At 60.2% G+C, this 55,804-nt stretch carries 55 protein-coding genes and 1 pseudogene (1 of these 56 cut by a window edge); 33 read left to right on the top strand and 23 right to left on the bottom strand.

The genetic code is table 11. The features are described from left to right. A protein-coding gene (locus ACM6IN_RS01430; RefSeq protein WP_150752206.1) for a DUF3396 domain-containing protein crosses the window boundary here: on the top strand, positions 1-522 show its 3' end. It extends 603 nt beyond the left edge of the window; 522 of the gene's 1,125 nt are visible here — the last part of the coding sequence; the start codon falls outside the window, past its left edge; the stop codon is at positions 520-522. Next, positions 519-1,298, top strand: coding sequence for a PoNe immunity protein domain-containing protein (locus tag ACM6IN_RS01425; protein ID WP_007919612.1), 780 nt, complete (start codon positions 519-521; stop codon positions 1,296-1,298). Before ACM6IN_RS01430 ends, ACM6IN_RS01425 begins: the two co-directional genes overlap by 4 nt. Before the next feature lie 36 nt (positions 1,299-1,334). On the opposite strand, the gene ACM6IN_RS01420 is transcribed toward ACM6IN_RS01425, so the two are convergent. Next, positions 1,335-1,781, bottom strand: a complete 447-nt coding sequence (locus ACM6IN_RS01420; RefSeq protein ID WP_414915263.1) for an NUDIX hydrolase — start codon at positions 1,779-1,781, stop codon at positions 1,335-1,337. A gap of 88 nt (positions 1,782-1,869) precedes the next feature. Then, complete coding sequence (locus ACM6IN_RS01415; protein WP_007919609.1) at positions 1,870-2,109, bottom strand: hypothetical protein; 240 nt, start codon at positions 2,107-2,109, stop codon at positions 1,870-1,872. 98 nt (positions 2,110-2,207) lie between these two features. Here ACM6IN_RS01415 and ACM6IN_RS01410 point away from each other — a divergent pair, with 98 nt between their 5' ends. Further along, positions 2,208-2,639: a nuclear transport factor 2 family protein gene (locus ACM6IN_RS01410; protein WP_007919607.1), complete on the top strand. Its 432-nt coding sequence runs from the start codon at positions 2,208-2,210 to the stop codon at positions 2,637-2,639. A gap of 164 nt (positions 2,640-2,803) precedes the next feature. Here ACM6IN_RS01410 and mqo read toward each other — a convergent pair whose 3' ends face one another. After that, positions 2,804-4,450 (bottom strand): malate dehydrogenase (quinone), encoded by a 1,647-nt coding sequence (gene mqo / locus ACM6IN_RS01405; RefSeq protein ID WP_007919606.1) that lies wholly within the window; start codon positions 4,448-4,450, stop codon positions 2,804-2,806. Positions 4,451-4,920: 470 nt separating this feature from the next. On the opposite strand from mqo, the gene ACM6IN_RS01400 reads away from it, so the two are divergent. Continuing rightward, entirely contained in the window at positions 4,921-5,352 is a 432-nt protein-coding gene (locus tag ACM6IN_RS01400) for a nuclear transport factor 2 family protein (protein WP_007919605.1), read from the top strand. A 178-nt stretch (positions 5,353-5,530) separates the two neighbouring features. Here ACM6IN_RS01400 and ACM6IN_RS01395 read toward each other — a convergent pair whose 3' ends face one another. Further along, entirely contained in the window at positions 5,531-6,256 is a 726-nt protein-coding gene (locus tag ACM6IN_RS01395) for a methyl-accepting chemotaxis protein (RefSeq protein ID WP_371748306.1), read from the bottom strand. A 132-nt stretch (positions 6,257-6,388) separates the two neighbouring features. Beyond that, positions 6,389-7,144 (bottom strand): annotated as a pseudogene (locus ACM6IN_RS01390) (MCP four helix bundle domain-containing protein); the annotation flags it as partial. A 244-nt stretch (positions 7,145-7,388) separates the two neighbouring features. Between ACM6IN_RS01390 and sodC the strand changes: the two are divergent. The 3 genes from sodC to ACM6IN_RS01375 all read left to right on the top strand — a co-directional run bounded on the left by sodC (position 7,389) and on the right by ACM6IN_RS01375 (position 8,867). Next, the gene (gene sodC / locus ACM6IN_RS01385) at positions 7,389-7,910 is read left to right on the top strand and encodes a superoxide dismutase family protein (RefSeq protein WP_123374893.1); all 522 of its coding nucleotides are present in this window, start codon (positions 7,389-7,391) and stop codon (positions 7,908-7,910) included. A 160-nt stretch (positions 7,911-8,070) separates the two neighbouring features. Then, a complete protein-coding gene (locus ACM6IN_RS01380; protein ID WP_007919602.1) occupies positions 8,071-8,385 on the top strand; it encodes a DUF2388 domain-containing protein in 315 nt (104 codons plus the stop codon). Positions 8,386-8,465: 80 nt separating this feature from the next. Further along, complete coding sequence (locus ACM6IN_RS01375; protein WP_176472264.1) at positions 8,466-8,867, top strand: hypothetical protein; 402 nt, start codon at positions 8,466-8,468, stop codon at positions 8,865-8,867. Here ACM6IN_RS01375 and ligD read toward each other — a convergent pair whose 3' ends face one another. The 3 genes from ligD to ACM6IN_RS01360 are packed head-to-tail and all read right to left on the bottom strand — an operon-like array spanning position 8,868 to position 13,818. Further along, positions 8,868-11,459, bottom strand: a complete 2,592-nt coding sequence (gene ligD, locus ACM6IN_RS01370) for a DNA ligase D (RefSeq protein WP_414915262.1) — start codon at positions 11,457-11,459, stop codon at positions 8,868-8,870. A 17-nt stretch (positions 11,460-11,476) separates the two neighbouring features. Next, positions 11,477-12,430: a methyltransferase gene (locus ACM6IN_RS01365; protein WP_414915261.1), complete on the bottom strand. Its 954-nt coding sequence runs from the start codon at positions 12,428-12,430 to the stop codon at positions 11,477-11,479. 11 nt (positions 12,431-12,441) lie between these two features. Continuing rightward, the gene (locus ACM6IN_RS01360) at positions 12,442-13,818 is read right to left on the bottom strand and encodes an iron-containing redox enzyme family protein (RefSeq protein ID WP_414915260.1); all 1,377 of its coding nucleotides are present in this window, start codon (positions 13,816-13,818) and stop codon (positions 12,442-12,444) included. A 244-nt stretch (positions 13,819-14,062) separates the two neighbouring features. Between ACM6IN_RS01360 and ACM6IN_RS01355 the strand changes: the two genes are divergently transcribed. Next, complete coding sequence (locus ACM6IN_RS01355) at positions 14,063-14,521, top strand: REP-associated tyrosine transposase (RefSeq protein WP_007919594.1); 459 nt, start codon at positions 14,063-14,065, stop codon at positions 14,519-14,521. Between the two features lie 92 nt (positions 14,522-14,613). Here ACM6IN_RS01355 and ACM6IN_RS01350 read toward each other — a convergent pair whose 3' ends face one another. Beyond that, positions 14,614-15,387 (bottom strand): tellurite resistance TerB family protein, encoded by a 774-nt coding sequence (locus ACM6IN_RS01350; protein WP_414915259.1) that lies wholly within the window; start codon positions 15,385-15,387, stop codon positions 14,614-14,616. 259 nt (positions 15,388-15,646) lie between these two features. Here ACM6IN_RS01350 and pcsA point away from each other — a divergent pair, with 259 nt between their 5' ends. Next, a complete protein-coding gene (pcsA, locus tag ACM6IN_RS01345; RefSeq protein ID WP_007919592.1) occupies positions 15,647-16,369 on the top strand; it encodes a phosphatidylcholine synthase in 723 nt (240 codons plus the stop codon). Between the two features lie 125 nt (positions 16,370-16,494). On the opposite strand, the gene ACM6IN_RS01340 is transcribed toward pcsA, so the two are convergent. Continuing rightward, complete coding sequence (locus ACM6IN_RS01340) at positions 16,495-17,307, bottom strand: class I SAM-dependent methyltransferase (protein ID WP_007919589.1); 813 nt, start codon at positions 17,305-17,307, stop codon at positions 16,495-16,497. Positions 17,308-17,340: 33 nt separating this feature from the next. Beyond that, entirely contained in the window at positions 17,341-17,613 is a 273-nt protein-coding gene (locus tag ACM6IN_RS01335; RefSeq protein ID WP_414915258.1) for a DUF4242 domain-containing protein, read from the bottom strand. Positions 17,614-17,838: 225 nt separating this feature from the next. Between ACM6IN_RS01335 and ACM6IN_RS01330 the strand changes: the two genes are divergently transcribed. After that, the gene (locus tag ACM6IN_RS01330) at positions 17,839-18,300 is read left to right on the top strand and encodes a GNAT family N-acetyltransferase (RefSeq protein WP_414915257.1); all 462 of its coding nucleotides are present in this window, start codon (positions 17,839-17,841) and stop codon (positions 18,298-18,300) included. Between the two features lie 17 nt (positions 18,301-18,317). Here the strand turns inward: ACM6IN_RS01330 and ACM6IN_RS01325 are convergent, their stop codons facing one another. Genes ACM6IN_RS01325 through ACM6IN_RS01315 form a run of 3 tightly spaced genes read right to left on the bottom strand, consistent with a single transcriptional unit; the run spans position 18,318 to position 20,114 of the window. Beyond that, positions 18,318-19,529: a cytochrome c biogenesis protein DipZ gene (locus ACM6IN_RS01325; RefSeq protein ID WP_414915256.1), complete on the bottom strand. Its 1,212-nt coding sequence runs from the start codon at positions 19,527-19,529 to the stop codon at positions 18,318-18,320. Positions 19,530-19,566: 37 nt separating this feature from the next. Continuing rightward, positions 19,567-19,821 carry a hypothetical protein gene (locus ACM6IN_RS01320; RefSeq protein WP_007919581.1) on the bottom strand — a complete coding sequence of 85 codons (255 nt, stop codon included), beginning with the start codon at positions 19,819-19,821 and terminating at the stop codon, positions 19,567-19,569. A gap of 29 nt (positions 19,822-19,850) precedes the next feature. Beyond that, the gene (locus tag ACM6IN_RS01315) at positions 19,851-20,114 is read right to left on the bottom strand and encodes a DUF2790 domain-containing protein (protein WP_095111580.1); all 264 of its coding nucleotides are present in this window, start codon (positions 20,112-20,114) and stop codon (positions 19,851-19,853) included. 298 nt (positions 20,115-20,412) lie between these two features. Here ACM6IN_RS01315 and ACM6IN_RS01310 point away from each other — a divergent pair, with 298 nt between their 5' ends. The 4 genes from ACM6IN_RS01310 to ACM6IN_RS01295 all read left to right on the top strand — a co-directional run bounded on the left by ACM6IN_RS01310 (position 20,413) and on the right by ACM6IN_RS01295 (position 25,896). After that, positions 20,413-21,153, top strand: coding sequence for a response regulator (locus ACM6IN_RS01310; protein WP_007919579.1), 741 nt, complete (start codon positions 20,413-20,415; stop codon positions 21,151-21,153). Next, positions 21,150-22,457, top strand: a complete 1,308-nt coding sequence (locus ACM6IN_RS01305; RefSeq protein ID WP_414915255.1) for an ATP-binding protein — start codon at positions 21,150-21,152, stop codon at positions 22,455-22,457. The genes ACM6IN_RS01310 and ACM6IN_RS01305 overlap by 4 nt, the downstream gene beginning before the upstream one ends. A 240-nt stretch (positions 22,458-22,697) precedes the next feature. Beyond that, a complete protein-coding gene (locus tag ACM6IN_RS01300; RefSeq protein ID WP_414915254.1) occupies positions 22,698-24,881 on the top strand; it encodes a hypothetical protein in 2,184 nt (727 codons plus the stop codon). Further along, positions 24,868-25,896, top strand: coding sequence for an NAD(P)/FAD-dependent oxidoreductase (locus ACM6IN_RS01295; RefSeq protein WP_414915253.1), 1,029 nt, complete (start codon positions 24,868-24,870; stop codon positions 25,894-25,896). Before ACM6IN_RS01300 ends, ACM6IN_RS01295 begins: the two co-directional genes overlap by 14 nt. A 1-nt stretch (position 25,897) precedes the next feature. On the opposite strand, the gene ACM6IN_RS01290 is transcribed toward ACM6IN_RS01295, so the two are convergent. Next, positions 25,898-26,650 (bottom strand): DUF2063 domain-containing protein, encoded by a 753-nt coding sequence (locus ACM6IN_RS01290; RefSeq protein ID WP_414915252.1) that lies wholly within the window; start codon positions 26,648-26,650, stop codon positions 25,898-25,900. Beyond that, positions 26,643-27,482: a DUF692 domain-containing protein gene (locus ACM6IN_RS01285; protein WP_414915251.1), complete on the bottom strand. Its 840-nt coding sequence runs from the start codon at positions 27,480-27,482 to the stop codon at positions 26,643-26,645. The genes ACM6IN_RS01290 and ACM6IN_RS01285 overlap by 8 nt, the downstream gene beginning before the upstream one ends. A 402-nt stretch (positions 27,483-27,884) precedes the next feature. On the opposite strand from ACM6IN_RS01285, the gene ACM6IN_RS01280 reads away from it, so the two are divergent. Both ACM6IN_RS01280 and ACM6IN_RS01275 read left to right on the top strand, forming a co-directional pair. Then, the gene (locus ACM6IN_RS01280; RefSeq protein WP_095111834.1) at positions 27,885-28,931 is read left to right on the top strand and encodes a class I SAM-dependent methyltransferase; all 1,047 of its coding nucleotides are present in this window, start codon (positions 27,885-27,887) and stop codon (positions 28,929-28,931) included. A gap of 54 nt (positions 28,932-28,985) precedes the next feature. Next, on the top strand, positions 28,986-29,828 hold the full coding sequence (locus tag ACM6IN_RS01275; protein ID WP_414915250.1) for an NAD-dependent protein deacetylase: 843 nt from the start codon (positions 28,986-28,988) through the stop codon (positions 29,826-29,828). A 338-nt stretch (positions 29,829-30,166) separates the two neighbouring features. Here ACM6IN_RS01275 and ACM6IN_RS01270 read toward each other — a convergent pair whose 3' ends face one another. After that, positions 30,167-31,054 carry a LysR substrate-binding domain-containing protein gene (locus ACM6IN_RS01270; protein WP_414915249.1) on the bottom strand — a complete coding sequence of 296 codons (888 nt, stop codon included), beginning with the start codon at positions 31,052-31,054 and terminating at the stop codon, positions 30,167-30,169. Between the two features lie 273 nt (positions 31,055-31,327). Between ACM6IN_RS01270 and ACM6IN_RS01265 the strand changes: the two genes are divergently transcribed. The 3 genes from ACM6IN_RS01265 to ACM6IN_RS01255 are packed head-to-tail and all read left to right on the top strand — an operon-like array spanning position 31,328 to position 33,908. Beyond that, positions 31,328-32,026 (top strand): CoA transferase subunit A, encoded by a 699-nt coding sequence (locus tag ACM6IN_RS01265; RefSeq protein WP_007919568.1) that lies wholly within the window; start codon positions 31,328-31,330, stop codon positions 32,024-32,026. A gap of 23 nt (positions 32,027-32,049) precedes the next feature. Then, the gene (locus ACM6IN_RS01260; protein ID WP_414915248.1) at positions 32,050-32,715 is read left to right on the top strand and encodes a CoA transferase subunit B; all 666 of its coding nucleotides are present in this window, start codon (positions 32,050-32,052) and stop codon (positions 32,713-32,715) included. 11 nt (positions 32,716-32,726) lie between these two features. Next, on the top strand, positions 32,727-33,908 hold the full coding sequence (locus tag ACM6IN_RS01255; RefSeq protein WP_414915247.1) for an acetyl-CoA C-acetyltransferase: 1,182 nt from the start codon (positions 32,727-32,729) through the stop codon (positions 33,906-33,908). Positions 33,909-34,131: 223 nt separating this feature from the next. Here the strand turns inward: ACM6IN_RS01255 and cobF are convergent, their stop codons facing one another. Both cobF and ACM6IN_RS01245 read right to left on the bottom strand, forming a co-directional pair. Further along, positions 34,132-34,887: a precorrin-6A synthase (deacetylating) gene (gene cobF, locus ACM6IN_RS01250; RefSeq protein ID WP_123374884.1), complete on the bottom strand. Its 756-nt coding sequence runs from the start codon at positions 34,885-34,887 to the stop codon at positions 34,132-34,134. After that, positions 34,887-35,456, bottom strand: coding sequence for a histidine phosphatase family protein (locus ACM6IN_RS01245; protein ID WP_414915246.1), 570 nt, complete (start codon positions 35,454-35,456; stop codon positions 34,887-34,889). The genes cobF and ACM6IN_RS01245 overlap by 1 nt, the downstream gene beginning before the upstream one ends. Positions 35,457-35,785: 329 nt before the next feature. Between ACM6IN_RS01245 and ACM6IN_RS01240 the strand changes: the two genes are divergently transcribed. The 8 genes from ACM6IN_RS01240 (at position 35,786) to ACM6IN_RS01205 (ending at position 44,050) form a co-directional block, all read left to right on the top strand. After that, complete coding sequence (locus ACM6IN_RS01240) at positions 35,786-36,640, top strand: MurR/RpiR family transcriptional regulator (RefSeq protein ID WP_007919561.1); 855 nt, start codon at positions 35,786-35,788, stop codon at positions 36,638-36,640. Positions 36,641-36,642: 2 nt separating this feature from the next. Beyond that, entirely contained in the window at positions 36,643-37,287 is a 645-nt protein-coding gene (locus ACM6IN_RS01235; RefSeq protein ID WP_007919558.1) for an isochorismatase family cysteine hydrolase, read from the top strand. After that, positions 37,284-38,615 (top strand): glutamine synthetase, encoded by a 1,332-nt coding sequence (locus ACM6IN_RS01230; protein ID WP_414915245.1) that lies wholly within the window; start codon positions 37,284-37,286, stop codon positions 38,613-38,615. The genes ACM6IN_RS01235 and ACM6IN_RS01230 overlap by 4 nt, the downstream gene beginning before the upstream one ends. Continuing rightward, positions 38,599-39,351, top strand: a complete 753-nt coding sequence (locus tag ACM6IN_RS01225) for an N-formylglutamate amidohydrolase (RefSeq protein WP_123374881.1) — start codon at positions 38,599-38,601, stop codon at positions 39,349-39,351. The genes ACM6IN_RS01230 and ACM6IN_RS01225 overlap by 17 nt, the downstream gene beginning before the upstream one ends. An 81-nt stretch (positions 39,352-39,432) precedes the next feature. Then, positions 39,433-40,782, top strand: a complete 1,350-nt coding sequence (locus ACM6IN_RS01220) for an APC family permease (RefSeq protein WP_007919552.1) — start codon at positions 39,433-39,435, stop codon at positions 40,780-40,782. Between the two features lie 118 nt (positions 40,783-40,900). Continuing rightward, positions 40,901-41,917 carry an arginine N-succinyltransferase gene (locus ACM6IN_RS01215; protein ID WP_414915244.1) on the top strand — a complete coding sequence of 339 codons (1,017 nt, stop codon included), beginning with the start codon at positions 40,901-40,903 and terminating at the stop codon, positions 41,915-41,917. Positions 41,918-41,978: 61 nt separating this feature from the next. Then, positions 41,979-43,013 carry an arginine N-succinyltransferase gene (astA, locus tag ACM6IN_RS01210; protein ID WP_034152533.1) on the top strand — a complete coding sequence of 345 codons (1,035 nt, stop codon included), beginning with the start codon at positions 41,979-41,981 and terminating at the stop codon, positions 43,011-43,013. 167 nt (positions 43,014-43,180) lie between these two features. Further along, positions 43,181-44,050 (top strand): isocitrate lyase/PEP mutase family protein, encoded by an 870-nt coding sequence (locus ACM6IN_RS01205; RefSeq protein ID WP_007919546.1) that lies wholly within the window; start codon positions 43,181-43,183, stop codon positions 44,048-44,050. Positions 44,051-44,182: 132 nt separating this feature from the next. On the opposite strand, the gene ACM6IN_RS01200 is transcribed toward ACM6IN_RS01205, so the two are convergent. From ACM6IN_RS01200 to ACM6IN_RS01190, 3 genes are all read right to left on the bottom strand, one after another. Next, on the bottom strand, positions 44,183-44,485 hold the full coding sequence (locus ACM6IN_RS01200) for a hypothetical protein (protein ID WP_038369113.1): 303 nt from the start codon (positions 44,483-44,485) through the stop codon (positions 44,183-44,185). Between the two features lie 560 nt (positions 44,486-45,045). After that, complete coding sequence (locus tag ACM6IN_RS01195; protein WP_414915243.1) at positions 45,046-46,284, bottom strand: M20/M25/M40 family metallo-hydrolase; 1,239 nt, start codon at positions 46,282-46,284, stop codon at positions 45,046-45,048. A 214-nt stretch (positions 46,285-46,498) separates the two neighbouring features. Beyond that, positions 46,499-47,572: a diguanylate cyclase gene (locus ACM6IN_RS01190; RefSeq protein WP_414915242.1), complete on the bottom strand. Its 1,074-nt coding sequence runs from the start codon at positions 47,570-47,572 to the stop codon at positions 46,499-46,501. 177 nt (positions 47,573-47,749) lie between these two features. On the opposite strand from ACM6IN_RS01190, the gene ACM6IN_RS01185 reads away from it, so the two are divergent. From ACM6IN_RS01185 to ACM6IN_RS01160, 6 genes are all read left to right on the top strand, one after another. Continuing rightward, positions 47,750-49,204, top strand: coding sequence for a flavin-containing monooxygenase (locus ACM6IN_RS01185; RefSeq protein ID WP_414915241.1), 1,455 nt, complete (start codon positions 47,750-47,752; stop codon positions 49,202-49,204). A 21-nt stretch (positions 49,205-49,225) separates the two neighbouring features. Then, entirely contained in the window at positions 49,226-50,152 is a 927-nt protein-coding gene (locus ACM6IN_RS01180) for an alpha/beta fold hydrolase (RefSeq protein ID WP_414915240.1), read from the top strand. 132 nt (positions 50,153-50,284) lie between these two features. After that, positions 50,285-51,784 carry a glycolate oxidase subunit GlcD gene (gene glcD, locus ACM6IN_RS01175; protein WP_414915239.1) on the top strand — a complete coding sequence of 500 codons (1,500 nt, stop codon included), beginning with the start codon at positions 50,285-50,287 and terminating at the stop codon, positions 51,782-51,784. Further along, positions 51,784-52,833 carry a glycolate oxidase subunit GlcE gene (glcE, locus tag ACM6IN_RS01170; protein ID WP_414915238.1) on the top strand — a complete coding sequence of 350 codons (1,050 nt, stop codon included), beginning with the start codon at positions 51,784-51,786 and terminating at the stop codon, positions 52,831-52,833. The genes glcD and glcE overlap by 1 nt, the downstream gene beginning before the upstream one ends. A gap of 2 nt (positions 52,834-52,835) precedes the next feature. Next, positions 52,836-54,056 (top strand): glycolate oxidase subunit GlcF, encoded by a 1,221-nt coding sequence (gene glcF / locus ACM6IN_RS01165; RefSeq protein WP_414915237.1) that lies wholly within the window; start codon positions 52,836-52,838, stop codon positions 54,054-54,056. A gap of 88 nt (positions 54,057-54,144) precedes the next feature. Further along, positions 54,145-55,524 (top strand): VOC family protein, encoded by a 1,380-nt coding sequence (locus tag ACM6IN_RS01160; RefSeq protein ID WP_414915236.1) that lies wholly within the window; start codon positions 54,145-54,147, stop codon positions 55,522-55,524. A 96-nt stretch (positions 55,525-55,620) separates the two neighbouring features. Here ACM6IN_RS01160 and ACM6IN_RS01155 read toward each other — a convergent pair. Continuing rightward, a partial coding sequence (locus tag ACM6IN_RS01155; protein ID WP_414915235.1) for a hypothetical protein occupies positions 55,621-55,804 on the bottom strand: 184 nt, incomplete at its 5' end.

Raw genomic sequence — 55,804 nt, 5'->3', positions numbered from 1 at the left:
AAACGAGAACTGCTTGATCACATCAAAGGTGTCAACTGGTACACCATTGTAGGCACTCGATTTACCGAGCAACTGGGAGGTAAAGACGGATTACGCCACGCCTTAAGCGGACGTGGCGACGTCGAGATGCTGGATTATCAGGGCGGACTGATCATTCGCGCCGGCGCTTTACCCGAACTGGGCGCTATCCATGAACCTCTGCCCGTAACCTATGTAGCGGTGAACCGCGTATTGAAACAGCTTCGTAATCCAAAACCCGATCAACTGCACACTTATTCACCCTACGGTAACTGCTTCGAACAAGACAGTACCGAGCGCTGGTACGCGCGATTCGACCAAGACGATGCGCATTCGAAAACTCCAGCACGAATAGAGGCCGGTCAGCCTTGTAGCGCCGCGGGTTATTGGTTCAGCCCCGCACAGGCAAACTCCCGACGTTACTTCGACTTGGGGGAAATAATGCCTCGGTTCAGTGGCTCGAATTGGGGCGATACGCTTTGGTATTGGTCAGGTGAAGCGTGAGTGCAGGAATAAGAGCGAGCGAACGCCAATCCTTTTTCAGCAGACGCCACTACGCACACTTTCTCGGGGAACATGATGCTGTCGTGGAGTTCTTCAAGACCAATCGCTTCCAATCAGATTCTGACGACGAAGAAGCCAGCCTGCGCGCGGCATTCTTTCAGAGACTGGCGCTTGATAAGTTGCTTGCAACTTATACCGTTGGCGAGCCTATCGAAGCTCTCCTCCCGTTACTTGAAGACTTGCTCGATCAGTATGAACTGCGCCAGCAGAGGCTGGCCGCCTACGAAGATGTACCGCAAATCTCACCACTCGCCATTGATGATTGGCCAGATGAATACGAAGAAGCCGTTCAAGTGATCAGCCTGTGCATTCTGCTCGACCGCAAGGACCTGCTCATACGATTCGTTAAACTTCTGGACGACGCTGGTTACGCCGGTGACGACACGCTCTATGAAGATCTGCTGAAAAAAGTCCTGCCTGATCGGCAAGACGTTGATCAGTGGTATCACGACGTCTACACCCCTCTCGTACAGGCAATCTATGCCGACACCCGCGAAGAGGCGTCCCTGCTGCTCAAGGAGTATTGCCAGACTTGGTATCCAGCTTTCGAACAAGCGCCTTGGCACGATACGCACTTACAGGGCGACGACGGCAACTACGTCGGCTACTGGGCATTCGAAGCTGCGGCGATTGTCTTTCTGTATGGCTTGGATGATCGCCATGTCGATCACTGGGTTTACCCGAAAGATCTCGTCGAGTACGCGCGAAGTCGGTGAATCGATTGCACCGGAATTCGTATCCCCCAGCTGAGCTCAGCCGAGCAATCCGGTGCTCCTCAGCAGCTCCTGCAAGCCTTTTGGCACCAAGGGCGCCTGCTCGCTGAAGCTTGAGCTGTCATGCCAGCGCGCGGTGAAGGGCGCGCCGTCGCTTTCATGGCCATCGATCTGTGCGTGGTCGTATACGCCCTGATCGACAAACGTCGCGTCGTATACCTGGACAATTTCGTGTCCCGGTTTGCCGTTGTAAACGAAAAGACTTTCGAGTGTGCCGAGCAGACGCATGTCCGTCATGGACAGCCCCAACTCCTCCTGCACTTCGCGCACAATGGTTTCGGCGCTCGTCTCGCCGAACTCGATACCGCCGCCGACGGGCCGAAAGCAGGTTTGCTCGCTCACCGGGTCACGAAATTCGTTAACCAGAATTTTGCCGTTGTGATGAAAAACGCAAAGTGCGAGCGCGCGAATGCGGTGTTCGGCCATGACTGAAGTCCATTTACAGGTGTGGGGGCGCGGCATTTAAACATGCTTTGCGCGACACATCCGTGGACGTCACTGGAACAGGGTCGCCTCAGACCGGAGAAATCGTTGCGAGCAGGCCGATCAGAATGGTCAGTGTCAGAAAGCCACCCAGAAAAATCGCCATCTTGTTCATGTTGCTCTCCTCAATGCTGAGCTTGCGGTGCACTGGGCGCTTCGAAATGAAGGACTGCCGCGAGTGCCGAACCGTGGGGCTATTTTGAGCCGCTGACTGAGCCGGTAACAGAGGCAGATCCAGCGAAAAAATACGGATCAGATACGCATGGGCCATGGGCCGACATTCAGATCGCGGCACAAGGGTTCAATTTTGGCGTGGTTGATCTAGAGTCATTGCCGTCGCGACAACAACAAGAAAAACCTGGAGTGAACATGACCGACCTGAATCTGCAACCCAACGTCGCCGCATCGCTAGGCAAATGGCACGAAATGATCCGCACCGGCAACCTCAGCGCCCTGCCCGGCCTGCTCGACCCACAAGCCGTGTTCCGCTCGCCGATGGCCCACACGCCTTACCCGGGTGCGCCGGTGGTGTCGATGATCCTCAATACCGTGTTTGAAGTGTTTGAAGACTTCACCTACCACCGCGAACTGGCGACTGCCGATGGCTTGAATGTGATTCTGGAGTTCAGCGCCAAGGTGGGTTCGAAGGAGCTGAAAGGTATCGACATGATTCGCTTTGACGAGAACGGCAAAATTGTCGAGTTTGAGGTGATGGTGCGGCCGCTCAGCGGTCTACAAGCCTTGGGCGAAGAGATGGGCCGGCGGCTCGGTGCTTATCTGGCGTCCGCCAAAGCCCTGTAGGAGCTGCCTCAGGCTGCGATCTTTTGATCTTGATCTTTCAAAAGCAAGATCAAGATCAAAAGATCGCAGCTTCGTTTCACTCGACAGCTCCTACAAAACTATTTGCCATAAAAAAACCCACTGACCGTCGCCGGTTCAGTGGGCTTTGTGTGTCAGGCGTTTAGTTACAGCGCCATGTCACGTGCAGCGTTTTCCTTCGGTGCTTCCGCTTTTCCAGCGGCAGGTGCAGCAGGAGCAGCAACCTGACCAATCACCGGAGGCGTCGGCAGTTCGAGGATTTTGGCGGTGTAAGCCCACTCCGCAGCCACTTTGGCTGGATCGCTGTTCAGCTGAGTGCCGTAGCTTGGCACGATCTGGTGCAGCTTGGCTTGCCACTCAGGGGTAGCCACTTTGTCTTTGAAGACTTTCTGCAGCACGCTCAGCATGATCGGTGCAGCGGTCGACGCGCCTGGCGATGCGCCCAGCAGGCCGGCGATGGAGCCGTCTTGTGCAGCAACGATTTCGGTGCCCAGTTTCAGCACGCCGCCAGCGGCCTCATCACGCTTGATGATTTGCACGCGTTGGCCGGCTTGCCACAGGCGCCAGTCTTCGGCTTTGGCGTTCGGGAAGTATTCCTTCAGCGCGTTCAGACGGTCTTCATCCGACAGCATCAGTTGGCCAGCAAGGTACTCGACCAGCGGGTATTCCTTGATGCCGACCTTGGTCATAGGCCAGATGTTGTGGGTGGTGGTGCTGGTCAGCAGGTCCAGGTACGAGCCTTCTTTCAGGAACTTGGTGCTGAAGGTCGCGAATGGGCCAAACAGGATAACGCGCTTGCCGTCCAGGACACGGGTGTCCAGGTGCGGAACGGACATCGGTGGGGCGCCAACCGACGCTTTACCGTAGGCCTTGGCCAGGTGCTGTTCAGCGATGGCCGGGTTATCGGTCACCAGGAACGAGCCGCCTACCGGGAAGCCAGCGTATTCCTTGGCTTCAGGAATGCCCGACTTCTGCAGCAGGTGCAGTGCACCGCCGCCCGCGCCGATGAAGACGAACTTGGCGTCGGTTTCGGTTTTAGTGCCGTCTTTCAGGTTTTTGTAGCTGACGCGCCAAGTGCCATCGGCATTCTTGGTGATGTCCTGGACTTCGCTCGACAGTTTCAGATCGAAGTTAGGCTTGGTCTGCAGGTACGTGGCGAACTGGCGGGTGATTTCGCCGAAGTTCATGTCGGTACCCAGCGGGCTCCAGGTGGCCGCGATTTTCTGGTTCGGGTCACGCCCTTCCATCATCAGCGGGACCCACTTCTTGATCACAGCCGGGTCTTCGGAGTACTGCATGCCGGCGAACAGCGGGCTCGCTTGCAGGGCTTCGTAGCGCTTTTTCAGGAACTTGATGTTGTCATCGCCCCACACGAAGCTCATGTGCGGAGTGGTGTTGATGAACGAGCGAGGGTTCTTCAGAACGCCTTGCTGAACCTGCCAGGCCCAGAACTGACGGGAGACCTGGAACGCTTCGTTGATCTCGACGGCTTTCGGGATCGTCACGTTGCCTTTGTCGTCTTCCGGGGTGTAGTTCAGCTCGGCGAGCGCCGAGTGACCGGTACCGGCGTTGTTCCAGCCGTTGGAGCTTTCGAGGGCGACGCCGTCGAGGCGCTCGACCATTTCCATCGACCAGCTTGGCTCCAGCTCATTGATCCACACACCGAGGGTGGTGCTCATGATGCCGCCGCCGATCAGCAGGACGTCGACTTTCTTTGCTTCGTCAGCATTGGCGGATGTCATCCCCATCGCCAAAGCCAGACCCAGCAGGGCTGTGTTCACTTTTTTAAACATCTGTTGCACCTATGATAAAACGCCTTCCGCCCGCCGCTGTTATCAGTATGCGATCCGCTTTGATGACGCTCAGGCTAGCGTCGCAGATTCCGGCACACTTCAATTTTGACGGGTGGGCACACAAGGCCGACATGCTGCATCGACCTCAGTTAATGTCCCTTCTGAACTGACTTCTTATCATTATTGGCTCAGCTACTTGAGCGACAGGGATTCCGTCGGCCCGCCCGAAGGCAAGCAAACTGAATAAGGTCAAACCAAGTTGGCGCGAAGAATATCACGTCAGGGCAAACCCGCGCGTCTGTTCCCGACTTGAGAGTCTTTTTCCGCTCAGGACACTATCGGCCGACGAAGGCTGAACATGACCCCGACGATCATCGCGTTGAAGCAGTGCCTTATCTGAAAATAATCTGCTAGGTTGTACGATGACTGACGAATCAGTCATCCCTCCATAACAACAAGGAAATACGTTCATGACCAAAACCCGACTGCTGATCGGTTTTCTCTGTGCCTTCAACGGTTACGCCATGGCCGCCCCTGCCCCGGCAGAAAAAGACGTCGCCCAAGCGGTAGACCATCTGACCCAGGCGATGCTGCACAAGGACATCGCCGAACTGAACGCCCTCACCGCGCCCAACCTGACCTACGGTCATTCCAGCGGCAAGATTCAGGACAAGAAAGAGTTCATCGCCGACATCGAAACCGGCAAGAGCGCGTTCAAGACCCTGGAAATGCAGAATCAGACCATTACCCTGTCCGGCGATACCGCGCTGGTGCGCCACCACTTTTCTGCTCAGGCGTTGAAGGGGACCGAGGTGGTGCCGACGGAGATCGAGAATTTTCAGATCTGGCAGAAGCAGCATGGCAAGTGGTTGCTGGTGGGGCGGCAGGCGTTCAAGTTTTGAGGGGAGCTATCTAGCCTGAATGAATATTGACCGGGCTGGCCTCATCGCGGGCAAGCCCGCTCCCACAGGGTTCGATGTCGTAAATGCAATTGTGTTTACACCACCGCCCATTGTGGGAGCTGGCTTGCCAGCGATGAGGCCAATTCAGACACCACAAGTGCAATTGTTCCAATCGCTATCACAACCGAAACCGATCCACCGACTGCGCCAACTGCCCCGCCAGGCTCGACAACTCATCGGTGGTATTCGCCGTTTGCCCGATCACCCGGCTATTGCCTTCGGACATTCCGGCAATCATTTCCACCTGATGGGCGATCTCGTTGCTGGCTTGGCTCTGCTCGCCAATCGTGCGGGTGATATCGTTGACCAGTTGCGTCGTGCTCAGCGTAGCATCGAGAATTTCACGTATCGCCCGCTCGACATCCGCCGTCACCGCCATGCCCTTGTCGACCTGCGCGACCCCCGCCTCCATGCTGCTGACCGCCTCGCGGGTGCTGTGTTGAATGCGTGCAACCATCGCGGCGATTTCCTGGGTCGAGGCGCTGGTGCGTGCCGCCAGACTGCGCACCTCGTCCGCGACCACCGCAAAGCCCCGGCCCTGCTCGCCGGCGCGGGCCGCTTCAATGGCGGCATTGAGCGCCAGCAGGTTGGTCTGATCGGCGATGCTCTTGATCACCTGAATGATGTTGAAAATGGCTTCGGATTCCTGATCCAGCGTACGAATCACCTGGGCCGACTGCTGCGCTGATCGGGCGATATCGTCCATATCGCTGACCACTTGATGAATGACCCCGCCACCCTCCTTCGCAAGGGTTTCGGCTTGATTAGCCATGCTCAGGGCCCGTTCGGCATGGCGGGTGATTTCCTCGATGCTCGCGGTCATCTGGCTGGCCGCTGCGGCCATGGTGCCGGCGGCGACGCTTTGTTGCTGGCTGCTGTCGGCGACCTGATGGCAGCCCTGGCTGAGTTGTTCGCTCATGCCACTGACGCCATGAGCATTGCGCCGCACCACATCGATCATGTTGCGCAAATCGCGCTGCATGGTTGCCAGCGTGCGAATCAGAACACTGGCTTCGTCCTTGCCGGACGGCTCGGCGATCGGCTCGCTGAGGTTGCCGTGGGCGATGCTCTCGGCGATGCGACTGGCGGTCTTCAACGGCCCCATGATGCTCAGAATCACCCAGCGCCCCTGAATCAACAGCAGCACGAGACTGGCGAGCAACACCACGCCGAGCGCGACATTGGCGCTGCGAATGGCTGATTCGGTAGCTGCGCTAGTCTGCCGCGTATTGGATTCGATCAACTCGCTCAACGCGGCCATTTGCTCTTCCAACTGGCCAAACGCCGTGTTGAAGGTGCCCAGTTCCTGTTGAGCGGCATCAGGATTGTCCAGCGCCAACCCGACAATCCGTTCGCCCGCGTTGATGTAGGTATCGAGGCTCGGTTTGATCTGCTCCAGCGCCGTGCGCAATGTCGGGTTGATCGGCAGCTTGAGATTCTCCTCGAGCACCTCACGAAAATGCCCGGCATGCTCGTTGATCGAATCGCGCACCTCGCTTGCCGTGCTGGTGCTCTTGCCCAACCCCACCAGCATCGCCGAGTAGACATCGGCGCGCAGGGCGTCGTGCATCATGTCGGCTTCCATGTGGTTGCGCAGCGCGCTCATGCTGACCGCGTTATCGCTCACCGCCGAGGCCATCCGCTGGTTGCCGACGTAACTGACCAGACTCACGATCAACGCCGTCAGCAGACTTGTCACAATCAGCAACACTAAACGCAGTTTGATCGACACCGGCTTTTCCTCTCTCGTTACGCCCGTAAGCGCTTGTCAGCCTTCAGTTAAGCCTATTTGCGCAGGTCTGCCGCGCCAGAGCGTGTCGGCAGGTGTCGGCATGCTGGCCAAAGGCAGCAAAACTTTCGGATTGCGCGGCAAGTCTCACTTTTCAACGCGCACGGCCAACGCCTTCATCACCGGTTAATGCCGGCAGGCTATTGAGTCCGTCGTTCTGAATTCTCATGCAGCAAAAGGAAACGCTATGAAACGCGCATTGTGGTTGGGTTTGCTCGGCTCCTTCGCCATCAGTACCGCACAAGCGGCGACGGAAAAAGTCACCATCAATCTGGTCAGCGCCGACGGCGCGCCGCAAGCGATCGGCTCGGTCACTATCAGTGAGACGGCGTATGGCCTGTTGTTCACGCCCGATCTGAAATCCTTGCCGGCCGGCGTTCACGGTTTCCACGTGCATGAAAACGGTAGCTGTGAAGCCGGCATGAAGGACGGCGTGAAAGGCGCCGCACTGGCCGCGGGCGGACACTTCGATCCGCAAAAAACCGGCAAGCATCTCGGCCCTTACGCTGACGGTCATTTGGGTGATCTGCCAGCGGTTTACGTGAGCGCTGACGGCATCGCCAACTACCCGGTATTGGCGCCGCGCCTGAAAAACATCTCCGAGATCAAGGGCCACGCGCTGATGATCCACGCCGGGGGAGACAACCACGCGGACATGCCGAAACCGCTGGGCGGTGGCGGCGATCGCATGGCCTGCGGGGTGATCTGACTCACCGCAGCTTGAACGTCGGGCAACCCGCCATGGCGTTGCCCGCGTCTATTTTGCAATAACGCAGACTTTGCTGCGCCACGGAACTCCCGCCGCGTGCGCCCCTCTCACATTATGTAATCCTTCCCTTTTTGCTTCGCGCTTGTGGAGGAACACCGTCATGCGCAAGTTAGTGCTCATTTCTTCCTTACTCTTATGCCTGCCTGTCGGTTCGGCGTTGGCCCGTGTTGATGCGGGCGATGTCGCCACCTCGGCCGGTGTCTCCGCGTCGCTGTACTCGACCTTCAAGGATCACAAAATGGTGATTCCGGCCCGTGACGACTTGTCTGCATTTGTCGCCAGTGGCGGGGCCATTCGTGGGGTTTATCTTGAATCGGTACTGCAGCAGGCTCGCCAGGACAATCCTGGCCTCAACGCCAGCGATGAAGATCTGGCCAACGCGATTCTGGTGCATTACGAAGGCCTGAATCAGTAGCCGTCACGGAAAAAGCAGCCGATGGATGGCCGCTGAAGGCGCATAGGCAAAACTGTCCGACGGCCTCTATGATGGAGGCCATGACGACTTCTGTGCCCTTGCGCTCCCCCTGCCCGCCCGGCGCCTGCATTTGCGGGCGCGATCCGTTGCTGGAGACGCCCGGCGCGGATTTGCGCATCCTGCGCCTGACCCGAGAGGAAGAAAAACGCCTGCTCGCGCGCCTCGAAATGCTCAAAGACCTGAATGACCTCAAACATCTGCAGCAGCGGATGTTCGAGCAACTGGGCATTCGTGTCGATGTCGCCCCCGGTTTCAACGAAGTGCGCACCATGCGTGGCATCGCCATTCAGATCGGCGAGTTACCGGGCCTGTGCCGCAAAACTCGCGCAGCAATTCCCGCGGCCATCCGTCGCGGCCTGGAAAACCACCCGGAAATCGCCTTCGAATTGCTCAACGCCCACGACTTGCTGCGCGACACCTGATCACTTTTTCAGCCCAAGGCGTTTGCGCATCTCGGCGGTGATGCTCTGGCGGGTTTTCTTCATGTCAGCCCACGGCGCGTCACCGACTTCGGCCAGCCGCTCGTGAACGTTATGCACGTTCCACTGATTGCCGCCCTTGATCTCGGCGACCTCTTCGCGAAACAGCGGCACCGACACCGGCAAACCTTCGCGGGTACGTGCGGCGTAAGCGCAGATGGTGGTGGCGCCCAGACCGTTGCGCAGGTAATCGATAAAGATCCGCCCGACGCGATTTTTCGGCCCCGACACCGCAGAAAAGCGGTCCGGCAACAGTTTGGCAATATGACTGACGATGGCGTGGCTGAAATCCTTGACCTCGTCCCAGCCAAGTTTGCGGGTCAGCGGCACCACCAGATGAATACCCTTGCCGCCGCTGGTTTTGAGAAACGCCTTGAGGCCCAGTTCATCGAGCACGGTCAATGTCAGCGCCGTCGCTTCGACCATGCTTTTCCACGGCAGCGCCGGATCCGGGTCGAGGTCGAGGACGAAGCGATCGGGCTTGTCCAGATCGACCGTGGTCGCGTTCCAGGTGTGCAGTTCGACGGTGCTCATCTGCACCGCGCCGATCAGCGCTTCGGCGTTGTTGATCAGCATCACCGGTTGTCCGGTGACGTCCTTGTCCAGCGTGGTGATGCCGGGGATCGCCAGGCGTTCGGCGTTTTTCTGGAAGAACAATTCGCCGGCAATGCCGTCCGGCGCGCGCACCAGGGCCACCGGGCGATCCTTGAGTTGCGGCAGAATCCATTCGGCGACGCTGGCGTAATACTCGGCCAGTTGCATCTTGGTCGTGCCGCTGACCGCATCGATCACCCGGTCCGGGTGCGTGATGCGCACCTTGCCGTTGGCTAGCCCGAGCTGTGACGGCGCGGTGTCGGCATTGCTCGCCGGGGCTTTTTTCGGCGTTTTCTTGCTGGCGGTTTTCTTCTCTGCAGTCTTCACCGGTTTCGCTCGCTCCTCAGTGATGGCTTTGGCCGGTTTGTCATTGCGCAAGCCATGGAACACGGCGTGGCGCACCGAACCGTCCTTGGTCATTTCAGCAAACGCGACTTCCGCCAGCAGTTTCGGCTTGAGCCAGTGCACGCCTTTGGCCTCGAAGCCGCTGGGTGGGTTGACCACCGCTGGCTTCTTCGCCTGCAACGGTTTGAGCTGCTCCAGAATGCTTTTCAACGTCGACTCGTTGAAGCCCGTGCCGACCTTGCCGGCGTAGCGCAACTCGCCACTGTCGCGATCATGCAGCCCCAGCAGCAAGGCGCCGAAAGCACTGCGCGCGCCTTTCGGATCGGTGTACCCAACGATCACGAACTCCTGACGGTGCTTGCACTTGAGCTTGATCCAGTCGCCACTGCGCCGCGACACATACGGCGAGCCAAGGCGTTTGCCAATCAGGCCTTCCATCTGCATCTGGCAGGCACTGTTAAGCAGTGCATCGGGGGTTTCGTCGAAGGCTTCGGAGAAGCGCAACAAGGGGTGTTCATGATTGCCGAGCACCGTGGCCAGCGCGGCGCGGCGCTCTTCGACCGGCACTTCACGCAGGTCAACACCGTTGAGATACGGCAGGTCGAACAGGTAGTAGAGAATATTGCCGCTGCTTCCAGCTTCAAAAGCATTTTGCAGGGCCTGAAAGTCCGGCACGCCGTGCTCATTGGCGACCACCATTTCACCGTCGAGCCATGCTGACTCCAATCCCAGCGCGGCCAGAGCGGCGGCCTGTTGCGGCAACTTGTGCGTCCAGTCATGACCGTTGCGAGTGAACAGTTGCACCTGATCATGATCGATGCGCGCCATGATCCGGTAACCGTCGAATTTGATCTCGTAACTCCACTGCCCTTCGGGCGCACTGTCGACCAGTGTCGCCAGTTCCGGCTTGAGTTGCGTCGGCAGTTTGGCCTTGTGCGCCCCCGTCAGCTTGCCGGTGGCGGTTTTGCGCGCCTTCGCCGCGGGCTTTTTCAGCGGTTTGCTGTGCTCGGCGGCCAGCTTGGGCTTGCTCACGAGCGTGCGTTCGCTCAACACACTGTCCGGCTCGGCCACCAGCACGTCGTAGTCATCCTGCGGCCGCGCAGCAGCGTCCTGATGCTTGATCAAAAACCATTGTTCCTTCTTGCCCGGCATGTGCGTGCGCACCAGATTCCAGATGCCGGCAAGCTTCTCGCCTTGCAGTTCGAACTTGAGCTTGCCCTTTTCGTAGGCCTTGTGCGCATCCTCCAACGGAATCCACACGCCACGATCCCAGACGATCACATCACCGGCGCCGTAATGCCCTTCCGGAATGTTGCCCTCGAATGTTGCGTAATCCAGCGGATGATCCTCGACATGCACAGCCAGACGCTTGACCTTGGGATCGAGCGACGGCCCTTTCGGCACCGCCCAACTCTTCAGTGCGCCATCGAGCTCCAGGCGAAAGTCGTAATGCAGGTGCGAGGCATCGTGCTTCTGGATGCAGAACTGCAACGCGTGATCGGCGCCGGTTTTACGCCCTGAGCGCTTGACGGCGGCCGGTTCCGACGTCGCCGAAAAATCGCGCATGCGGTTGTAGTCGTCGAGGTTCCTGTTCATCGTGCACCTGCCTTGTTTCAGCCCAGTCGGGTCACGGTCAGCGCCACCACTGCGATGCGATCGACCCGTTGATAACCGGGGTTGAGCAATTCTTCGCCGAAGACATCCGGATCGAGTTCACGGTACGTCCAGCCAAAGCGCTGCTCGTCCAGTCGTGGCAGCACGGTGTCGAGAAACGGGTCGCGACCATCGACCATCGCCACACCGGTGTAGAGCAGCAGCGAGCCGCCGGGAGCCAGTCGATTCAGTGCCTGTTCGACGATGCGCAACGACAGCCCTGCCCCCAGCGTTCCGCCACCATGGCGATAAGCGCGTTCCGCCGGGTCGGCCATGTATGGCGGGTTGGCGACAATCAGGTCGAACTCGCCGTCGACGCCCTGCAACAGATCACTGGCGCGCACTTCAACGTTGGCGACTTCCGCCAGCGCCGCATTGATCGCAGTCAGACGCAGCGCCGCAGGGTTGATATCCAGCGCCAGCACCTGCGCCTCGCGGCGGGCGCGGCCGATCAAAATCGCACCGACGCCAGCGCCACAACCGATGTCCACTACGCGATGGATTGGCGCAAAGTTCTGCTGCAGGTGGGCGTGGATCAGTTGCGCGAAACGGTAGGTGTCGGGGCCGAAAAACACCGCATCCGCCGCTTCGGTGGGGAATGCCGAATGCACGAACAGCAAATCATCCAGGCTCGACCAGCGCACCCGACTCTTCAAGTGCCCTTCGTAACTATCAATGACCTGCGCGTCTTGCAGTTGCCGCTGTTCATCGGCCGACAACAACCCCGGCGCGAACGGACGCGACCAACCGAACACGTCGCGCAAAGAGTCGGCCATCTGGCCCTCGTCACGCTGGTTGACCCGTTGATGGGTCAACGGCGTCGGAGTGGTGAACCGATATCCGTCTGCCAACAAGCGCCGGCCAAGGTGCAGCAGCACGAGGTCGTTGGGGCAGAGTTGTTCTTCCTGATTCATCGGCAAGGTCCTTAAGGCAAGCGGGATTTGAGTTCGATAAAACGGCGGGTGGCGAGCAGCCCGGCGGGATGTGCATGCCGGGCTGGGGCGAGCCAGGGGATCAGAACTGCCATTTGCGACAAGGCATCCTGACCTTGCAGCGCCGCGTTGAGCGCCTGGATGTCGGGATCCTGTTCAAGCCCTTCGATGGGCGCTGCGGTTTGACTGTGCCGTCGAACAGGTTTCGCTTGGTCTGACGACGTCCAGTCGCCGGCGATCCAGTCGTGCACCAGTTGTTTTTCGTAGGCATTGAACACGCCAAACATCGCCGCACCATCACCCGCGATCAGTTGCCAAAAGCGACTGGCCTGCGGGTCTTCATGGCGTTTGATCCAGCCTTTGTTCTGCAATGCCTGGAGGAACCCGGGCAATTGCTCCGGTGCGGCCAGCCACTGATTGACGGTCTGCCCTTCGAAGCGGCAGTAATCGGAGTGCATGTGCTGGGCGAAGGGACACTTGCGCTCGAGCATCGCCAGTAACTCGTGCTCAAGGTCGAAACCTTCAATGATCGCGCGACTGCCCTGCCCGAGGTCGTTGAGCCGATAACCCAACGAGACCCGGCGCAAGAACTCCGTGCGATCAGCCTCGAGGGGCATTAAATCAAGCGCCGCCTGTACAGCTTTTTGCGCATGGCCGGTGCTGGCGTTGTCGATCGTCACATGCAAGGTGAAGTAGTAGGGATCGATGCCTAACTCACTGAGTTCGTAACTGCTGATCAACAGGTGCAACGGCAGTTGTTCATAGCCGAGGTTGTAGCCGATCACTTCGGGCAAATAATCAGTACCGCAGATGCCGAGTGCCAGTTGTATCGCGCCTTGCAGGTAGCGTTCATCGTCGATGGCACTGCCATCCTGCAAATCGTGTTCGGCGAGCAGTTTGCGGTAAATCACCACATGATTTTGCGCCGGATTGCCTTCGCCCAGCTCTTCCAGAAAGGTGCGCAGCAGGCCCTGGAAACGCGGGTCCTGCCAACGCGGCAATAGACCATAAAGCCAGGCACCGTCGACCAGTTTGGTCGGTGCCACCGCTTGCAGGAAATACAGCGCCTGCGCCTTGCCACGGAAGAATTGCCGAGGCCCGCCGGCCTTGCGTTGTTGCAGGTAGTCGGCGTATTGCCGGGCCACATCGGCGCAATGCTCGGCCACCCAAGCTTGCCACGTCGTCGGATCTTCGGGCAGGGAATCGGTGAGTTGCGCGGCGTGTTGCAGTTGCTCCCGCAAAAACGCCTGCGCAAGGTCCAGGGAATCGTCATCGCGCAACAGCGTTTCATAGACTTGCCGGATGTTCCCGGCGGCGTTCATCGCATGCGGTTGGCCAGGCGCAGCTTGCAGGTGTGTCAGGACAGTCATGGCAAAATTCTCGGTCGGTTGGCAGGACGCTGTTCCACACGCCTCTACAGCAGCAGAGAGGCGGCGCCTGTGAAAAATTCAATCGACGTGAAAATTGCCCGGACGGACGGCCGTCAAAAGCACTGAAACACCGTGTAGGAGCTGCCGAAGGCTCCTACAGGGTTACATCGTGCAACGGATTGAGTTCGCGTAAGGGCGAGAGATGGCTAACGTTCAGGGACGATGTTTTTGGGAGGGCAAAGGAATGCCTGTTGCTGCAAAGGCGTGTGGATTACGCAAGGGACGTTATAGCGAGGCTGGACGTATTTATCTGCTCACCGCCGTCGTTTACGAACGTCATTCAGTATTTTCGGATTGGCGTTTGGGAAGACTGCTGATTGAGCAAATGCGTGCAGCCAATGACGAGGGAATGGTTCAGTCGCTGGCGTGGGTGGTGATGCCGGATCATCTGCATTGGCTGATTGAATTGAAACAAGGTTCATTGGCAGCGCTCATGTGCCGCGTGAAATCGCGCAGTTGTCGTTCGATCAATCTCAAGCGCAGCAGTCAGGGACGGTTATGGCAACGCGGTTACTACGACCGGGCGTTGCGTCGCGACGAAGACCTTAAAGCGGCGGCCCGATACATCATCATGAACCCGTTGCGCGCCGGATTGGTTCGGCGTGTGGGGGACTACCCATTGTGGGATGCAATCTGGCTTTGAAGATCAAAGGATCGCAGCCTTCGGCAGCTCCTACATGGAATGATGTACACCCTGTAGGAGCTGCCGAAGGCTGCGATCTTTTGATGTTGCTTTCAGGCCTGACCTTTGGCCTGCTGTTCCAGATGCACCTGCAAACTCGGGTCGATCTGCAAGGCTGCTGCCAGCCCGTCCAGATAACTGCGCTCCGCGTCGCGCTGGTCATCCACGAGGATCACGCTGACCAGATACATCTCAGCGGCCATGGCCGGATCGCCTTTGGCCGCCTGCGCGACTTCGTTGGCGTCCAGCGGTTTCGAGACTTCTTCGTCAAACCATTGCTGCAATTGTGGGTCGTCGGTGTGTTTGCTGATTTCCCCACTGATCATCTGTTGTTCCCGGGTGTCGATCTCACCGTCAGCCTTGGCCGCCGCAATCAACGCGCGCAACACAGCATGGCTGTGCTCCTCGACTTCCGGACCGGCAAGGAGATTCGCCGTCTGCGGGATCTGTTGCGGGGCCGCGCTGGCCTGGCTGCGTTGCCAGGCCTGATACGCCTGGACCGCCATCATCCCTAGCGACGCCAGCGCCGCATAATTGCTCCCGCCGGAGCGGCTTTGCGTGCTGCCACCGCCACCCAGTGCCCCACCCAATGCGCCGCCCAGACCGCCACCGGCACCGCCGCCGAGCAAACCACCGAGCAAACCACCTAATCCGCCCAGCCCCCCGGCTGCAGAGCCACCACGTGTGCCGGTGGAATCCGCGCCGCCGAGCAGGCCACCCAGCAACCCGCCTAAACCACCCAAACCATCGCCGGCAGACGCTGAAGATTGTTGACCTGCCGAGGCCTGGCCTCGCAGCAGTTGTTCAAGCAAATCGCTGGTGTTCATGACGTCATCCTCAAGCATTGACAGTGACTGCGTCTGGCAACGATAGCCCCCTCAAGCCATAGCGCCAGCACCGTTTGGCTGACACTCAAGCGCCTGGCGGATTTCGCCCGCGTATTTTTTCGCCGGCCAGCTAAGATTGATCAATGGTGAACCTTATCCCGGCCAGACCGGTCGATAGCTGCAACCCCGACCCGGTTTGCCGGCGCCCTGCTACTCAAGGGTGATACCCGGCTTGCTTCACTTTCTGGAGAACGCCCCCGTGATATCGACCGTACACATCGCCAGGCTCAAAGCATGGGGCGCCCATGGTTTTACTGCGACTGGCGTGGTCACTGCCTTTCTGGCCACCCTCGCCTTATTGGAAAACCAGCCGACCCATTGTCTGATGTGGCTGGGCGTGGCGCTGATTGTCGACGGCCTCGACGGCGCACTGGCGCGCAAGGTCAACGTGCAATCAGTGCTGCCGAGCTTCGATGGTTCGATCCTTGATCTGGTGATCGATTACCTGACATATGTATTCATTCCGGCATTGTTCATCTATCGCTACATTCCGCTGCCGGACTACACCCTGCTGCTGACCGTGTCGCTGATTCTGGTGTCGTCGCTGTTCTGCTTCTGCAACGTCAACATGAAGAGCAAGGACAACTACTTTGTCGGGTTTCCGGCGGCGTGGAATGTCGTCGCGCTGTGCCTGTACATCATCGGGCCGGGGCCGTGGATCACTTTTCTGACGGTGATTGGTCTGGCGCTGTTGACCGTGACGCGGATGAAGTTTTTGCACCCGTTCCGCGTACGCCGGTTCATGCCGATCAACATTGCGGTGACGGCAATCTGGCTGCTGTGCAGCCTGTCGCTGGTGCTCAACCACCCGGTGATCAACCCGTTGGTGATGGGCTTGTGGTTGCTGATGTCGGCGTACTTTCTGGGGATCTGCATCTGGCGTACGGCGCTGGAGTGGTTTGATCGGCCGCAGGTGAAATAGACCCCAGAGCCAAACACACATCCAATGTAGGAGTGAGCCTGCTCGCGATAGCGGTGTATCAGTCGAAAAATATTCAGCTGACAGACCGCTATCGCGAGCAGGCTCACTCCTACAGGGATCTTCATTCAGCGTTTAGTGATCACCACCTCCAGATACTCACTCGGCACCACCAGCGAACCTTCCCCCGCCCGATTCAACCGATTGAGCAAATCCGCCAGATCACTCTCAAGCGCCTGCCCGCTCTCCGGCGGTAATGCCGCAAAGGCCTTGTGCACCGGCCCGTACCAATGGCGGAAAATATCGATGAAATGCGCGGCCGAGCGATAGCGAAAGTTGAACTCGCGCCGCGTCACGCGCAGCAGAAAATCACGGTCATCGAAATGCTTGTGCAGCCAGGCATCGGAGCCCCAATTGGAGGGGGGCTGGGCGCCGGCAGGCGGTGGCAGATGCCGGCCGAGAGTCTTGAACATCAGGCCAACAAAACCTTCCGGCGTCCAGTTGGCCAGACCAATGCGACCGCCACGGCGACAAACCCGGCCGAGTTCAGCAGCGGCCTTGTCCTGATCCGGGGCGAACATCACGCCAAAGGTCGACAGCACCGCGTCGTAACTCTCATCAGCGAACGGCAGTGCCTCGGCATCGGCAACTTGAAACGTCACGTCCAAATGCTCCGCCCGGGCCCGATCCTGCCCGCGCTCCAGCAATGCCGCGACGTAATCGGTCGAGGTGACCAGACAACCGCGCCGTGCCGCCGCCAGCGTCGCATTACCGTTGCCGGCAGCGACATCCAGTACCTCTTCGTCGCAACGCAGGTCGCAGGCTTCGGCGAGGTTTTCACCGACGATTTGCAACGTCGTGCCGATCACGGCGTAGTCGCCACTGGCCCACGCGACTTTCTGGCGTTCCTTCAAGGCAGTCAGATCAATCGGGGTACTCATGACAGTGCGCTCCGCTACAAATTGGATCAGTGATTAGTCGGCCGTAGTCGGGTCAATGACCGTCATCACACGCGCCACACTGTTGGCAGGGAATCCACCGAGCCTGGCGTGTTCGCGCACCTGCTCTTCGTCAGGCGCGATGTATACGCAATAGATCTTGTCAGCGGTGACGTAACTATGCAGCCACTGCACTTGCGGACCGAGTTCACGCAATACGTCACAGGACTTGTGCGACACGGCTTTGAGTTCTGCTTCCGACAGCTTCCCGGCCCCTGGAATCTCGCGTTCAATCACGAATTTAGGCATGGCAACCTCGCGCTCTTGTTATAGGGCAAGGCCGGCAGTGACCCTGCTCACGCACTATCGCGCCGAGACCACGCGGCGTCCCTGCCAATCGTCTGGCAACCCTGCAAAACCAGGGGTTTGCCGATGAGCGGTGGAAATCTGTAAAGCGTCTGGAACACCTTGAGGATTGCCAAGGTTGGGGGATTGGTTTCTGATGCTCGCTCGCTTCTGGAACGGATTCGTCAGATGTCACTGAAAATTGATTGGCTCGCGCATCACATGCACCACAGCGACCACTATGCCCAATGGATTCACCAACAATTTCCCTACGAATACGTCGACCAACCACTGGCCGAATGGCAGCGTGAATCTGCCCTGGGCCAAGGCAATGGTGACTGGTCCTGCCTGATCGCCATGGACGGTGAACGTCTGGTCGGCGGCGCGGCGCTGGCACGCGATGACCTCGCCCTGCGCCCGGATCTCGGGCCTTGGCTGGCCTGCGTGTTCGTCAGCCCTGAAGCACGCGGGCATGGGCTGGCGGAACGCTTGATCGAGGGTATTTGCCGGGAGGCAAAAGACTGCGGGTTTGCGCGTTTGTATCTGCATACGCAGAGCAAACAGGACTACTACGCCAAGCGCGGCTGGCAAGTCCTGGAGCGTTTTCGCGCTTGGGACAACGAGCAATGGCTCATGGTCCGTGACCTCTGAGCCATTGCTGTTGCTGATCAGGCAGCAGGCGCCTTCGCCTCCTGCAGCAACTGCTGGATCATCTGTTCCTGCGCTTCGTAGCGACCTTCGCCAAAGTGGCTATAACGCACCTGGCCCTTGGCGTCGATCAGGTAGTGCGCTGGCCAGTACTGATTGTCGAAGTTGCGCCAGATCGCGTAGTTGTTGTCGATGGCCACCGGGTAGGTGATGCCGAGCTTTTTCACCTGATCCTTGACGTTGTCGATGATCCGCTCATAGCCGTATTCCGGGGTGTGTACGCCGATCACGACGAGCCCGTCTTTTTCGTATTTCTTCGCCCAGTCTTTGACGTACGGCAGGGTGTGCTGGCAGTTGATGCAGTCGTAGGTCCAGAAGTCCACCAGTACAACTTTGCCGCGCAGAGCTTCAGCGCTCAGCTCGGGCGAGTTCAGCCATTGCACTGCGCCGGCCAGCGATGGCATCGCGCCTTTGCCCTCCTCCATCGGCGAGTCCGCGCGGACTTTGCTGATGAAGTAGTCGACCACTTTCGGCACGTTCTCCAGAACGCTTTTTTCGACACTCGCCACACCCTCAGAGGAGGTGTTCGCCAGCAAGGTTTTATCGAAGCCTGTAGCAATAACCGCTGCCGTTGCCAGTACCGCAACCCCGGCACCACGGCGCAACCAACCGGTGAACGGAATCGACGGTTTCAGGCGATTGACCAAGCCGCGTCCGGTGAAGATCAACGTACCCAGCGACAATGCACTGCCGGCGCCGTAGGCCAGCAACAACAGACTGGTCTGCGCGTTGGCGCCTTGCAGCATGGCACCGGTGAGGATCACGCCGAGAATCGGCCCGGCGCACGGTGCCCACAGCAGCCCTGTAGCCACGCCAAGCATGATCGACCCCATCGGCCCGGCCTTTTTCCGAGTATCCGGGTCAAGGCGATTGCCCAGCATCACAAAGGGACGTGTCAGCCAGTCGCCGATGCGCGCCGAGATCAGCGACAGGGCGAACACGCTCATCACGATCAGGGCGACGTAGCGTCCGCTGTTGCTGGCCTGGATCACCCATTCGCTACTGGCCACAGCGAGGCTCGAGATCAGCGCGAAGGTCAGGGCCATGCCACCGAGGGTGAGCAGAATCGAAGTGCGGCTGCGTTGGGCGCCGGCAAACAGAAACGGTACCACCGGCAGGATGCAGGGGCTGAGCACGGTCAGCAGACCGCCGAGGAATGCGATGAGGTACATAGTGAGTCACCCTTGATCAATGAATGTGACGAGCCATTCAGACGTTCTGGCTGTCCAGCCAATGGCTCTGCGGCGTGCGGCTGGCGCCGTTCTCGGCAAACATCTGGCCCTGCGGCGTGCGGCTGGAGCCGTCCGCAGCAATCAAGCCATCGCTGCCCTGCTTGGCCACCGGCGTCAGTTGGAAGCAGGTGCTGCTGTGGCAGCTATGCTGTTCAACCGCGGCGTTGGCATGGGCGGCAACGCCGGCCAGGGAGAAGGCGATGGCGGTCAAAAAGCGCGATACGTTGTTCATGGCTGTTTCCTTCTATAAAGAGTGATGACTTAGTTGTCGTTGTTGCAGCCGTCGGCAAATTTGCTGTAATCGAGCACGCGGGTCTGACCGGCCGAATCGAGGTAGGTCATGCGTGCCTCGACGATGCCGCAGGACACCGAGTTGTCCTGTTTCAGCGAGAGCACTTTCTGGATATCCAGGTGGGTGCCGTAGGTGTAGGTTTGCGGGGTGGCAGCGGCTTCGGCGCGGGCCGACAGCGTGCAGATGTTCAGGGCGGCAAACAGGCAGGCGGCAATGACGGATTTGTTGTTCATGGCGTTTTCCTCAAGGCTTCAGTGGGGTTTGAGCCGAGGCGATCTGTGTGGGCCTCGATGGAGCCTATTTGAGGCTCGCGAGGTATCGCGTCTGTGTCAGGAACAGGCGCGTTTCAATCGCTGTGTATCCCTGCCATCGGGGGATACACAGCGATACAAAACCCTGGAAAATTCGCGTTTTTGCGTTCCCGTGTATCCGCCGACACGGCAGATACACTGCAATACAAAGGCAGGCAGGCGAGTCATTGAAGGCTCTATAGACTGCACGGCATTCCCCTTCTGACTGAGGCTTGAACCGATGGATCATGTCGATCACATTCTCATCGTCGACGACGACCGCGAGATCCGTGAACTGGTGGGCAACTACCTGAAGAAAAACGGTCTGCGCACCACCGTGGTCGCCGATGGCCGGCAGATGCGCAGTTTTCTCGAAGCCAACACCGTCGACCTGATCGTGCTCGATATCATGATGCCCGGTGACGATGGTCTGCAGCTGTGCCGCGAACTGCGTGTGGGCAAACACAAGGCCACGCCGGTGTTGATGCTGACCGCGCGCAACGATGAAACCGACCGCATCATCGGCCTGGAAATGGGCGCCGATGATTACCTGACCAAACCGTTCGCCGCCCGCGAATTGCTCGCGCGGATCAACGCCGTACTGCGCCGCACAAGGATGCTACCGCCGAATCTGGTGGTCACCGAGGCCGGGCGCTTGCTGGCTTTCGGCCGTTGGCAACTGGACACCTCGGCCCGTCATCTGCTCGACAAGGACGGCACCATGGTCGCCCTCAGCGGCGCCGAATACCGCTTGCTGCGAGTGTTCCTCGATCACCCGCAACGGGTGCTCAGCCGCGATCAACTGCTCAACCTGACCCAGGGCCGTGACGCGGATCTGTTCGACCGCTCGATCGATTTGCTGGTCAGCCGTTTGCGTCAGCGTCTGCTCGATGATGCGCGCGAGCCGGCCTACATCAAGACCGTGCGCAGCGAGGGCTACGTGTTCTCGCTGCCGGTCGAGATTCTCGGGGCGCCGGCATGAGCGTCAATCTGCACTGGCCGCGCACCCTCGCCTCACGCCTGTCGCTGATTTTCCTGATCGGCTTGCTGCTTGCGCAGGCGCTGTCGTTCGGCGCGCAGTATTACGAGCGTTACCAAAGCGCGAAAAACACCATGCTCGGCAATCTGCAAACCGACGTTTCGACCTCGATTGCAATCCTCGATCGCCTACCTGGCGAAGAACGCCCTGCCTGGCTCGAGCGGCTGGCGCGAAAAAATTATGGCTACCTGTTGAGCGAGGGCGATCCGGGCACGCCGATCGAGCCCGGTGATGTGCCGGTGGCCGTCACCTCGATCACTGACGCAATCGGTGAACGCTATCCGCTGACCTTCACCGACATTCCCGGGCCGAAGAAACATTTTCAGGGCCATCTGCGCCTGAGCGACGGCAGCCCGGTGACCATCGACGTGCGCCCCGCGATGGTCCCGTTGTCGCCCTGGTTGCCAGTGGTTTTGCTCGGCCAACTGGCGCTGATGATCGCCTGCACCTGGCTGGCCGTACGCATTGCGGTCCGCCCCTTGACCCGGCTGGCCAACGCCGTGGAAACCCTCGACCCCAACGCCCACCCGATCAACCTCGATGAAAGCGGCCCCACCGAAGTGGTCTACGCCGCGCGTGCATTCAACACGATGCAGGCGCGCATCGCTGCCTACCTCAAGGAGCGCATGCAATTGCTGGCAGCGATTTCCCATGACCTGCAAACGCCGATCACGCGGATGAAACTGCGCGCCGAGTTGATGGACGATTGCGTCGAGAAAGACAAACTGTGGAATGACCTCAGCGAGATGGAACATCTGGTGCGCGAAGGCGTGGCCTATGCGCGCAGCATCCATGGCTCGACCGAGGAAAGCCGCCGCACCAACATGGACTCCTTCCTCGAAAGCCTGGTGTTCGACTATCAGGACATGGGCAAGCAAGTGAACCTGGTGGGCAAGAGCGCGGCGGTCATCGATACTCGGCCCCATGCCTTGCGCCGTGTTCTGGTCAACCTGACCGACAACGCGCTGAAATTCGCCGGCGCCGCCGAAGTCTGGGTCGAAGCCAACAAGGGCAGCCTGGCGATCACCGTCATGGACCGCGGCCCGGGCATCGCCGACGCCGAACTGGCGCAGGTGCTGCAACCGTTCTACCGCGTGGAAAACTCGCGTAATCGCGATACCGGCGGCACCGGCCTGGGGTTGGCGATCGCCCAGCAACTGGCCATGGCGTTAGGCGGCTCGCTGACCTTGAGCAACCGCGAAGGCGGCGGGTTGTGTGCTGAGCTGAAGTTGCCGCTGCACCCCTGAACCTTTCAACGGCGTTGTTTAAATGCTACCAACCGGCGCTGGTCGGTAGCCTGCGCATCGCAGCGCCAATGCCTACAACCTCATCAGAATCCACCGACTGTGCGCCTTGGTCGTTGCGCTTATCGTTGTGCTGCCCGTTTCGCACTGATCACCACTGGTCGCGACTGTCAGATCTGACAGTGGCGAGTCAGCGCCGGGCTGCGGTTCCATGACGATTGGCCCAACCTGTCGAGGCGCAATATGAATCTGCTCGAATCCGTCACACAAGTGTGCAGGCGACTGGCGCCCGGCGGCTGGCATTCGCTGATGCTCGCGCATGGCCTGGACCTGCTCGCCGAACCGCTGGCGGCGGAATTGGGCAAACCGTTGAACGTCGACCGTTCACTACCCGGATTCGCCGACTTCGCTCGGGCCGGCAGCCGCGCAATCGAAGCCGGCGTACCGTCACGCAGCCTGCTGTATCACGCATTGGCTTCGCCACGGGTCATCAGCGATGAAAACGGCCAGACACTACAGCTGTTTCCCACACCTGCTGAAATCGAAACAGTGCTCGACTATGTCTACAGCGTCAGCCCGCCCACGCTCGACAGTTTGCGCAGCAAAGCGTTGGGCGCACCCTTGGCAATGGTCGCGTTCGCCAGTGAATATCGTTGCGCGGCCGACACCGTGCATGGCCGGCATGCCGATCTGTGTTTCTCGCGCACCGGTATCGCCCGCGTCGGCACCGCCCCCGCGCGCTATGACGCAAAACTGCGCAGCTTTTTGCCCTTCGTCGACGATGACCCTTACCGCATCCGAGTCATGCCGGTGCGCTACAGCGCCTACATCGCCGTCAAACTCAAAGGCGATGCCACGCGCTTCGGACCGATGGATTTTCAGGTGGAGCTCGATCCCGAACTGGATTTCTGGGTGCCGCTGCACAAGCTGTTCAACGGCGCACAGTGCCTGGAGGGCATGAACCTGACGGTGACGCTGGACAACCACCAGATCAACGAAAAACTGCGGCATATCCATTTACGCCACAGCGGCACCGGCTGGCAGGAACCGCAGATCAGCCAGCCGCCCTTCGTCGTTACCGCCGACCTGGCGCATTGGGCAACAGTGACGGATGGCGGCCCGGGGCTGCTGTTACCCGTGGCCAAACCGCGGCTGGTCGAGCCGGCCGCGTACCAGGGTCAACCGTTGTCCTTTGTGATGCCGGCCAACAGTGGCGGCATGATTCACGGGCGTCACCGGGTCGAGGCGGATGGCAGTATCGAAGACCTGAACGAGTATGAAAATGTCGAAGAATTGCTGCGTCAGGGTGGTTACCGCGCCTTGCACTATCAGGACAGCACCGCCGATGGCTGGGTGCGGCCACGGTGCCCGGCGCTGGAAAAAAGTTTGCCGACAGTGGCCGCCTACTCGGTGATCGGCCCACCGGACTTCTATCCGCTGTGCAGCCAGCGCAAACTGTTGCGCTGGGTCAACGACGAGCCGTCGTTGCCGAGTACCGGTCTCTGGCACGCCCGACTGGAAGCGCTTTCCAATGTCCGCTACTGCGCCAACCTGCACTTGCAGGATCACCTGTTCTCCCCCGCCGATCGCGGGGTGAGTGCCATCGTCGCCCTCGCCGATCAATCCGACATTGTGCAATCCGAAGCCCCGCTACCGCCGCCATCACGGCCTACCTCACTGCCCGACGGCGCCGCCGGGGTGTTCGGGCCAGGCTGGGAGGTCGGCTGGGTTCGTCAGCGCACCGTGGACGAAGAATGGATCAACGTTCTCGCCGGTTATCAGATGGCCAGCCCGTTTCCCGAGGATGCAAAAATCTGTGCGGCGCTGGGGTCTTTCTGGCCCGGCGTGGCACCCGACTCAGCGCGGGTCTTCGAGCCGCGCGCGACCCTGCACAGCATCATTCCCCTGACCGATGAGGACATCGGCATGGGCGGCGGTGTGGCCTGGGATAATCAGCGCGGCCCGCAACTGATCACGCATGACAATCGATTGATCGTCCGATACCACGCGTACGCCCATGCCGACTACACCCAAGTGGCTCTCGACAACCTGTTTTCCCTGGGCATGACCGGTCACACTTCGCAAACGGCGTATCAGCAACGCGTGCTATCGATGTATCGCGTGTACCGCGTGCTTGGCGCCGCCAACGACAAACAATTGCGCAATACATGGCCGCTGTTGTCGTTCATTGAAGTGCAGCGGCCGAATGCCGAACTGGACACCGCACAGGCGGAATCCGGGCAGATCCTCGACGGCTGGGTGCAGCGCTTTTTGCTGTACAGACGCGGTGCCGTGCGGATCGCTGAAAGCGATTTCAGGTTGCGCGACGTCGAAGTCGAAGCGCTGGTGATTCTGTTGCTCGGCGCCGATACGATCCTGATCAAAACTGACGCGCTGCCGTGGCAGGTCGCCCATGCAGCATTTTGATGTCGTGATCGTCGGCGCCGGCCCTGCGGGGTGCGCAACGGCAATCAGTTGCGCCCGGCGTGGCTTGCACGTGGCTTTGATCGAACGGCAGGCGTTCCCACGATTTCGCCCCGGCGAAAGCCTGCATCCGGGCATCGAACCGTTGTTACGCCTGCTGGGGGTTGCCGAGCCCTTGTGTGGCCGAGCGGCCCGGCGCTTTGACGGTCACTGGGTAACGTGGAACGGCGCGCCGCATTTCAACGGTTTTGGCACCGATGACAGCGGCATTTGGCAGGGCTTTCATCTCGAGCGAGCCCAATTGGACGCAACGTTGCTGGCGCAAGCCGCTTCTTTGGGCGTAGAGGTCATCCAGCCCAGCCGGGCACGGCGGGTGCTGACGCAGGCTAACCGGGTGATCGGCGTCGACACCGACAGCGGCTGCATTTACGCAAAATGCCTGATCGATGCGAGTGGCGCTCGCGACTGGCTCAGCCGCCAACTCGGCCTGACGACTCACAGTTGCTCCGCGCCACTGGTGGCTCGCTACGGCTACGTGCAAGGCTCTAACGCAGCCTATGCCACGACGGCACACTTGCTGGCCGACCCTGAGGGGTGGACGTGGATCGCCCAGGTTGAGGATCGTTTGCTGCACTGGACGCGCCTGACCTTCGAACGCAACACTCGGTCGGTGATGCTCCCTTCCACCCTGCAATCATTACCAGCGGTGGGTGCCGTGCGCGGCGCCGATGTGACCTGGCGCCTCACCCCGGCCGCCGCCGGGGCCGGTTATTTCCTGGTAGGCGATGCCGCCAACCGGCTTGATCCGGCGGCGTCCCACGGCGTACTCAAAGCGCTGATGAGCGGCATTCAAGCCGCGCAAGCCGTGGCGGATTTTCTGCGCCAACCGGCCTTGCAAGTGCCTGCCCAAATGCAATATCGGCAAAGGCTCATCGATGGGTTCACACGCGATGTGGCGCAACTGCGCAACTTCTATCGTCAGCATCCTTGCCCGCCGTCGTGGTTGCCTGCCCATTGATTCAAACGATGCTGCAGAGCACGGCGTCTTCATGCATTTGCCGCAACAACATCAATCCGTTTTCCATGAATGCAACGATTGCAGTCTCCCCCGCCTCCACCGCCAAACCTTGCAACTGCTGACGGCCATCAAGAGCGGGATATTCGTCGATGCGCTGCAGCAACCGCCAGGCCAACGGACTCAGTTCGGAAAACTTCACGCTCCAGTCAGCCGTGCGTCGCACCAGTAACAAGGTCGGTTGAGCCGGTGGCGTGGCGGGCTGATTGTCCGGGTCGAGTTCATGCACCGGCCATATATACGCCAGCGGCCAGGCCAACGCCGAGACTTGCAGCGGGCGTTCCAGCAACAACGCCGGATCGGTCGACGGCAGCGCTTGAGCATCAGATTGCTGCAAGACCATTTCGACCCATTCGTAATGCGCCAGCTCCAGCAGAAACGCCGGCCACTCACCCTCGCGCAACACCTGCGGTTGCGCAGCAAGATAGTCGAGAAACGTTTCGGCAATCTCACCGAACCTGGGTGTCTGGGCCCGCCAGTCGCGCAAGAATCCTCGCACCAGCCAGCCCCAGCGTTTTTCCCCAATGATTCGAATCAACACCGGGAAGGTGCCACTCAACAATTGCGACAGGTTGTTGAATACCAGGTCCCGGTAGACGTTAACCCGTTGCACATTCATGTCGACGGGCGGCGACTGATGTTCGGGATCACGCAAGTACCGGGTCAGCGCCTGCTGTTGCTGTAGCAGGTTATCCACGATGGCTGCCCCCCGCTTGTAAATGGCGAATGGTCTGCAACTCGGCAATCAGTTCGGAAAATGCCGGGAAGTTGAAATCCCGCTCCAATAACGTTGGCTTAGCGCCGAATCGCGCGTAGGCCTCCGCTAGCAATGCCCAAACCGCCGGCTTCACCGAGGCACCATGGGTGTCGATTTTCAGCGTATCGGACTCATCGAAATGCCCCGCCACATGCATGCCGACCACCCGGCCCGGCTCAATGCCGGCGAGAAAGGTTTGCGGTTCGAATCCGTGGTTGATCGCGTTGACGTAGACATTGTTGACGTCCAGCAGCAGGTCGCAATCAGCCTCGCGCAGCACGGCATTGGTGAAGCTCACCTCGTCCATGTCCTGACGCGGGGCGGCGTAATAGGAGACGTTTTCCACGGCCAGACGCCGGCCGAGCATGTCCTGAGCCTGACGGATCCGCGCGGTAACGTGGTGTACCGCTTCTTCGGTGAACGGCAACGGCAGCAAGTCATACAGATGCCCGTCATCGCTGCAATAACTCAGGTGTTCGCTGTATAGCGCCACGTTGTAATGGTCGAGAAATACCCGCACTTCCTGCAAAAACCCGACATCCAGCGGCGCCGGCCCGCCGAGTGACAGCGACAAACCGTGGCAGGACAACGGGTAGCGTTCGGCCAGTTCACGCAATGCTGCACCGTGGGCGCCGCCGACGCCGATCCAGTTCTCAGGGGCGACTTCGAGAAAATCGAAAGCGCCGCTGCGCGCAGCTTGCAAGTCTTTCAGCAGGCCACGGCGCAGGCCGAGGCCAACACTGGGTTGCGTCAATAAGGGAGGCGTTTGCATGGGTATACCTCTGCAGTAGGTTTTTCCCAGTTGAACCGCCGGCTGTATCACGGCTATGTGCAACGACCGGACTTTTGCAGCCGTGTGTATCCCGCCGCCATCTCGATACACAGGGATACACACCTGCCTAATGTGGGAGCGAGCCTGCTCGCGAAAGCGTCGGCACTGACAAGATCAGAATTACCTGAAATGCCGCCTTCGCGAGCAGGCTCGCTCCCACAGGTTTTCGTTGCTCACAAATCCAGCGACACGCCCGGACCGGGGCTAGACTCCTTTATTACCCAGTCGAGGGGGACGCAGGACGTCAGCCGTGCCCTGCCCAACTCCGTGACCACCGCCCGGTGGCGCACGCCTCGACCTTCGACGCCGCCGGACCGTGATCCTGTTTCAGGAGCACACATGATGGACGAGGCGAAGCTCAACCAATTCATGGGCAAACTGGTCAACGACATGGGCGGCGCGGCGATGCTGGCCAATGTCATCGTCGGCGAAGAACTCGGTTTGTACCGGGCGATGGCCGACAGTGAGCCAATCAGCGCCGATGCCCTCGCCGCCAAAACCACCTGTAATCCGCGTCTGGTGCGCGAATGGCTCAGCGCTCACGCGGCGTCCGGCTATATGGAGCACCACGACGGCCAGTTCCGTCTGCCGGAAGAACAGGCGCTGGCCCTCGCCGTCGAGGACTCGCCGGTCTACGTCGCCGGTGGTCTCGGGGTGGTGGCGTCGTTTTTCCACGACAAAGACAAACTGGTCAAAGCCATGCGCGGCAATGGCGCTCTGCCTTGGGGCGATCATCATCCGTGCATGTTCACCGGCACCGAGCGGTTCTTCCGGCCCGGCTACAAAGGTCACCTGATCGCCGAATGGCTGCCGGCGCTGGACGGCGTGGTGGCGAAACTGGAGGAAGGCGCCAAAGTCGCCGATGTCGGCTGCGGCCATGGCGCCTCGACGGTGATCATGGCCCAGGCCTTTCCCAACTCGCGCTTCGTCGGCTACGACTATCACGCGCCCTCGATCACTGTCGCCACCCAACGCGCCGAGGAAGGAGGAGTCAGCAGCCGGGCGAAGTTTTTCCAGGGCTCGGCAAAGAGCTACCCCGGCGATGACTACGACCTGATCTGCTATTTCGACTGCCTGCATGACATGGGCGACCCGGTCGGCGCCGCCCGTCACGCTTATGACTCGTTGAAAGACGACGGCACGGTGTTGCTGGTCGAGCCATTCGCCAACGACACGCTGGACGACAACATCAACCCGGTCGGACGGCTGTTCTACGCCGCCTCGACGTTTATCTGCACACCCAACTCGCTGTCGCAGGAAGTCGGCCTCGGCCTGGGCGCGCAAGCCGGGGAAATGCGTTTGCGCAAAGTGTTTTCCGAGGCCGGGTTCAAGCACTTCCGTCGGGCCACGCAGACACCGTTCAACCTGATTCTGGAGGCGCGCAAGTAAGCCATGCGGGTCGCGTGCTAACCTGCTGGCACTGCCCACTTCGGAGCGCTGACCATGCTCGACAGCCCGACCCGCGAACACCTCGACACCCTGCAAGAGGTGATGGCTGATGGCGACTTCATCGTACTGACCGGGGCCGGCATCAGCACGGCGTCGGGCATTCCGGACTACCGCGACAGCGACGGAGTACGCCGTGGCCGACAACCGATGATGTACCAGGAATTCCTCGCCGCCCCCGAGTCGCGCCGCCGCTATTGGGCGCGGGCCATGCTCGGTTGGCCAAGGGTGCGTCAGGCGCAACCGAATGCAGCGCATGAGGCATTGGCCGATTTGCAGCACGGTGGGCTGATCCATGACTTGATTACCCAGAACGTCGACACCCTGCACGATCAGGCCGGCAGCCACGATGTAATCGAACTGCACGGCAGCCTGCATCGGGTGTTGTGCCTGGACTGCGGTCAGCGCAGCGAGCGTGATTCGATTCAGCAATTGATGGAATTGCACAATCCGTATCTGGCGGGCGTTGACGCGGTACAGGCGCCGGATGGCGATACGCTGCTCGACCCGGCGTTCGAGGCGCGTTTTCAGGTGCCGCACTGCCCGTATTGCTTTGGCGAGCGGATGAAACCGGACGTGGTGTTTTTCGGCGAAAACGTTGCGCAGCACACGGCGGCACGGGCGATGAAGGCGGCAGAAAATGCGGCGGGGATGTTGGTGGTGGGGTCTTCGTTGATGGCGTATTCGGCGTTTCGTTTGTGCCGGGTGATTGCCGATCGCGGGAAACCGTTGATTGCGATCAATCTGGGCAAGACCCGGGCGGATGATTTGCTGGATTTGAAGATTGAAGCGTCGTGTGAACAGCTTTTGCCGTTGTTGGTTGAAGTGCTGGATCGGTGAGTTGCTGCACTTTGTGCTCGACTCAGGACCCAAGCCCCTCACCCTAGCCCTCTCCCAAGGGAGAGGGAACTGACCGAGTTGTCTGGGCTGAATACTGCGACCTGAAAATGCTGAGTCGAGCTCACAATCTGAATAACCACGATCTGCTCCCTTTCCCCGAACACTAGGCCTCGCCCTCGCCCTCGCCCTCGCCCAAGGGAAAGGGAATTGACCGAGTTGTTGCTAGCGATACATCGACCTGTAAATTTCGAGTCGAACCCATTTTTTGAAATGCCCCCGATCAGCTCCCTTCCCCCTCGCCCCCTCTGGGGGAGAGGGTTGGGGTGAGGGGGTAGATCTCACAGTAGCCCGAGATCTTCAGCCTTGAGAATATCGAACAACGCCTGCGCCGCCGCCGACAGTTCATTGCCCGGTTCGGTCAGCACGCCGATGGCTCGCTCCACCGAGTCATCCAGCGTCAGGCAATGGGCGCCCAATTCCTGCATCTGCCCGGCGCACAACGCCGGCACGGCACTGACGCCCAGCCCGCTGGCGACCATCCGCCCGACCGTTGCCAATTGATGGCTTTCAAATTCCACCGGCAACTTCATGCCCCGCGCCTGCAAGTGCTCTTCGAGCATCACCCGCACCGTCGAGGGCCGCTGCAAGGTGATGAACGGCTCCTGCAATAACGTCTGCCAATCGATCTCGCTGCGCTGCGCCAATGGCGAATCCTTCGACACCACCGCGACGAAGCGATCTCTGTACAGCGGCGTAAATGTCATCGCGGTGTTTTGCATCGGCTCGAACGCCACCCCCAGCTCAACCTGACGATCACGGACCATTTCCAGCACTTGCTCGTTGATCACGTCATTGACCGTGACGTTGACGTTCGGATAGCGCGCGCGAAACGTTTTGAGGATCGGCGGCAACAGGTTGCCGGCAAACGACGGCATCGCCGCTAACGTCACCCGCCCGCGTTGCAGGCTAAAGCGTTGACGCATCTCGTCTTCGGCGTTGTCCCAGTCCGCGATCAGGCGCCGGGCCAGTGGCAGCAGCGACTCACCTTCTGCGGTCAGCGCCACATTGCGGGTGTTGCGACTGAACAGGCGCCCGCCCAGTCCCTCCTCCAGCGCTTTGATGGTCAGGCTCAACGCTGATTGCGAGAGATGCAGGCGCTCGCAAGCCACGGCGAAGCTGAGGCTCTGGGCCACGGCGAGAAAGGCGCGGATCTGTTTGATGGTCATACTCAAACCTCAGGATCGTCGGTGGTGATCGTTCCCACGCTCCTGCGTGGGAATGCAGCCCGTGACGCTTCGCGTCACTGGACGCCGAGCGTCCCTAGAGGCATTACCACGCAGAGCGTGGGAACGATCAAACGTTAAGCAGCACGCCATAACGCGACTATTGAGCTTTATCAATCAATCGACCTTAAAAATCAACTTAACAAATATATCTTCCAGCGAGACACTCCAACCATTCGGCTAGCCAGCCGCCCGCAAATAATAAAAGAGGTGCATATGGCAGGTTTCGACAAGCGCGTGAGTTCCTACGAGGAAGCCCTGGCCGGGCTTGAGGACGGCATGACCGTCATCGCCGGCGGCTTCGGTCTGTGCGGCATTCCGGAAAACCTGATCGCCGAGATCAAGCGCAAAGGCACCCGCGACCTCACCGTCGTCTCCAACAACTGCGGCGTCGACGGTTTCGGCCTCGGCGTGCTGCTCACCGACCGTCAGATCAGCAAAGTCATTGCCTCTTATGTCGGCGAGAACAAGCTGTTCGAAGAGCAACTGCTCAAGGGCGACATCGAAGTCATCCTGACCCCGCAAGGCACCCTCGCTGAGAAGATGCGCGCAGGCGGCGCCGGCATTCCGGCCTTCTTCACCGCCACCGGCGTCGGCACTCCGGTCGCCGAAGGCAAGGAAGTGCGCGAATTCAAGGGTCGCAAGTACCTGATGGAAGAATCCATCACCGGCGACTTCGCCATCGTCAAAGGCTGGAAAGCCGACCACTTCGGCAACGTCGTCTACCGTCACACCGCGCAGAACTTCAACCCGCTGGCCGCCACCGCCGGCAAGATCACCGTGGTTGAAGTCGAAGAAATCGTCGAACCCGGCGAACTCGACCCCTCGCAGATCCACACCCCGGGCATCTACGTCGATCGGGTCATTTGCGGCACGTTCGAAAAACGCATCGAACAGCGCACCATCCGCAAATAATTCAGGCTGACGGAGAATAAAAAATGGCACTTTCCCGCGAACAAATGGCTCAGCGCGTCGCCCGCGAAATGCAGGACGGCTTTTACGTGAACCTCGGCATCGGCATTCCGACCCTGGTCGCCAACTACATTCCTGAAGGCATGGAAGTCATGCTGCAATCGGAAAACGGCCTGCTCGGCATGGGTCCGTTTCCGACCGAAGAAACCATCGATGCCGACATGATCAACGCCGGCAAACAGACCGTGACCGCACGCATCGGCGCGTCGATTTTCAACTCCGCCGAATCCTTCGCGATGATCCGGGGTGGCCATGTCGACCTGACCGTGCTCGGCGCGTTTGAAGTGGACGTCGAAGGCAACATCGCCTCGTGGATGATTCCCGGCAAAATGGTCAAGGGCATGGGCGGCGCGATGGATCTGGTGGCTGGCGCCGACAACATCATCGTGATCATGACCCACGCCTCCAAGGACGGTGAGTCCAAGCTGCTGGCTAAATGCAGCCTGCCGCTGACCGGCGCCGGTTGCATCAAGCGCGTGCTGACCGACCTCGCCTACCTGGAAATCGAAAATGGCGCTTTTGTCCTCAAGGAACGCGCACCTGGCGTCAGCGTCGAGGAAATCGTCGCCAAAACCGCTGGTAAACTGATCGTCCCGGATCACGTACCGGAAATGCAGTTCGCTGCCCAGTGAGGAATTCGAAAATGCAAGACGTCGTAATTGTTGCCGCCACGCGTACCGCGATCGGCAGTTTCCAGGGTTCGCTGGCCAGCGTTTCCGCCGTGGATCTGGGCGCGGCGGTGATCCGCCAGTTGCTCGAACAGACCGGTCTGGACGGTGCGCTGGTCGATGAAGTGATCATGGGCCAGGTGCTGACCGCCGGCGCCGGCCAGAACCCGGCGCGTCAGGCCGCGATCAAGGCTGGCCTGCCCCACGCCGTGCCGGCGATGACCCTGAACAAGGTCTGCGGTTCGGGCCTTAAGGCTTTGCACCTGGGTGCGCAGGCGATCCGTTGCGGCGACGCTGATGTGATCATCGCCGGCGGCCAGGAAAACATGAGCCTGTCCAACTATGTAATGCCTGGCGCACGCACCGGTCTGCGCATGGGCCACGCGCAGATCGTCGACACCATGATCAGCGATGGCCTGTGGGATGCGTTCAACGATTACCACATGGGCATCACTGCCGAGAACCTCGTCGACAAATATGAGATCAGCCGTGAGCAGCAAGATGCTTTCGCCGCTGCTTCTCAGCAGAAAGCCGCCGCCGCGATTGAGGCTGGGCGCTTTGTCGATGAGATCACCCCGATCCTGATCCCGCAGCGCAAAGGCGATCCTGTTGCTTTCAAGGTCGACGAGCAACCGCGTGGCGACACCACCGCCGAATCCCTGGCGAAACTGCGTCCGGCGTTCAAAAAGGACGGCAGCGTCACCGCTGGTAATGCTTCGTCGCTGAATGACGGCGCCGCCGCCGTGATTCTGATGAGCGCGGAAAAAGCCAAATCCCTCGGCTTGCCTGTACTGGCTACCATCGCCGCTTATGCCAACGCTGGTGTCGACCCGGCGATCATGGGCATCGGCCCGGTATCGGCGACCCGCCGCTGCCTCGACAAGGCTGGCTGGAACATCGACCAGCTCGACCTGATCGAAGCCAACGAAGCGTTTGCCGCGCAATCGCTGGCGGTGGCCAAGGATCTGCAATGGGATCTGGACAAGGTCAACGTCAATGGCGGCGCCATCGCTTTGGGCCACCCGATCGGTGCATCGGGTTGCCGCGTGCTGGTGACCCTGCTGCATGAAATGATCAAGCGTGATGCGAAAAAGGGTCTGGCGACCCTGTGCATCGGCGGCGGTCAGGGTGTGGCGCTGGCGCTGGAACGCGCATAACCAGAGTTCAACAGTGAATGGCGGATCCACGACATCCGCCGCTTGCTGGCAACAAAAACCCGGTGCGACTTGCGTTGCACCGGGTGTTTTTTTGCCTGTTGGAAATGTGCTTTGAATGTTCCGGCCCTATCGCGAGCAGGCTCACTCCTACATTGGAATTGTGAACCCATTCAATTGTAGGAGTGAGCCTGCTCGCGATGGGGCCAGTCCAAGCACCAACAATCTAAGGCTTGCGCAGCAAATACGTATCCATGATCCAGCCATGCTCCGCCCGCGCCTTCTTGCGCACCCGCTCGATCTCATCCGCGACATCCGCCAGCCTGCCGCTAATCAGAATCTCATCCGGCGTGCCCAGGTAAGCCCCCCAGTAAATCTCGGTCTGCTGATCGGCCACCCGGTGATACGAATCCTCAGCATCGAGCATCACCACCAGACTGTCCGTATCACTCACCTGCCCTGCCGCCAAACGCCGCCCGGTGGTGATTTCGATGGAACGACCGATCGTGTTCAGCGGCACCTTGTGCTGCGCCGCCAACGCCTGAACGCTGGTGATCCCGGGAATCACCTCAAACTCGAAGGCACAGGTGCCCGAGGCCAGGATGGCCTGGAGGATACGCACGGTGCTGTCGTACAACGCCGGGTCGCCCCACACCAGGAAACCACCGCACTGGCCGTCAGACAATTCGTCATTGATCAGGCGTTCGAAGGTCTGCTGCTTGGCACGGTTCAGGTCATCGACACTGGCCGTATAGTCGACATCACCGCGTTCGCGTTCCGGGCTGTGGGCTTCGACAAAGCGATAGTCAGGGTCGTCGATGTAGCGCTCACAGATCTCGCGGCGCAAGTCGATCAGCTTGTCCTTGCTCTGGCCTTTATCCATCAGAAAGAACACATCGACACGGTTCAGCGCTTTCACGGCCTGCATCGTGATGTAGTCGGGATTACCGGCACCGATGCCGATCACCAGCAGTTGTTTCATCAAAGTGCTCCTTGAACGTCGAGGCCCGGCAGACGCAGGCGCCAGCGCCCGGTGAAGCGCAATTCGACCGCGGAGAACGGTTCGACATCAATGTCATGAAACGCCGAACCGCGCATCACGTGGATCAGCGCGGCGCGGATGACAAACGGATGCGTCACCGCCACTACATGTTCTGGTGTGGTTTGCAGACTGCTCAGCCATACCGCCACGCGCTCGCATAACTGCGTCACTGATTCACCGCCGTGAGGTGTCGCATGGGGATCTTCGAGCCAGGCGTGCAACGCCGCGCCTTCAGCGTTTTGCAGGGATTTGATCGATACCCCATGCCAGCGCCCCCAGTCACAATCGCGCAGCGCCTCATCAACCTGCGCATCCGCGCCAAACCACGCCGCAGTCTGGCGCGTGCGCAACTCCGGCGCGCAAATCAAACGTCGCGCGGCGTCGAAACGCTCGGACAATTCGCCCGATGCCAGCCCGATATTTTCAACAGGCTCATTCGTAGGAAAACACGCCAATTTCTGTGCGACGGTTCGCGCATGGCAAATCAATGTCAAACGAGTGGTCTGCACAGGTATCGCTCCGGTGGGCCTTCATGAAAATCAGCGGCGCAAAGCCATTCTGTCGTTAATTGTGCCGTAAACCGAGGGCTGCAGGGCTGCCGGATCGCCTCGGTCACAGCAGAAAAAAGCACAAATACGGCGATTTCTGACACTGCCGTGGGCGATGGACTACAAGCCCGATCGAATTACGTGTAGCCCTTGTTACACGGGCATCTCGCTTCATTCCGGAGCCTTTTCAACACACTGAAAAATTCACTAGACATGTAACGTCAGTTACATAAATACTGTTTTAACGGATTATGAAGCGAATTCAACACCCTCATCCAGCAGGAGCCCGGATGCCCCCTCTCAGAGACCTGATCACCGATCCCGGCCTGGATCTTACGCCGTCGGAGCGCAAAGTCGTTCGCGCCTTGCTTGATCAGTACCCACGCAACGGTCTGGGGCCGATGGCGCGTCTGGCCGAACATGCCGGGGTCAGCGATCCGACCATTGTGCGGCTGGTGAAAAAACTTGGTTTCGGTGGTTATGCCGAATTCCAGGAAGCACTGCTCAGCGACATGGACCACCGCTTGCGCTCGCCGCGCACGCTGTTGCAACCGCGCGCCCATCAGCACAAGGACGACGCCTGGAGCCACTATCTGGGCGACAGCCATCGCCTGCTGGTCGAAACCCAATCGCTGACCCAACCCGAAGACGTGCGCATTCTCACCGACTGGCTGCTCGATGCCCGGCATCAGGTGTACTGCTTCGGCGGGCGCTTTAGCAGCCTGATGGCCACTTACCTGCTCAATCACCTGCGCCTGCTGCGCCCCGGTTGCTTCGCTTTGGAAGACAACGCGCAATTGCCCGATCGCCTGTTTGATCTGCAACGCCAGGATGTCGTGCTGCTGTTCGACTACCGCCGCTACCAGACTCAGGCCCTGCGGGTCGCCAGCGCGGCAAAGAACAACAACGCGCGCGTGGTGCTGTTCACCGATATCTATGCCTCGCCGCTGCGCGAGCTGGCCGACCTGATCATCAGCGCGCCGGTGGAGTCGGCGTCGCCGTTCGACACCATGGTGCCGGCGCTGGCGCAAGTCGAAGCGCTGATTGCCTGCCTGACCCTGCGCACCGAAAACCTCGCCGATCGCCTGGAAGGCATCGATGCCCTGCGCAACGACTTCAACACCCACCTGCTGGAGGATAAATAAGGATGTTCAGCCTTCCCCACCGCTCGCCACGGGATCTGCCGTTTGTCACTGACCACACCGCATTGTTGCTGGTGGACATGCAGCGTGCCTGGCTCGAACCGCAGTTCGACGCGCACCTCAATGGGCCTGACGCCGAGTATTTCCTGACCCGTGCGCACATGCAGGTGGTGCCCAACCAACGTCGTTTGCTCAGTGCCTTTCGCGAGGCGCGGCAGAACGTGCTGCACACGATTATCGAGAGCCTCACCGCTGATGGTCGCGACCGCTCGCTCGACCACAAACTCTCGGACATGCACCTGCCCAAAGGCAGCGTGCAGGCCAGGATCATTGAAGACCTGACCCCGGTGGAAAACGAAATCGTCCTGCCGAAGACGTCTTCGGGCGTCTTCAACTCGACCAACATCGACTACGTGCTGCGTAACCTGCAAACCCGTCACCTGATCATTGCCGGCATCGTCACCGACCAGTGCGTCGACATGGCCGTGCGCGACGCCGCCGATCGCGGCTATCTGGTCACGCTGGTCGAGGACGCCTGCGCCACCTACAGCGCCGAACGCCATCACGCCTGCCTGAATGCGATCAAGGGTTACTGCTGGATCACCGACACCGACACCGTGCTCGCCCGCCTGCAGGAGATGCGGTCATGAGCACGCGCCTGACGCCGCTACCGATGACCACGCTGGTCACCACCGACCTGATCGCCATCACCCGCGGCCGCTCGTTTCCCACTGATGAGCTTGAGCATTATCAAGCCGCCGGGTGCGGCTGGGTGCCGGCCAACAGCGCATTGACGCCGCAGGACATCATTGCTTCGACCAATCCGTGGGGCGCGTATGGCGACCTGCGACTGATTCCCGATCTGAGCAGCCGCGTCACCGTCGGCAATGGCCCGGACGCCGATGCCCCGGCGCTGGATTTCATCCACGGCGATATCCGCGAAACCGATGGCCGCCCGTGGGGCGCCTGCCCGCGCACGTTGTTGCGTGATGAAATCGAACGTTATCGCGATGGGTTGGGCTTGCAGGTCAACGCCGCGTTCGAGCACGAATTCAACCTGCACGCCGGTTTCGCCGAGCACCTGGCGTTCTCTCTCGAAGCCCAGCGTCAGGGCGCCGCGTTCGGCGGCTGGCTGCTCAGCGCCCTGCGCGCCGGCGGAGTCGAGCCGGAAATGTTTCTGCCGGAATACGGCAAGCACCAATACGAAATAACCTGCCGCCCGACGCTCGGCGTGGCGGCAGCCGATCGCGCCGTCAACGTGCGCGAGATCACCCGCGAGATCGCCCGGCAAATGGGCCTGGACTTGAGCTTCGCGCCGAAGACCGCCGCCGACGCGGTGTGCAACGGCGTGCACCTGCATGTCAGCCTGCTTGATCTGGGCGGTCTGCCGATGCTCTACGACGCTGGCACCAGTAACGGTCTGTCGAGTCTCGGCCAGCATTGGGCAGCGGGAATCCTGCATTACTTGCCGGCGCTGTGTGCATTTACCGCACCGACGCCGGTGTCGTACGAACGCTTGCAGCCGCATCACTGGAGCGCCTCCTACGCCTGTCTCGGCCAACAGAACCGCGAAGCAGCGCTGCGCATCTGTCCGACCGTGACCCTCGGTGGCAAGTCCGTGGCCAACCAGTTCAACCTCGAATTCCGCGCCATGGACGCTACCGCCTCGCCACATCTGGCCATGGCCGCGCTGTTGATCGCCGGTCGGCTGGGCATCGAACAACGTTTGGCACTGAACGCGATCACCGATGAAATTCCCGATTCACTCAACGACGAGCAACGCCAGGCCCGGGGCATCGTCGCCCTGCCCGCCTCGCTGACCCAGGCGCTGGATTGCCTGCGCAACAGTGGCGCCTTCACTGCATGGCTGCCCAAGCCGCTGCTCGACACCTATTACGCCCTGAAAACCGAGGAACTGGCGCTGACGGAACAGCTCTCGCCCGCTGACTTGTGTGAGCACTATGCACGCCTGTACTGAATCCGCCGAGCTGGGGTTGTACACCCGACCGGCCTACAACCTGAGCCGCGCCGACTCGACGCACCCGTTGATTCTGGTGTGCGAACACGCCAGCCGCTACATCCCCGAAGCCCTGAACAATCTGGGCCTGGACGAGGCCGCCGCTGGCGAACACATCGCCTGGGACATTGGTGCGCTGCAACTGGCCGAGCAGTTATCGGAAAGGCTCGGCGCAACCCTGTTGAGCGCCAATTATTCGCGGCTGCTGATTGATCTGAACCGGCCCCGTCACGCCCCGGACAGCATTCCGGCGCAGAGCGAGATTTACCAGGTGCCGGGCAACCGTGAACTCGACGAAGCCACCCGCGAATACCGCCGCCAGACCTTGTTCAAGCCGTTTCACGCGCGCTTGCAAACGTTGATCGACGAACGTGTTGCCAAGGGCCAAGCGGTGCGTGTGGTGGGGATTCACAGTTTCACCCCGGTGTATTACGGCCAGCCGCGACCGCTGGAGGCCGGCGTGCTGTTCGGTCAGGCCAAGGCTTACGCGCAACGCCTGCTCGACGGCCTCGGCGAACACCCGCTGAAAGTGGCCGGTAATCAGCCGTACAAGATCGATCCGCTGGGAGACATGACCGTGCCGGTGCACGGCGATGCCCGTGGCCTCGATTCCGTGCTGATCGAGGTGCGCAATGACTTGCTGCGCAGCCCCGAAGCCGTATCACGCTGGGCCGGCTACTTCGCGCCATTGCTGTAATGAATGAAAGACTGCTGACGCTGTAAACGATGGACCGATAACAACTAAAACGACCGACTGGCTGACAAGGAGTTGCGCTTCATGGAAATTGAAGAATTCGGCTACAAGCAAGAGTTGAAACGTAGCCTGACGCTGACCGACCTGGTGGTGTACGGGATGATCTTCATGATCCCCATCGCCCCGTTCGGTGTGTATGGCTACGTCAACGCCGAGGCTCCGGGGATGGTGCCGCTGGCGTACATCATCGGTATGGTGGCGATGCTGTTCACCGCGCTGAGCTACGGCAGCATGGCCAAGGCTTTTCCGATTGCCGGCTCGGTGTATTCCTACGCACAACGCGGCCTCAATCAGCACGTCGGCTTCATCGCCGGTTGGCTGATGCTGCTCGATTACCTGCTGATCCCGCCGCTGCTCTACGTCTACGCGGCGATGGCGCTCAACCATTTGTACCCGGACATCCCGAAAGTCGGCTTCATTCTGGCGTTTCTGGTCAGCGCGACCTTCGTCAACCTGCGCGGCATCACCTTCACCGCTCGGATGAACATCATCTTCCTGCTGGCGCAACTGGTGGTGCTGGGCATCTTCCTGTTCTACGCCTGGAATGCCCTGCACAACGGTGGCGGTAACGGCGAACTGACCCTGGCGCCGCTGTATCACCCGGAAACCTTCAACTTCGCCCTGCTGATGCAAGCGGTGTCGATTGCGGTGCTGTCGTTCCTTGGCTTCGATGCCATCTCTACCCTCGCCGAAGAAATCAAAGGTGATCCGGGCAAAAGCGTCGGCAAAGCAGCGTTGATCACGCTGGTGGTCATGGGGGTGATTTTCGTTGCGCAAACCTGGATTGCCACCGATCTGGCGGCCGGCATGGGCTTCAAATCCGCCGACACTGCGTTCTATGAAATCGCCGAAATCGCCGCCGGCAGTTGGCTGGCGACTCTGACCGCTGTCGCGACAGCACTGGCCTGGGGCGTGGCCGTAGCAATCACCTCGCAAGCCGCGGTTTCGCGCCTGCTGTTCGGCATGGCCCGCGACGGCAAATTGCCGAAGGTGCTGGCCAAGGTGCACCCGAAACACAACACGCCGTACCTGAGCATTTATCTGGTGGCGGTGCTGTCGCTGGTGATCTGCTACCTGTTCATCAACTCGGTCGACACCCTGACCTCGCTGGTCAACTTCGGCGCACTCAGCGGCTTCATGCTGCTGCACCTGACAGTGATCAACTACTACTGGCGTCGGCAAAAGTCCGGTCAGGTCGTGCGTCACCTGATCTGTCCGGTGGTCGGCTTCATCATAGTCGCGGCCATCATGTACAACATGGGCGTCGATGCGCAGAAGCTCGGCCTGATCTGGATTGCTCTGGGTCTGGTGTACCTGTTCTTCCTCAACAAGCTCGGCGCCAGTACTGCGTTGCCGGACCCGAGCAACGGCTGACAAGAAAAAGAGCGGCGTCTGACAACAAATCAGGCGACCGCCGATTTATCGCGTGGAAACCGACAGTGATAGTCAGGTTCGGCGACTTTGCCGAACCTTTTGATACAGGAGTATATCCATGCTGGTCTTACGCCCAGTCGAACAGACTGATCTGCCCCAGCTACAACAATTGGCCCGCGACAGTCTGGTGGGCGTGACCTCCCTGCCGGATGACAGCGAACGCCTGCGCGAGAAAATCGCCGGTTCCTGTGCCTCGTTCGCCAGCGCGGCAGAGGCTAACGGCCCGGAGAACTACTTTTTCGTTCTGGAGGATCTGGACAGCCAGCGGCTGGTTGGCTGCTCGGAAATTCTCGCCACTGCGGGCTTCGACGAGCCGTTCTACAGCTTGCGCAACCGCCATTTCACCAGCGCTTCCCGCGAGCTGAACATCGAACACGGCGTGCCCGCGCTGTCGCTGTGTCACGACCTCAACGACCACACGCTGCTGCGCGGCTTTCACATCGACGCCGCGCTGGTGCGCACGCCGTTCTCCGAGTTGCTGTCACGGGCGCGCCTGTTGTTCATCGCCGCTCATGCGCCGCGCTTTGCCGAGGCGGTGATTACCGAAATCGTCGGCTACAGCGACGAGGAAGGCCATTCGCCGTTCTGGGATGCACTGGGCAAACACTTCTTCGACCTGCCTTACGCAGAAGCCGAGCGCCTGTGCGGGTTGCAGAGCCGCACGTTCCTCGCCGAACTGATGCCGCAATACCCGATCTACGTGCCGATGCTGCCGCAAGCCGCGCAGGACTGTATCGGTCGCATTCACCCGGACGGTCAGGAAGCGTTCGACATTCTTGAGCGTGAAGGCTTCGAGACCAATAGCTACATCGACCTGTTTGACGCCGGCCCGACCCTGTATGCGCGCACCTCGAATATCCGTTCGATTGCTCGTAGCCAGACCGCAACGGTGCAGCAACGGCCGCAGATCGATGCCCGTGGTCGTTACCTGCTGAGCAACGACGCACTGCACGGCTTTCGCGCGATCATGACCGAACTCGATTATCAACCCGATCAACCGCTGTCCCTCACCCCTGCAATGTGTGCGGCGCTGAACGTGACCGATGGCAGCCCGATCCGGCTGATTGCCCTGTGAAACCCGCGCGGTTGCGCAGCCAACGACAGTGCCCGAACAGGCGCGCAGAAGGAGTTACAGCATGATTGTCCGCCCGGTCAAAGTCAGCGACCTGCCAGCCTTGATGGCGCTGGTGCAACAGGCCGGCCCGGGGTTCACCACCCTGCCGGCCAACGAAGATCGCCTGTCGCATCGGGTCCGCTGGGCGCAACGGGCGTTCGCCGAACAGGTCGAACGGGCCGATGCGGATTATCTGTTTGTGCTCGAAGACGACGACATGCGCGTGGTTGGCGTCAGCGCCCTGGCCGGTGCGGTCGGCCTGCGCGAGCCCTGGTACAACTATCGGGTCGGGTTGACCGTGAGTTCGGCGCCGGATCTGGGCATTCAACGGCAGATCCCGACACTGTTTCTCAACAACGAACTGACCGGCCAATCGGAGCTGTGCTCGCTGTTTCTCGGCCATGATCAGCGCCACGGCAGCAATGGCCGCCTGCTGTCGCTGGGGCGGTTGCTGTTCGTTGCCGAGTTCCCGCACCTGTTCGGCGAGAAGATGATTGCCGAACTGCGCGGCAGTGCCGATGAACACGGTTGTTCGCCGTTCTGGGACAGCCTGGGCCGGCATTTCTTTCAAATGGACTTCAGCCATGCCGATCACTTGTCAGGACTTGGCAACAAATCGTTCATCGCCGAACTGATGCCGCGCCAGCCGCTGTACACCTGCATGCTCACCGAACAAGCACAGGCGGCGATCGGCCAGGCACACCCGAATACCGAGCCGGCGCTGAAAATCCTCCAGGCCGAAGGCTTCACCCACAAAGGCTACATCGACATCTTCGACGGCGGCCCGGTAATCGAAGCGCCGGTGCGCAGTATTCGCACCGTGCGCGAAAGCGTTGAGCTGACCCTGAGCCTCGGCAGCCCGGATGAACAGGCGCCGCTGTGGCTGATTCACAACCGCCGTCTGGAAAACTGCCGCATCACCGTCGCCCGCGCCCGCCGGGTCGGTAGCAGCCTGGTGATCGACCGCCTCACCGCCAAGCGCCTGCAACTGCAACCGGGCAATTCGGTACGGGCGGCGATGCTGCCCAATCAACAGCAACAGGCGGTGGCGGCCTGACGGTTACCACCGCAAAAAGGTAAATCCTTTCAGCAAAAGCGTCCGCGACAACCTGTCCCTTGCAAATTCGTCATGATCATTGACCCATTCGCGTGATAGCCTTTTCATTCTTCGGCGTTGACACCTTTGTTCAAGCCTTTCCATTCCTTTGTATTGGTGGAACTCGTATGACCAGGCTTTCCCATCAAGATTTGCGCCGTAACTTCCGTCAACTGCTGGCTTCCGACACCTGCTATCACACGGCTTCGGTGTTCGATCCGATGTCCGCGCGGATTGCCGCTGACCTCGGTTTTGAAGTGGGGATCCTCGGCGGTTCCGTGGCCTCGTTGCAGGTGCTCGGTGCCCCGGACTTTGCCCTGATCACCCTCAGCGAGTTCGCCGAACAGGCCACCCGCATCGGCCGCGTCGCCCAATTGCCAGTGATCGCCGACGCCGACCACGGCTACGGCAACGCCCTCAACGTGATGCGCACCATCGTTGAACTGGAACGCGCCGGCGTCGCCGCCCTGACCATCGAAGACACCTTGCTGCCGGCACAATTCGGGCGCAAATCCACCGACTTGATCACCGTTGCCGAAGGCGTCGGCAAGATCCGCGCGGCGCTGGAAGCCCGGGTTGATACGGAAATGGCGATCATCGCCCGTACCAATGCCGGCATCCTGCCAAATCAGGAAATCATCAGCCGCACTCGCCAATATCAGGCGGCCGGGGCTGACGGCATCTGCATGGTCGGAATTCAGGATTTCGATCAGCTTGAACAAATCGCCGAACACCTGACCGTGCCGCTGATGCTGGTGACCTACGGCAACCCGGCGTTGCGCGATGACAAACGTCTGGCCGAACTCGGTGTGCGTGTGACCATCGATGGCCATGGTGCTTATTTTGCGGCGATCAAAGCGACGTATGACAGCTTGCGTGAACAGCGGCAGATCTTTACCCAGGCGTCCGATTTGAGCGCGACCGAGTTGACGCACACCTATACCCAACCGGAGGAATACATTCTCTGGGCCAAGGAATACATGAGCGTCAAGGAGTGATGGGTTGGCCGGGCTGACGCCATCGCTGGCAAGCCAGGCTCCCACAGGTTATGCGGTTCGACATCAATTGATGGTTCAACACCAAACCCTGTGGGAGCTGGCTTGCCAGCGATGAGGTCTGCCGCTACACCGCTAAACCGGCGTCTTGTAAGCTTCCTCCCGCTGCACCGCCCGCGCCTGAATCACATTCAGAATCGCACAGCCCTCGCGCATCAACAGATGCACCGCACTGGTCACCCGCGTCAGATCACAATCGGAAATGCCTTTGAGGTTGAGGCTGGCAAAGGTGTCGGCCAAATCGCGCACGACCACAAACCGGTGCATCGCACAGGCGGCCATGTCGCTGAGTTCTGAGTGGGTATTGAGGAAGAGCACCGGGGATTCGGCGTCGTAGGTGTCGATGGGGAGGAAGCGGGGCATTACTTGATCACACATTGGTATAACTCCTGTATTGAGAGAGCTACCACCAGTCGCGGCCAAACGAGGAAGGTGGCAGCCGTACGCGGGTTGGCCGACCGGATACAGGAACCGGCACACCCGAAGGTGTCCCACGCACAGCCGCCATAACACAACATCACAGACAAACATCGACTGAATATGTTGGGCAGACTGTACGTCTCTGTATCGACCGGCCAAGGTCGTTCGCGGTGTTTTTCCGCGAGCCCGAACTATAGGGGTCGATACCGAAATGCGGCAACAGGGTACGTTGTAGGAAACGTCTTGGAAAGTTGTACGCCGTCCGCGACTTCCACTTTTCCCACAAAAGCCCCTCACCCTAGCCCTCTCCCGGAGGGAGAGGGAACTGATTGGGGGATGTTCGGGATCGACGCCGACGTGAGAGACCGCGTTGAATGCGAATTTGCATTCAACTTGATCTGCCGGTTGCCACATGGACCACAAACAACACGGTCAGTCCCCTCTCCCTCTGGGAGAGGGTTAGGGTGAGGGGCCGATTTATCTGGCACCCCGCCGACCTCATCACACCGCAAACCACCTCACCGCGGCTTGGCCAACTCCATGATCATCCGCGACAACAAATAAATCCGCGGCGCCACGCTCGCCACTTCGGCGTATTCCTCCGGCGTGTGAATATTGCCGCCAACAATCCCGAAGCCATCCAGCGTCGGCGTGCCAACCCCGGCGGACAAACTCGCATCCGCCGCGCCGCCACTGCCCTCCTCGGTCAACTTGCGGCCAATCTCGCCGTAAATCCCTTGGGCCATGGCCATCAGACGGTCCGACTCAGGCGTCTGCGGCATAGGTGGCAGCCCGCGTTGCAACGAAGTCTTCACTTCCGTCTCAGCAATCAGCTTGTCCTGCGACACCCGCGCCAGATCCTTCTCGATCCGGTCGAACTCCTCCGGCACCGCCGCGCGCACGTCAGCCTTGGCCGTGGCTTGATCGGGAATCACGTTGGTGCGGTCACCGGCCTTGAGCACAGTGAAGTTGATGGTGGTTTTCTTCGCCTCATCACCAAGTTTGCCCAACTGAAGAATCTGGTGCGCCGCTTCCATCGCGGCATTGCGCCCCAGTTCCGGGGCGACACCGGCGTGCGCGGCTTTGCCCTTGACCTCGACCAGTGCCGTCGCGCTGCCCTTGCGCCACACCACCAGCCCATCGGCCGGGCGGCCCGGCTCAAGGTTGAGGGTCACGTCGTGCTGTTTGGCGGTTTTTTTGATCAGGTCGGTGGCGACTTCCGAGCCGGTTTCTTCGCTGGCGTCGAGCAGGAAGGTGATTTGCGCATAGTCTTTGAAGTCGAGGTTTTTCAGGACTTTCAGTGCATAGATCCCGGCGACGATGCCGCCCTTGTCATCCATCACCCCCGGCCCGTAAGCGCGACCGTCCTCGATGTGGAACGGCCGCTCGGCCGCCGAACCTTCCTTGAATACCGTGTCCATGTGCGCCATCAGCAGGATTTTTGCCTTGCCGGTGCCTTTCAGCGTCGCCAGTACATGGTTGGATTTTTCAGGCGTGTTCGGCACCAGTTCGATGGTCGCGCCGAGTTTTTTCAGTTCATCGATGGCGATGTCGCTGACTTGCTTGAGGCCCGGTTCATAGCCGGAACCGGAGTCGATATTGACCAGTCGCTCCAGCAATTTCAGCGCTTCTGGCTGGTATTGCTCGGCATCGGCGAGCACTTGTTTGTGCGGTTCGGCGAAGGCTTGGGCAGCGGAGAAAGCGAGAGACAGGCCAAGGCTGGCGGCCAGCAGGGAGCGAGAAAATGAGAACGTCATGAAGCGATCCTTGTTTCGCGTCGGGGGGATTTAACCGTACCCGACATCGGCGCGAGGCTCTACACCGAATGCGACACTGATCTAACCGACAACACACAAACCCTGTGGGAGCGAGCCTGCTCGCGAAGGCGTCGTGTCAGGCGATGTCAATCTTGGCTGACCCAGCGCTTTCGCGAGCAGGCTCGCTCCCACAATGGATTTATGGTGATGCGGATCAAACCGAATCCAGCAACGTCCGCCGGGGCTTGCCATCGCAATTGCAGATCACCCGGTTACGCCCGCTCGCCTTGGCCTCGTACAACGCCTGATCGGCATCATTGAGCCAGCGTGTTGCGTCGGCATGCGCCGGATCGTACGCCGCCAGGCCGATACTCAAGCTAACCTTCAACGCCGGATTCTGCTCATAACCCAGAATCGCAAAGCGTTCACGCAACGCTTCCATCGCCTGCGCAGCATTGAACAGCGGCAGATCCGGCAAAATCACGCAGAACTCATCACCGCCATAACGCCCGGCAACGTCTGTCGCCCGCAGGTTTTGTTTAAGCAACTTGCTCAACTGGCGCAACACGATGTCGCCCGCAACATGGCCGTAGGTATCGTTGATTGCCTTGAAGTGATCAATGTCGATCAACGCAATCGCCGCGCCCTGCTTCTGCCGCTTGCAGCGCTGAAAAGCGATCTCCAGTTGATCCTTCCAGGCGCCGTGATTGAGCAGTCCGGTCAGGCTGTCGGTGCGGCTCAGGGCAAGCAATTCGCGTTTGTGTCGACCGAGGGTGTAGGCCTGCCGAAAGCAGATCCAGCCCAGCGCCAACGGGTACAGAAGCAGCAACGGGAAACAGGCGTACATTTGCGCAGGCGTGGTCTGCGGAATGAATGTCGGAGCAAAGACCACCAGCCCGACGCCGACCCCGAGCAACTGCGCCGCCGAGCCTGCCAATAGAAAACGTGAACCACCGATGGCGACGTTGTTCATCGCCATCATCGAAATGGTCGTGGCAGTGGGCAACGGATTGAAATGCATGGCGGCAAGCCAAAAGCCGCCGAAAAAGGCGTCGATCAACAGATTGCGGTGTTCAGCGTGGTAAGGAACCCGGGCGCGGCGTGCCCATTGAAACGCCAGATGCGGCCAGACCAGGCCGTTGAAGAACATCAGTGCCCAGACCCACAGCGGCGGATCGAGCGAGTACATCGCCACGCTCACGCACACGAGCCCCAGAATCAACCCGAGGATGCGCGATGTATAAAGCCTCCTGGCCAATGAAAGTCCCTTTCCTCCGGTATTTCCCATAAGGACCTCGATCACGCACACCGCAGGACGGATGTGCTGGAAGTCTAACAGGGCGACGTTAAATAGCCATCACCGGCCAGCGGGCTGAATAGAGCGACATCAGGGCCGCGCACAGTGCAAATATTTGGCTATACATGAAAGGAGCAAAATGGAAAAACAACTATAAGAAGGAGGCCCATGCACACCTATCTCGTGTTGATCATCGGCAGCGGTTTTGGCGGTCAATGTGCTGCGGTCAACCTGCTAAAAGCCGGAATCGACAATTTTCGCCTGCTGGAGCGTCGGGACTTCTTTGGCGGCACCTGGTGCCAGAACACCTACCCCGGCGCGGCGGTGGACGTGCCGTCGCCGCTGTATTCGCTGTCGTTCGCGCCGTACCGCTGGTCGCAGATGTTCGCCGGGCAGGCCGAACTGCAGCGCTACACCGAGCACGTTATCGAGCAATTCGGTTTGCGCGAACGCGTAGAGTTGCAAGCCGATGTCGAGCGTGTCGAATGGGACGACACGGAAAAACGCTGGGCCGTGCACACCGCCAGCAAAGGCACCTTTTATGCGCAGTTCCTGATCAATGCCACCGGGCCATTGAGCCAACCGGTCATCCCACACTTTCCCGGCCAGGATCGCTTTCAAGGCAAGACTTTTCATACAAACAACTGGGATCACAGCTACGACTATCGCGATAAACGCGTGGCCATCGTTGGTAGCGGTGCCAGTGCGGTGCAAGTGATTCCAGCCATTGCGGAACAGGTCGAGCAACTGCACGTGTTTCAACGCACGCCGCATTGGGTGCTGCCCCGCGCCGATCGTCAGTTCGGACCGCTGCAACGCTGGCTGCTCGGTCTGAAACCCGCCTACAAATTATTGCGCTGGCTGATTTACTGGCAATTCGAAACCCGGGTCATCGCCTTCAAATATTCAAAAGCGGCGATTCACATGGTCCAGCAGCACGCCCTGCGTTTTCTCAAACGCCAGGTGCCGGACCCGCTGCTGCGAGAAAAACTCACCCCGGACTTCACCATTGGCTGCAAACGGGTACTAGTCTCCAGCACCTATTACCCGGCGCTGAGTCGCGCCAATGTCACCTTGCATACCCGCGAGCAAGGCATTGCGTCCATCGACGAAACCGGGATTAACACTCAGGACGGTCAGCACATCGACGTTGATCTGATCGTCTGGTCGACCGGTTACGACGCCACCGACGGGGTGATTTCCTACCCGGTCAGCGGAAAAAACGCAGTGCAACTCAGAGATGTCTGGGCGCAATACCCGCGCGCGTATCTGGGCACCAGCCTGCCGGACTTTCCCAACCTGTTTATCGTCACCGGGCCCAACACCGGCATCGGTCACACCTCGGCGCTGTTCATCATCGAATCACAGATGAACTACATCCTCGACTGCATCCGCACCGTGCAGGCCAAAGGCCTGCGCAGCATTGAAGTGCGCCGTGAAGCGGAACGTACCTACACTGAGATGATTCATCGGGAAATGCAGCGCACGGTCTGGAAGTCCGGCGGCTGCCACAGTTGGTATCAAAGCAAGAGCGGTCATGTGATCGCGATGTTTCCCGGCTTCAGTTTCAGCTATCACCGCTTGACCCGAGCGCTGAAACCGGCCGACCACATTCTGTCCTGAACACGTAAAAGGAAGACGTCGATGCTTTTGCTGTTTGTCGCCCTCGCGGTTTTCGTAGCCTGGAGCTGGTTGAGTTATCCGGCGGTCGGTCATTGGCTGTACGACCTGAACATGGCCATCGAGGCCAAGTTGTACAAATTGCACAAGATCGAAGTGCCGATCGCCGAGATGACCGTCTCGACCTGGCAGGGCGGGCCGTATGAAGCGGCCAGCGCGATTCTGATGCTGCATGGCTACAGCGCCGACAAGAACCTGTGGCTGCGCTTTTCCCGGCATTTCGTGCGCCAGTATCGGGTGATCATTCCGGACCTCGCCGGCCATGGTGAAACCGGCTTCAAGGCTGGCGGCGGTTATGACATTCCGTTGCAGGCTAAACGCATGATCCAGTTGCTCGACGTCTGCGGCGTGGAGAAAGTCCACGTGATCGGCAACTCGATGGGCGGCTACATCGCCGCGTGGCTGGCGGCGACTTATCCCGACCGCATCGCTTCGGTGGCATTGATCGACCCGGCGGGCGTCACCGCGCCCGAGGTCAGCGACATGGAGCGGCATCTGGCGCGCGGGCATAACCCGTTTCTGATCAACTCGCGGGAAGAATTTCGCCAGTTTTACGCGATGACCATGGAGTCGCCACCGTGGGTGCCGAACCTGGTGCTGGACGCCATCGCCCAGCGCTACGAACAACAACGCGATGAACTGGAAGAGATCTTCCGCGATTTTCGCGCCAGCCCGCCGATGGAGCCGAAACTACCCGACATCAAATGCCCGGCGCTGTTGCTCTGGGGCCGCAAGGATCGGCTGATCGACGTCAGCAGCGTGCCGGTGTGGAGCAAGGGCATCGCCAATTTGCGTGTGGATGTCTGGGATCACGTCGGGCACATGCCGATGGTTGAACAGCCGAGGAATGCTGCGCGCCTGTATCGGGAATTCCTCGGAAGCCAGAAATGACACTCAACACATCCTGTGTAGGAGCTGCCGAAGGCTGCGATCTTTTGATTTTGCTTTTTAAAAACAAGATCAAAAGATCGCAGCCTCGTTTCACTCGACAGCTCCTACAAAGTGACGAGGTCTGAGGTTTAGATGAATATTCTTTATGACGAACGCCTCGACGGCCCGTTGCCGCAGGTGAACAAGGCTGAGTTGCTCAAGGCATTGCAGCACGCGCTGCCTGATCTCGACATTTTGTGGCGCGAGGAGGAACTCAAACCCTACGAATGCGACGGCCTCTCCGCCTACCGCACCACGCCGATGCTGGTCGCCCTGCCCCGTCGACTCGAGCAAGTGCAAACCCTGCTCAAACTCTGCCACCAGAAAAACGTCCCAGTGGTTGCCCGTGGTGCCGGCACCGGCTTGTCCGGCGGCGCCTTGCCGCTGGAACAGGGCCTGCTGCTGGTGATGGCGCGCTTCAACAATATCCTGCACATCGACCCTGCCGCCCGCACCGCGCGGGTTCAACCGGGGGTGCGCAATCTGGCGATCTCCCAGGCAGCCGCGCCTTTCGGTCTGTATTACGCGCCGGATCCGTCCTCGCAAATCGCCTGTTCGATTGGCGGCAACGTCGCCGAAAACGCTGGCGGCGTGCATTGCCTCAAGTACGGATTGACCGTGCACAACCTGCTGAAAATCGAAGTGCTGACCATCGAAGGCGAACGCCTGACCCTCGGTTCGGATGCACTCGACTCAGCGGGTTTCGATCTGCTCGCGTTGTTCACCGGTTCCGAAGGCCTGCTGGGGATCATTACCGAAGTCACGGTCAAGCTGCTGCCCAAACCGCAAGTCGCGAAAGTCCTGCTGGCCAGTTTCGATTCTGTGGAAAAGGCCGGCCGCGCGGTCGCCGAGATCATCGCGGCGGGGATCATTCCCGGCGGCCTGGAGATGATGGACAACCTCGCCATTCGCGCCGCTGAAGATTTCATTCACGCCGGTTACCCAGTCGACGCCGAGGCGATTCTGTTGTGCGAACTCGATGGCGTCGAAGCCGACGTTCACGACGATTGTCAGCGGGTGCGCGAGGTCATGACCGCGGCCGGCGCCACCGAAGTGCGTCAGGCCCGCGACGAAGCCGAGCGCGTGCGCTTCTGGGCCGGGCGCAAAAATGCTTTCCCGGCCATCGGCCGTTTGTCGCCGGACTATTACTGCATGGACGGCACCATCCCGCGCCGCGAATTACCCGGCGTCCTGCAAGGCATCGCCCGCCTCGGCGAAGAATACGGTTTGCGCGTGGCCAACGTGTTCCATGCCGGCGACGGCAACATGCACCCGCTGATCCTGTTCGACGCCAATCAACCGGGCGAACTGCACCGCGCCGAAGCCTTGGGCGGCAAGATCCTCGAACTGTGCGTGCAAGTTGGCGGCAGCATCACCGGTGAACACGGCGTCGGCCGCGAGAAAATCAACCAGATGTGCGCGCAGTTCAACAGCGACGAACTAAGTCTGTTCCACGCAGTAAAAGCCGCGTTCGACCCACAAGGCCTGCTCAATCCCGGCAAGAACATTCCGACCCTGCACCGCTGCGCCGAATTCGGCGCGATGCACATTCACGCCGGGCAATTGCCGTTCCCCGAACTGGAGCGTTTCTGATGGCCGATGTCGACGCCGCCAGCGCCCTGCTCGATCAGGTCAACGAAGCGCGGGCCAATGCCACGCCGCTGAAAATTCAGGGTGGCAACAGCAAAGCGTTTCTCGGCCGCGAGGTCGCCGGCGAAGTGCTCGACACCCGCGCCCATTGCGGCATCGTCCGTTACGAGCCGACCGAACTGGTGATCACGGCGCGCTCCGGCACGCCTCTGTCCGAGCTGCTGGCGGTGCTGGACGCTGCCGGACAAATGCTGCCGTGCGAGCCGCCGGCATTCGGCGAAGGCGCGACGGTTGGCGGCATGATCGCCACGGGGTTGTCCGGGCCTCGGCGGCCGTGGTCTGGCTCGGTGCGCGACTTTGTCCTCGGCACGCGGGTGATCACCGGCCTCGGTCAGCACCTGCGTTTCGGCGGCGAAGTGATGAAAAACGTCGCCGGCTATGACCTGTCGCGGCTGATGGCCGGCAGTTACGGCTGCCTCGGCGTGCTCACCGAAGTGTCGCTGAAAGTCCTGCCGAAACCACGGCAGTGCCTGAGCATTCGCCTCGATATGGAATGCTCGCGGGCGCTGACCAGGCTTGCCGAATGGGGTCAGCAACCGCTACCGATCAGTGCCGCTTGTCACGATGGCCAGAGCCTGTATCTGCGGCTTGAGGGCGGCGAAGGTTCAGTGACGGCGGCGCATCAACGACTCGGTGGTGAGCCGCTAGATTCAGGGTTCTGGCGGGATCTGAATGAACAACGTCTAGCGTTTTTCAACGAAGGTTTGCCGCTGTGGCGCTTGTCGTTGCCGAACAATCTCGGGCCACTGGATCTGCCCGGCGAGCAACTGATCGACTGGGCCGGCGCGCAACGCTGGCTGAAATCAGACGCGGCGCACATCCACATTCTCGCGCAGGAACTGGGCGGCCACGCTACCTTTTTCAGCCATGGCGCCAGCAATTCGCCGTTTCAGCCATTGCCCGCGACACTGCTGCGTTACCACCGTCAACTCAAGGTGCAACTCGACCCGCAAGGGCTGTTCAACCCCGGGCGGATGTACGCGGAGTTCTAGCCATGCAAACCACCCTCAGCGAACAATCGCGACAGCTGCCCCGCGCCGCCGAGGCGGAAAAGATTCTGCGCACCTGCGTGCATTGCGGCTTTTGCAATGCGACCTGCCCGACCTATCAGTTGCTCGGCGATGAACTTGATGGCCCGCGCGGGCGCATCTACCTGATCAAGCAAGTGCTCGAAGGCGCACCGGCGACGGCGCAGACACAATTGCATCTGGACCGCTGCCTGTCGTGCCGCAACTGCGAAACCACCTGCCCGTCCGGCGTCGACTATCACAACCTGCTCGACATTGGCCGCGCGGTGGTCGATCACGCGGTGCCACGTCCGGCGGCGCAACGTCTGTTGCGCGAGGGTTTGCGCGCATTGGCGCCGAATTCAGGGTTGTTCAAAGGCTTGTTGCGGGTGGGCACGACGTTTCGGCCGCTGTTGCCGCGTTTGCTTGAAAGCAAACTGCCGCAGCATCCGCCGTTTTCAGGTTTGCGCCCTGCCCCGCGCCATGCCCGTCGCGTGTTGTTGCTTGAAGGCTGTGTGCAACCGGGGTTGTCACCGAACACCAATGACGCCACGGCGCGGGTACTGGATCGCCTGGGCATCAGTGTCACCCCGGTGGCCGAGGCCGGGTGTTGCGGCGCGTTGGACTATCACCTCGACGCGCAGGCCAAAGGCCTCGACCGCGCCCGACGGAACATCGATGCCTGGTGGCCGCACCTGCAAAACGGTGCAGAAGCAATTGTGCAGACCGCCAGCGGTTGCGGCGCATTCATCAAGGATTACGGGCATTTGCTGGCAGACGATCCGCTGTATGCGGCCAAGGCCCGGGAAATCAGCGAGCGCACGCTGGATCTGGTGCAGGTACTCGCGCAGGAGCCGCTCGAACAGATCTGCGCCGCCACTGAACGGCGGATTGCCGTGCACTGCCCGTGCACGTTGCAGCACGCGTTGAAACTGGGCGGCGCGGTGGAAGCTGTGCTGACGCGCCTCGGTTTCAATCTTACCGCCGTGCCCGACGGCCATTTGTGCTGCGGCTCGGCGGGTACGTATTCGTTGACGCAACCGGTGCTGGCCCGGCAACTGCGCGACAACCGCCTCAATGCGCTGGAGAGTGGCCGCCCTGAGCTGATCGTCACCTCCAACGTCGGCTGTCAGAGCCATCTGGCCAGCGCCGGACGCACGCGGGTGATGCACTGGATCGAACTGGTGGATCAGTCGTTGGCAGAATGAAGTTCGTAGGATTCTTCGTTTGCCCGCGTGCGAGAAGGCTGCGATCTTTTCCCTCATCCATTCCGTGACCGTGGCAGGAATTTTTTTCATGACCGTGCAGCCGTTCGTCAGCCCCGACCTGATCCGCCAACGCTTCTCCAAAGCGATGTCCGACATGTACCGCGAAGAAGTGCCGCTGTACGGCGCGCTGATGGAGTTGGTGGAGCAGACCAACCGCGAGGTGCTTGCCGATCAGCCGGACATCGCCCGGCAACTCGACAGCACCGGTGAAATCCAGCGGCTGGACATGGAGCGCCATGGCGCCATTCGCGTCGGCACCGCCACCGAACTGGCCATCCTCGCCCGCTTGTTTGCGGTGATGGGCATGCAGCCGGTGGGTTATTACGACCTGACCCCGGCGGGCGTGCCGGTGCATTCCACGGCTTTTCGCGCAGTGCATGAGGACGCGCTGCAAGTCAGCCCGTTTCGAGTGTTTACGTCGTTGTTGCGCCTGGAGTTGATTGAAGATCCGCAGCTACGCGCCTTTGCCGAATCCGTGCTGGCCCAGCGTTCGATCTTTACCCCGGAGGCATTACGCTTGATCGCGCAAGCTGAAACCGCAGGCGGACTGAATGAAAGCGAGGCCGAGGCATTCGTCCTGCAGGCACTGGAAACCTTTCGCTGGCATCACAGCGCCACGGTTACTGCCGCGCAATACCAGACTTTAAGCGCCCAACACCGCTTGATCGCCGACGTGGTGGCGTTCAAAGGCCCGCACATCAACCACCTGACGCCGCGCACGCTGGACATCGACAGCGTGCAGGAACAGATGCCGGCCCATGGCATCACCCCAAAAGCCGTCATCGAAGGCCCGCCGCGCCGGCAGTGCCCGATCCTCTTGCGCCAGACCAGTTTCAAGGCGCTGGACGAGCCGATCGCCTTCACCGATCAGAACCAGACCCGTGGCAGTCACAGCGCGCGTTTCGGCGAAATCGAACAGCGCGGCGCGGCACTCACCCCCAAAGGCCGGGCGCTGTATGACCGCTTGCTGAATGCCGCGCGCGATGAACTCGGCGACTTCCCCAACGAAGGCAATGCCGCACGCTACAACGCGCTGATGGCTCAACACTTTGGCGAATTTCCTGACAGTGTCGAAGGCATGCGTGAACAAGAGTTGGCGTACTTTCGCTATTTCGCCACGGAAAAAGGTCTCGCTGCTGTAGGGCTTGGACAGTCGTCACTGGAGGACTTGTTGCGCGATGGTTATGTGAAAGCGGAACCGTTGGTGTACGAAGATTTCCTGCCGGTGAGTGCAGCGGGGATTTTTCAGTCGAACCTTGGCGATGCGGCGCAGGCGCACTATGGCGAGCATTCCAATCGGCAGGCCTTCGAACAGGCTCTGGGGCGCGCTACCATTGATGAGTTGGGGTTGTATGCCGCGACGCAGCAGCGTTCGATCGAGGAATGCCTCACTCAATTCGCGCGTTGAAAAATCAAAAGATCGCAGCCTTCGGCAGCTCCTACAGTGGAAATGCATTCCAAATGTAGGAGCTGCCGAAGGCTGCGATCTTTTGATCTAAAAGTTTTAAGCAGCCGCCTCGACCAAATGATGGCGTGTGGCCATTGTGCGCAAGAAGTTGCGCACTTGATTTACAAAACCGACCGAAAAAACCTCTGAAAGCACCGTCGTACAAGGCCTGCAGCCAAGTGCGCAAGAAGTTGCGCAGTACTGCGCAACTTCTTGCGCACTTTTGCCGTGAGCGAGCGCT

The sequence above is a fragment of the Pseudomonas sp. IT-P395 genome, assembly GCF_949767675.1.
Classification (GTDB): domain Bacteria; phylum Pseudomonadota; class Gammaproteobacteria; order Pseudomonadales; family Pseudomonadaceae; genus Aquipseudomonas.
The sequence above is the reverse complement of the archived record's forward strand: the minus strand, read 5'-3'. Positions and strand labels throughout refer to the sequence as shown.

What these genes read in the sequence shown, in the direction of transcription:
- ACM6IN_RS01420 (WP_414915263.1), bottom strand. Translation starts at nt 1,781, where the DNA reads ATGGCCGAACACCGCATTCGCGCGCTCGCACTTTGCGTTTTTCATCAC.
- ACM6IN_RS01415 (WP_007919609.1), bottom strand. Translation starts at nt 2,109, where the DNA reads ATGGCCCATGCGTATCTGATCCGTATTTTTTCGCTGGATCTGCCTCTG.
- ACM6IN_RS01410 (WP_007919607.1), top strand. Translation starts at nt 2,208, where the DNA reads ATGACCGACCTGAATCTGCAACCCAACGTCGCCGCATCGCTAGGCAAA.
- mqo (WP_007919606.1), bottom strand. Translation starts at nt 4,450, where the DNA reads ATGTTTAAAAAAGTGAACACAGCCCTGCTGGGTCTGGCTTTGGCGATG.
- ACM6IN_RS01400 (WP_007919605.1), top strand. Translation starts at nt 4,921, where the DNA reads ATGACCAAAACCCGACTGCTGATCGGTTTTCTCTGTGCCTTCAACGGT.
- ACM6IN_RS01395 (WP_371748306.1), bottom strand. Translation starts at nt 6,256, where the DNA reads ATGGCCGCAGCGGCCAGCCAGATGACCGCGAGCATCGAGGAAATCACC.
- sodC (WP_123374893.1), top strand. Translation starts at nt 7,389, where the DNA reads ATGAAACGCGCATTGTGGTTGGGTTTGCTCGGCTCCTTCGCCATCAGT.
- ACM6IN_RS01380 (WP_007919602.1), top strand. Translation starts at nt 8,071, where the DNA reads ATGCGCAAGTTAGTGCTCATTTCTTCCTTACTCTTATGCCTGCCTGTC.
- ACM6IN_RS01375 (WP_176472264.1), top strand. Translation starts at nt 8,466, where the DNA reads ATGACGACTTCTGTGCCCTTGCGCTCCCCCTGCCCGCCCGGCGCCTGC.
- ligD (WP_414915262.1), bottom strand. Translation starts at nt 11,459, where the DNA reads ATGAACAGGAACCTCGACGACTACAACCGCATGCGCGATTTTTCGGCG.
- ACM6IN_RS01365 (WP_414915261.1), bottom strand. Translation starts at nt 12,430, where the DNA reads ATGAATCAGGAAGAACAACTCTGCCCCAACGACCTCGTGCTGCTGCAC.
- ACM6IN_RS01360 (WP_414915260.1), bottom strand. Translation starts at nt 13,818, where the DNA reads ATGACTGTCCTGACACACCTGCAAGCTGCGCCTGGCCAACCGCATGCG.
- ACM6IN_RS01355 (WP_007919594.1), top strand. Translation starts at nt 14,063, where the DNA reads ATGCCTGTTGCTGCAAAGGCGTGTGGATTACGCAAGGGACGTTATAGC.
- ACM6IN_RS01350 (WP_414915259.1), bottom strand. Translation starts at nt 15,387, where the DNA reads ATGAACACCAGCGATTTGCTTGAACAACTGCTGCGAGGCCAGGCCTCG.
- ACM6IN_RS01340 (WP_007919589.1), bottom strand. Translation starts at nt 17,307, where the DNA reads ATGAGTACCCCGATTGATCTGACTGCCTTGAAGGAACGCCAGAAAGTC.
- ACM6IN_RS01335 (WP_414915258.1), bottom strand. Translation starts at nt 17,613, where the DNA reads ATGCCTAAATTCGTGATTGAACGCGAGATTCCAGGGGCCGGGAAGCTG.
- ACM6IN_RS01330 (WP_414915257.1), top strand. Translation starts at nt 17,839, where the DNA reads ATGTCACTGAAAATTGATTGGCTCGCGCATCACATGCACCACAGCGAC.
- ACM6IN_RS01325 (WP_414915256.1), bottom strand. Translation starts at nt 19,529, where the DNA reads ATGTACCTCATCGCATTCCTCGGCGGTCTGCTGACCGTGCTCAGCCCC.
- ACM6IN_RS01320 (WP_007919581.1), bottom strand. Translation starts at nt 19,821, where the DNA reads ATGAACAACGTATCGCGCTTTTTGACCGCCATCGCCTTCTCCCTGGCC.
- ACM6IN_RS01315 (WP_095111580.1), bottom strand. Translation starts at nt 20,114, where the DNA reads ATGAACAACAAATCCGTCATTGCCGCCTGCCTGTTTGCCGCCCTGAAC.
- ACM6IN_RS01310 (WP_007919579.1), top strand. Translation starts at nt 20,413, where the DNA reads ATGGATCATGTCGATCACATTCTCATCGTCGACGACGACCGCGAGATC.
- ACM6IN_RS01305 (WP_414915255.1), top strand. Translation starts at nt 21,150, where the DNA reads ATGAGCGTCAATCTGCACTGGCCGCGCACCCTCGCCTCACGCCTGTCG.
- ACM6IN_RS01300 (WP_414915254.1), top strand. Translation starts at nt 22,698, where the DNA reads ATGAATCTGCTCGAATCCGTCACACAAGTGTGCAGGCGACTGGCGCCC.
- ACM6IN_RS01295 (WP_414915253.1), top strand. Translation starts at nt 24,868, where the DNA reads ATGCAGCATTTTGATGTCGTGATCGTCGGCGCCGGCCCTGCGGGGTGC.
- ACM6IN_RS01285 (WP_414915251.1), bottom strand. Translation starts at nt 27,482, where the DNA reads ATGCAAACGCCTCCCTTATTGACGCAACCCAGTGTTGGCCTCGGCCTG.
- ACM6IN_RS01280 (WP_095111834.1), top strand. Translation starts at nt 27,885, where the DNA reads ATGGACGAGGCGAAGCTCAACCAATTCATGGGCAAACTGGTCAACGAC.
- ACM6IN_RS01275 (WP_414915250.1), top strand. Translation starts at nt 28,986, where the DNA reads ATGCTCGACAGCCCGACCCGCGAACACCTCGACACCCTGCAAGAGGTG.
- ACM6IN_RS01270 (WP_414915249.1), bottom strand. Translation starts at nt 31,054, where the DNA reads ATGACCATCAAACAGATCCGCGCCTTTCTCGCCGTGGCCCAGAGCCTC.
- ACM6IN_RS01265 (WP_007919568.1), top strand. Translation starts at nt 31,328, where the DNA reads ATGGCAGGTTTCGACAAGCGCGTGAGTTCCTACGAGGAAGCCCTGGCC.
- ACM6IN_RS01260 (WP_414915248.1), top strand. Translation starts at nt 32,050, where the DNA reads ATGGCACTTTCCCGCGAACAAATGGCTCAGCGCGTCGCCCGCGAAATG.
- ACM6IN_RS01255 (WP_414915247.1), top strand. Translation starts at nt 32,727, where the DNA reads ATGCAAGACGTCGTAATTGTTGCCGCCACGCGTACCGCGATCGGCAGT.
- cobF (WP_123374884.1), bottom strand. Translation starts at nt 34,887, where the DNA reads ATGAAACAACTGCTGGTGATCGGCATCGGTGCCGGTAATCCCGACTAC.
- ACM6IN_RS01240 (WP_007919561.1), top strand. Translation starts at nt 35,786, where the DNA reads ATGCCCCCTCTCAGAGACCTGATCACCGATCCCGGCCTGGATCTTACG.
- ACM6IN_RS01235 (WP_007919558.1), top strand. Translation starts at nt 36,643, where the DNA reads ATGTTCAGCCTTCCCCACCGCTCGCCACGGGATCTGCCGTTTGTCACT.
- ACM6IN_RS01230 (WP_414915245.1), top strand. Translation starts at nt 37,284, where the DNA reads ATGAGCACGCGCCTGACGCCGCTACCGATGACCACGCTGGTCACCACC.
- ACM6IN_RS01225 (WP_123374881.1), top strand. Translation starts at nt 38,599, where the DNA reads ATGCACGCCTGTACTGAATCCGCCGAGCTGGGGTTGTACACCCGACCG.
- ACM6IN_RS01220 (WP_007919552.1), top strand. Translation starts at nt 39,433, where the DNA reads ATGGAAATTGAAGAATTCGGCTACAAGCAAGAGTTGAAACGTAGCCTG.
- ACM6IN_RS01215 (WP_414915244.1), top strand. Translation starts at nt 40,901, where the DNA reads ATGCTGGTCTTACGCCCAGTCGAACAGACTGATCTGCCCCAGCTACAA.
- astA (WP_034152533.1), top strand. Translation starts at nt 41,979, where the DNA reads ATGATTGTCCGCCCGGTCAAAGTCAGCGACCTGCCAGCCTTGATGGCG.
- ACM6IN_RS01205 (WP_007919546.1), top strand. Translation starts at nt 43,181, where the DNA reads ATGACCAGGCTTTCCCATCAAGATTTGCGCCGTAACTTCCGTCAACTG.
- ACM6IN_RS01200 (WP_038369113.1), bottom strand. Translation starts at nt 44,485, where the DNA reads ATGTGTGATCAAGTAATGCCCCGCTTCCTCCCCATCGACACCTACGAC.
- ACM6IN_RS01195 (WP_414915243.1), bottom strand. Translation starts at nt 46,284, where the DNA reads ATGACGTTCTCATTTTCTCGCTCCCTGCTGGCCGCCAGCCTTGGCCTG.
- ACM6IN_RS01190 (WP_414915242.1), bottom strand. Translation starts at nt 47,572, where the DNA reads ATGGGAAATACCGGAGGAAAGGGACTTTCATTGGCCAGGAGGCTTTAT.
- ACM6IN_RS01185 (WP_414915241.1), top strand. Translation starts at nt 47,750, where the DNA reads ATGCACACCTATCTCGTGTTGATCATCGGCAGCGGTTTTGGCGGTCAA.
- ACM6IN_RS01180 (WP_414915240.1), top strand. Translation starts at nt 49,226, where the DNA reads ATGCTTTTGCTGTTTGTCGCCCTCGCGGTTTTCGTAGCCTGGAGCTGG.
- glcD (WP_414915239.1), top strand. Translation starts at nt 50,285, where the DNA reads ATGAATATTCTTTATGACGAACGCCTCGACGGCCCGTTGCCGCAGGTG.
- glcE (WP_414915238.1), top strand. Translation starts at nt 51,784, where the DNA reads ATGGCCGATGTCGACGCCGCCAGCGCCCTGCTCGATCAGGTCAACGAA.
- glcF (WP_414915237.1), top strand. Translation starts at nt 52,836, where the DNA reads ATGCAAACCACCCTCAGCGAACAATCGCGACAGCTGCCCCGCGCCGCC.
- ACM6IN_RS01160 (WP_414915236.1), top strand. Translation starts at nt 54,145, where the DNA reads ATGACCGTGCAGCCGTTCGTCAGCCCCGACCTGATCCGCCAACGCTTC.